The sequence below is a fragment of the Nonomuraea sp. NPDC049028 genome (assembly GCF_043197735.1).
In the GTDB taxonomy this organism is placed as follows: Bacteria; Actinomycetota; Actinomycetes; order Streptosporangiales; family Streptosporangiaceae; genus Nonomuraea.
In genome coordinates this window covers 1-53,881 of sequence record NZ_JBICTR010000005.1, presented here as the reverse complement: position 1 = coordinate 53,881, position 53,881 = coordinate 1, and the positions used below count along the sequence as shown (strand labels likewise).

Annotated in this window: 62 protein-coding genes (1 of these 62 cut by a window edge); 35 read left to right on the top strand and 27 right to left on the bottom strand. The window is 67.2% G+C overall.

The features are described 5' to 3' along the window. The 3 genes from ACGFJ2_RS19760 to pknB form a co-directional block, all read left to right on the top strand. On the top strand, positions 1-173 hold the end of the coding sequence (locus tag ACGFJ2_RS19760; RefSeq protein ID WP_357938367.1) for a penicillin-binding protein 2. It extends 1,291 nt beyond the left edge of the window; only the last 173 of its 1,464 coding nucleotides appear in the window; its start codon lies off the left edge, out of view; it ends in the stop codon at positions 171-173. A gap of 21 nt (positions 174-194) precedes the next feature. Continuing rightward, positions 195-1,664: a serine/threonine-protein kinase gene (locus tag ACGFJ2_RS19755; RefSeq protein ID WP_393470149.1), complete on the top strand. Its 1,470-nt coding sequence runs from the start codon at positions 195-197 to the stop codon at positions 1,662-1,664. 82 nt (positions 1,665-1,746) lie between these two features. After that, positions 1,747-3,606 (top strand): Stk1 family PASTA domain-containing Ser/Thr kinase, encoded by a 1,860-nt coding sequence (gene pknB, locus ACGFJ2_RS19750; RefSeq protein ID WP_357938363.1) that lies wholly within the window; start codon positions 1,747-1,749, stop codon positions 3,604-3,606. Between the two features lie 205 nt (positions 3,607-3,811). Here pknB and ACGFJ2_RS19745 read toward each other — a convergent pair whose 3' ends face one another. The 3 genes from ACGFJ2_RS19745 to ACGFJ2_RS19735 are packed head-to-tail and all read right to left on the bottom strand — an operon-like array spanning position 3,812 to position 5,164. Then, complete coding sequence (locus ACGFJ2_RS19745; RefSeq protein WP_393470146.1) at positions 3,812-4,384, bottom strand: anthranilate synthase component II; 573 nt, start codon at positions 4,382-4,384, stop codon at positions 3,812-3,814. Then, a complete protein-coding gene (locus ACGFJ2_RS19740; protein ID WP_358176611.1) occupies positions 4,381-4,539 on the bottom strand; it encodes a hypothetical protein in 159 nt (52 codons plus the stop codon). Before ACGFJ2_RS19740 ends, ACGFJ2_RS19745 begins: the two co-directional genes overlap by 4 nt. Position 4,540: 1 nt before the next feature. Continuing rightward, positions 4,541-5,164: a class E sortase gene (locus tag ACGFJ2_RS19735; protein WP_357938357.1), complete on the bottom strand. Its 624-nt coding sequence runs from the start codon at positions 5,162-5,164 to the stop codon at positions 4,541-4,543. A gap of 159 nt (positions 5,165-5,323) precedes the next feature. On the opposite strand from ACGFJ2_RS19735, the gene ACGFJ2_RS19730 reads away from it, so the two are divergent. Further along, on the top strand, positions 5,324-5,569 hold the full coding sequence (locus tag ACGFJ2_RS19730; RefSeq protein WP_357938355.1) for a cell division protein CrgA: 246 nt from the start codon (positions 5,324-5,326) through the stop codon (positions 5,567-5,569). Positions 5,570-5,602: 33 nt separating this feature from the next. Here the strand turns inward: ACGFJ2_RS19730 and ACGFJ2_RS19725 are convergent, their stop codons facing one another. Continuing rightward, positions 5,603-6,472 (bottom strand): rhomboid family intramembrane serine protease, encoded by an 870-nt coding sequence (locus ACGFJ2_RS19725; RefSeq protein ID WP_358176614.1) that lies wholly within the window; start codon positions 6,470-6,472, stop codon positions 5,603-5,605. A 148-nt stretch (positions 6,473-6,620) separates the two neighbouring features. After that, positions 6,621-7,157 (bottom strand): peptidylprolyl isomerase, encoded by a 537-nt coding sequence (locus ACGFJ2_RS19720; protein WP_358176617.1) that lies wholly within the window; start codon positions 7,155-7,157, stop codon positions 6,621-6,623. Between the two features lie 157 nt (positions 7,158-7,314). Here ACGFJ2_RS19720 and ACGFJ2_RS19715 point away from each other — a divergent pair, with 157 nt between their 5' ends. Together ACGFJ2_RS19715 and ACGFJ2_RS19710 are read left to right on the top strand one after the other, a co-directional pair. Then, the gene (locus ACGFJ2_RS19715) at positions 7,315-7,857 is read left to right on the top strand and encodes a YtxH domain-containing protein (protein ID WP_357938349.1); all 543 of its coding nucleotides are present in this window, start codon (positions 7,315-7,317) and stop codon (positions 7,855-7,857) included. Between the two features lie 104 nt (positions 7,858-7,961). Further along, positions 7,962-9,038, top strand: a complete 1,077-nt coding sequence (locus ACGFJ2_RS19710) for a hypothetical protein (protein WP_358176623.1) — start codon at positions 7,962-7,964, stop codon at positions 9,036-9,038. A gap of 84 nt (positions 9,039-9,122) precedes the next feature. Here ACGFJ2_RS19710 and ACGFJ2_RS19705 read toward each other — a convergent pair whose 3' ends face one another. Then, complete coding sequence (locus tag ACGFJ2_RS19705) at positions 9,123-9,560, bottom strand: hypothetical protein (RefSeq protein WP_393470140.1); 438 nt, start codon at positions 9,558-9,560, stop codon at positions 9,123-9,125. Positions 9,561-9,683: 123 nt separating this feature from the next. Between ACGFJ2_RS19705 and ACGFJ2_RS19700 the strand changes: the two genes are divergently transcribed. From ACGFJ2_RS19700 to ACGFJ2_RS19690, 3 genes are read left to right on the top strand one after another with little or no spacing between them, the layout of a single operon-like run. Beyond that, entirely contained in the window at positions 9,684-10,355 is a 672-nt protein-coding gene (locus ACGFJ2_RS19700; RefSeq protein WP_357938343.1) for a response regulator transcription factor, read from the top strand. Then, positions 10,352-11,896, top strand: coding sequence for an ATP-binding protein (locus ACGFJ2_RS19695; protein ID WP_393470137.1), 1,545 nt, complete (start codon positions 10,352-10,354; stop codon positions 11,894-11,896). The genes ACGFJ2_RS19700 and ACGFJ2_RS19695 overlap by 4 nt, the downstream gene beginning before the upstream one ends. Before the next feature lie 37 nt (positions 11,897-11,933). Further along, positions 11,934-12,323: a Rieske (2Fe-2S) protein gene (locus ACGFJ2_RS19690; RefSeq protein ID WP_358430650.1), complete on the top strand. Its 390-nt coding sequence runs from the start codon at positions 11,934-11,936 to the stop codon at positions 12,321-12,323. Positions 12,324-12,425: 102 nt separating this feature from the next. Here the strand turns inward: ACGFJ2_RS19690 and ACGFJ2_RS19685 are convergent, their stop codons facing one another. The 4 genes from ACGFJ2_RS19685 to ACGFJ2_RS19670 form a co-directional block, all read right to left on the bottom strand. Then, the gene (locus tag ACGFJ2_RS19685; RefSeq protein WP_393470134.1) at positions 12,426-12,818 is read right to left on the bottom strand and encodes a hypothetical protein; all 393 of its coding nucleotides are present in this window, start codon (positions 12,816-12,818) and stop codon (positions 12,426-12,428) included. Beyond that, complete coding sequence (locus ACGFJ2_RS19680) at positions 12,815-13,192, bottom strand: SgcJ/EcaC family oxidoreductase (RefSeq protein ID WP_393470131.1); 378 nt, start codon at positions 13,190-13,192, stop codon at positions 12,815-12,817. The genes ACGFJ2_RS19685 and ACGFJ2_RS19680 overlap by 4 nt, the downstream gene beginning before the upstream one ends. A gap of 111 nt (positions 13,193-13,303) precedes the next feature. After that, entirely contained in the window at positions 13,304-13,903 is a 600-nt protein-coding gene (locus ACGFJ2_RS19675; RefSeq protein ID WP_357938334.1) for a PadR family transcriptional regulator, read from the bottom strand. Positions 13,904-13,975: 72 nt separating this feature from the next. Continuing rightward, positions 13,976-14,782, bottom strand: a complete 807-nt coding sequence (locus tag ACGFJ2_RS19670; RefSeq protein ID WP_393470128.1) for an MBL fold metallo-hydrolase — start codon at positions 14,780-14,782, stop codon at positions 13,976-13,978. Between the two features lie 360 nt (positions 14,783-15,142). Between ACGFJ2_RS19670 and ACGFJ2_RS19665 the strand changes: the two genes are divergently transcribed. Further along, positions 15,143-15,988, top strand: a complete 846-nt coding sequence (locus ACGFJ2_RS19665; RefSeq protein WP_393470125.1) for a glycerophosphodiester phosphodiesterase — start codon at positions 15,143-15,145, stop codon at positions 15,986-15,988. An 80-nt stretch (positions 15,989-16,068) separates the two neighbouring features. Here ACGFJ2_RS19665 and ACGFJ2_RS19660 read toward each other — a convergent pair whose 3' ends face one another. Both ACGFJ2_RS19660 and ACGFJ2_RS19655 read right to left on the bottom strand, forming a co-directional pair. Then, on the bottom strand, positions 16,069-17,070 hold the full coding sequence (locus tag ACGFJ2_RS19660) for a lysophospholipid acyltransferase family protein (protein WP_393470122.1): 1,002 nt from the start codon (positions 17,068-17,070) through the stop codon (positions 16,069-16,071). Then, positions 17,067-17,795: a GNAT family N-acyltransferase gene (locus ACGFJ2_RS19655; protein ID WP_358176635.1), complete on the bottom strand. Its 729-nt coding sequence runs from the start codon at positions 17,793-17,795 to the stop codon at positions 17,067-17,069. The genes ACGFJ2_RS19660 and ACGFJ2_RS19655 overlap by 4 nt, the downstream gene beginning before the upstream one ends. A 272-nt stretch (positions 17,796-18,067) precedes the next feature. Here ACGFJ2_RS19655 and ACGFJ2_RS19650 point away from each other — a divergent pair, with 272 nt between their 5' ends. Further along, a complete protein-coding gene (locus ACGFJ2_RS19650) occupies positions 18,068-18,322 on the top strand; it encodes a hypothetical protein (RefSeq protein ID WP_357938325.1) in 255 nt (84 codons plus the stop codon). Positions 18,323-18,344: 22 nt separating this feature from the next. Here ACGFJ2_RS19650 and ACGFJ2_RS19645 read toward each other — a convergent pair whose 3' ends face one another. Further along, positions 18,345-19,202: a DUF72 domain-containing protein gene (locus ACGFJ2_RS19645; protein WP_393470118.1), complete on the bottom strand. Its 858-nt coding sequence runs from the start codon at positions 19,200-19,202 to the stop codon at positions 18,345-18,347. Positions 19,203-19,477: 275 nt separating this feature from the next. Here ACGFJ2_RS19645 and ACGFJ2_RS19640 point away from each other — a divergent pair, with 275 nt between their 5' ends. Then, positions 19,478-20,377, top strand: coding sequence for a M23 family metallopeptidase (locus tag ACGFJ2_RS19640; RefSeq protein ID WP_357938322.1), 900 nt, complete (start codon positions 19,478-19,480; stop codon positions 20,375-20,377). A gap of 307 nt (positions 20,378-20,684) precedes the next feature. Here the strand turns inward: ACGFJ2_RS19640 and ACGFJ2_RS19635 are convergent, their stop codons facing one another. Then, complete coding sequence (locus tag ACGFJ2_RS19635) at positions 20,685-21,428, bottom strand: dienelactone hydrolase family protein (RefSeq protein ID WP_393470115.1); 744 nt, start codon at positions 21,426-21,428, stop codon at positions 20,685-20,687. A 403-nt stretch (positions 21,429-21,831) separates the two neighbouring features. Here ACGFJ2_RS19635 and ACGFJ2_RS19630 point away from each other — a divergent pair, with 403 nt between their 5' ends. From ACGFJ2_RS19630 to ACGFJ2_RS19610, 5 genes are all read left to right on the top strand, one after another. Continuing rightward, positions 21,832-23,028 carry a lactonase family protein gene (locus tag ACGFJ2_RS19630; protein WP_393470112.1) on the top strand — a complete coding sequence of 399 codons (1,197 nt, stop codon included), beginning with the start codon at positions 21,832-21,834 and terminating at the stop codon, positions 23,026-23,028. 338 nt (positions 23,029-23,366) lie between these two features. Continuing rightward, positions 23,367-23,933 carry an RNA polymerase sigma factor gene (locus ACGFJ2_RS19625; RefSeq protein ID WP_358176643.1) on the top strand — a complete coding sequence of 189 codons (567 nt, stop codon included), beginning with the start codon at positions 23,367-23,369 and terminating at the stop codon, positions 23,931-23,933. Continuing rightward, positions 23,926-24,960, top strand: coding sequence for a CU044_5270 family protein (locus ACGFJ2_RS19620; protein WP_393470109.1), 1,035 nt, complete (start codon positions 23,926-23,928; stop codon positions 24,958-24,960). The genes ACGFJ2_RS19625 and ACGFJ2_RS19620 overlap by 8 nt, the downstream gene beginning before the upstream one ends. A gap of 74 nt (positions 24,961-25,034) precedes the next feature. Further along, the gene (locus ACGFJ2_RS19615) at positions 25,035-25,895 is read left to right on the top strand and encodes a hypothetical protein (protein ID WP_357938314.1); all 861 of its coding nucleotides are present in this window, start codon (positions 25,035-25,037) and stop codon (positions 25,893-25,895) included. Between the two features lie 176 nt (positions 25,896-26,071). After that, positions 26,072-26,902: an integrase gene (locus tag ACGFJ2_RS19610; protein WP_357938312.1), complete on the top strand. Its 831-nt coding sequence runs from the start codon at positions 26,072-26,074 to the stop codon at positions 26,900-26,902. 32 nt (positions 26,903-26,934) lie between these two features. On the opposite strand, the gene ACGFJ2_RS19605 is transcribed toward ACGFJ2_RS19610, so the two are convergent. The 7 genes from ACGFJ2_RS19605 to ACGFJ2_RS19575 all read right to left on the bottom strand — a co-directional run bounded on the left by ACGFJ2_RS19605 (position 26,935) and on the right by ACGFJ2_RS19575 (position 33,380). Beyond that, positions 26,935-27,786 (bottom strand): oxidoreductase, encoded by an 852-nt coding sequence (locus tag ACGFJ2_RS19605; protein ID WP_393471404.1) that lies wholly within the window; start codon positions 27,784-27,786, stop codon positions 26,935-26,937. Between the two features lie 35 nt (positions 27,787-27,821). After that, positions 27,822-28,301 (bottom strand): hypothetical protein, encoded by a 480-nt coding sequence (locus tag ACGFJ2_RS19600; RefSeq protein ID WP_393470106.1) that lies wholly within the window; start codon positions 28,299-28,301, stop codon positions 27,822-27,824. 67 nt (positions 28,302-28,368) lie between these two features. Beyond that, a complete protein-coding gene (locus ACGFJ2_RS19595) occupies positions 28,369-29,751 on the bottom strand; it encodes a Dyp-type peroxidase (protein ID WP_393470103.1) in 1,383 nt (460 codons plus the stop codon). A 51-nt stretch (positions 29,752-29,802) separates the two neighbouring features. After that, positions 29,803-30,891: a catalase family protein gene (locus tag ACGFJ2_RS19590; RefSeq protein WP_393470099.1), complete on the bottom strand. Its 1,089-nt coding sequence runs from the start codon at positions 30,889-30,891 to the stop codon at positions 29,803-29,805. Positions 30,892-31,423: 532 nt separating this feature from the next. Further along, positions 31,424-31,972 carry a hypothetical protein gene (locus ACGFJ2_RS19585; RefSeq protein WP_393470096.1) on the bottom strand — a complete coding sequence of 183 codons (549 nt, stop codon included), beginning with the start codon at positions 31,970-31,972 and terminating at the stop codon, positions 31,424-31,426. Between the two features lie 126 nt (positions 31,973-32,098). Then, positions 32,099-32,494, bottom strand: coding sequence for a hypothetical protein (locus ACGFJ2_RS19580; RefSeq protein ID WP_393470093.1), 396 nt, complete (start codon positions 32,492-32,494; stop codon positions 32,099-32,101). A gap of 82 nt (positions 32,495-32,576) precedes the next feature. Further along, the gene (locus tag ACGFJ2_RS19575; protein ID WP_393470090.1) at positions 32,577-33,380 is read right to left on the bottom strand and encodes an alpha/beta fold hydrolase; all 804 of its coding nucleotides are present in this window, start codon (positions 33,378-33,380) and stop codon (positions 32,577-32,579) included. A 105-nt stretch (positions 33,381-33,485) separates the two neighbouring features. On the opposite strand from ACGFJ2_RS19575, the gene ACGFJ2_RS19570 reads away from it, so the two are divergent. Further along, a complete protein-coding gene (locus ACGFJ2_RS19570; protein ID WP_357938306.1) occupies positions 33,486-34,127 on the top strand; it encodes a TetR/AcrR family transcriptional regulator in 642 nt (213 codons plus the stop codon). Positions 34,128-34,181: 54 nt separating this feature from the next. Here the strand turns inward: ACGFJ2_RS19570 and ACGFJ2_RS19565 are convergent, their stop codons facing one another. Continuing rightward, a complete protein-coding gene (locus ACGFJ2_RS19565; protein ID WP_393470086.1) occupies positions 34,182-34,997 on the bottom strand; it encodes a TetR/AcrR family transcriptional regulator in 816 nt (271 codons plus the stop codon). 50 nt (positions 34,998-35,047) lie between these two features. Here ACGFJ2_RS19565 and ACGFJ2_RS19560 point away from each other — a divergent pair, with 50 nt between their 5' ends. From ACGFJ2_RS19560 to ACGFJ2_RS19550, 3 genes are all read left to right on the top strand, one after another. Beyond that, complete coding sequence (locus ACGFJ2_RS19560; RefSeq protein WP_393470083.1) at positions 35,048-36,010, top strand: NmrA family NAD(P)-binding protein; 963 nt, start codon at positions 35,048-35,050, stop codon at positions 36,008-36,010. A gap of 205 nt (positions 36,011-36,215) precedes the next feature. Then, on the top strand, positions 36,216-36,863 hold the full coding sequence (locus tag ACGFJ2_RS19555; protein ID WP_393470081.1) for an RNA polymerase sigma factor: 648 nt from the start codon (positions 36,216-36,218) through the stop codon (positions 36,861-36,863). Positions 36,864-37,023: 160 nt separating this feature from the next. After that, positions 37,024-37,782: a class I SAM-dependent methyltransferase gene (locus tag ACGFJ2_RS19550; protein WP_393470078.1), complete on the top strand. Its 759-nt coding sequence runs from the start codon at positions 37,024-37,026 to the stop codon at positions 37,780-37,782. Between the two features lie 13 nt (positions 37,783-37,795). Here ACGFJ2_RS19550 and ACGFJ2_RS19545 read toward each other — a convergent pair whose 3' ends face one another. Next, complete coding sequence (locus ACGFJ2_RS19545) at positions 37,796-38,623, bottom strand: hypothetical protein (protein WP_393470075.1); 828 nt, start codon at positions 38,621-38,623, stop codon at positions 37,796-37,798. 519 nt (positions 38,624-39,142) lie between these two features. On the opposite strand from ACGFJ2_RS19545, the gene ACGFJ2_RS19540 reads away from it, so the two are divergent. Together ACGFJ2_RS19540 and ACGFJ2_RS19535 are read left to right on the top strand one after the other, a co-directional pair. Beyond that, complete coding sequence (locus tag ACGFJ2_RS19540) at positions 39,143-39,712, top strand: prolipoprotein diacylglyceryl transferase (RefSeq protein WP_393470072.1); 570 nt, start codon at positions 39,143-39,145, stop codon at positions 39,710-39,712. Positions 39,713-40,070: 358 nt separating this feature from the next. Further along, complete coding sequence (locus ACGFJ2_RS19535; protein WP_393470069.1) at positions 40,071-40,484, top strand: hypothetical protein; 414 nt, start codon at positions 40,071-40,073, stop codon at positions 40,482-40,484. 78 nt (positions 40,485-40,562) lie between these two features. On the opposite strand, the gene ACGFJ2_RS19530 is transcribed toward ACGFJ2_RS19535, so the two are convergent. After that, positions 40,563-41,255 (bottom strand): alpha/beta fold hydrolase, encoded by a 693-nt coding sequence (locus tag ACGFJ2_RS19530; protein ID WP_393470066.1) that lies wholly within the window; start codon positions 41,253-41,255, stop codon positions 40,563-40,565. A gap of 49 nt (positions 41,256-41,304) precedes the next feature. On the opposite strand from ACGFJ2_RS19530, the gene ACGFJ2_RS19525 reads away from it, so the two are divergent. Both ACGFJ2_RS19525 and ACGFJ2_RS19520 read left to right on the top strand, forming a co-directional pair. Next, complete coding sequence (locus ACGFJ2_RS19525; RefSeq protein WP_393470063.1) at positions 41,305-42,000, top strand: helix-turn-helix transcriptional regulator; 696 nt, start codon at positions 41,305-41,307, stop codon at positions 41,998-42,000. A gap of 183 nt (positions 42,001-42,183) precedes the next feature. Further along, entirely contained in the window at positions 42,184-42,717 is a 534-nt protein-coding gene (locus ACGFJ2_RS19520; RefSeq protein ID WP_357938287.1) for an RICIN domain-containing protein, read from the top strand. A 120-nt stretch (positions 42,718-42,837) separates the two neighbouring features. Here ACGFJ2_RS19520 and ACGFJ2_RS19515 read toward each other — a convergent pair whose 3' ends face one another. Continuing rightward, on the bottom strand, positions 42,838-43,176 hold the full coding sequence (locus tag ACGFJ2_RS19515) for a MiAMP1 family antimicrobial peptide (RefSeq protein WP_357938285.1): 339 nt from the start codon (positions 43,174-43,176) through the stop codon (positions 42,838-42,840). A 529-nt stretch (positions 43,177-43,705) separates the two neighbouring features. Between ACGFJ2_RS19515 and ACGFJ2_RS19510 the strand changes: the two genes are divergently transcribed. The 8 genes from ACGFJ2_RS19510 to ACGFJ2_RS19475 all read left to right on the top strand — a co-directional run bounded on the left by ACGFJ2_RS19510 (position 43,706) and on the right by ACGFJ2_RS19475 (position 50,978). Then, the gene (locus tag ACGFJ2_RS19510) at positions 43,706-45,553 is read left to right on the top strand and encodes an ABC-F family ATP-binding cassette domain-containing protein (protein ID WP_393470059.1); all 1,848 of its coding nucleotides are present in this window, start codon (positions 43,706-43,708) and stop codon (positions 45,551-45,553) included. A gap of 243 nt (positions 45,554-45,796) precedes the next feature. Beyond that, complete coding sequence (locus tag ACGFJ2_RS19505) at positions 45,797-46,117, top strand: type II toxin-antitoxin system Phd/YefM family antitoxin (RefSeq protein WP_393470056.1); 321 nt, start codon at positions 45,797-45,799, stop codon at positions 46,115-46,117. Beyond that, on the top strand, positions 46,114-46,536 hold the full coding sequence (locus tag ACGFJ2_RS19500; protein WP_357938279.1) for a type II toxin-antitoxin system VapC family toxin: 423 nt from the start codon (positions 46,114-46,116) through the stop codon (positions 46,534-46,536). Before ACGFJ2_RS19505 ends, ACGFJ2_RS19500 begins: the two co-directional genes overlap by 4 nt. Before the next feature lie 95 nt (positions 46,537-46,631). Next, positions 46,632-47,174 (top strand): GNAT family N-acetyltransferase, encoded by a 543-nt coding sequence (locus tag ACGFJ2_RS19495; RefSeq protein WP_393470053.1) that lies wholly within the window; start codon positions 46,632-46,634, stop codon positions 47,172-47,174. A gap of 204 nt (positions 47,175-47,378) precedes the next feature. Further along, a complete protein-coding gene (locus tag ACGFJ2_RS19490; protein ID WP_393470050.1) occupies positions 47,379-48,437 on the top strand; it encodes a VWA domain-containing protein in 1,059 nt (352 codons plus the stop codon). A gap of 271 nt (positions 48,438-48,708) precedes the next feature. Continuing rightward, the gene (locus tag ACGFJ2_RS19485) at positions 48,709-49,614 is read left to right on the top strand and encodes a S41 family peptidase (protein ID WP_393470047.1); all 906 of its coding nucleotides are present in this window, start codon (positions 48,709-48,711) and stop codon (positions 49,612-49,614) included. A gap of 514 nt (positions 49,615-50,128) precedes the next feature. Continuing rightward, positions 50,129-50,674 (top strand): replication initiator, encoded by a 546-nt coding sequence (locus ACGFJ2_RS19480; RefSeq protein ID WP_393470044.1) that lies wholly within the window; start codon positions 50,129-50,131, stop codon positions 50,672-50,674. Then, positions 50,601-50,978, top strand: a complete 378-nt coding sequence (locus tag ACGFJ2_RS19475; protein WP_357939764.1) for a hypothetical protein — start codon at positions 50,601-50,603, stop codon at positions 50,976-50,978. The genes ACGFJ2_RS19480 and ACGFJ2_RS19475 overlap by 74 nt, the downstream gene beginning before the upstream one ends. Positions 50,979-51,190: 212 nt before the next feature. On the opposite strand, the gene ACGFJ2_RS19470 is transcribed toward ACGFJ2_RS19475, so the two are convergent. Together ACGFJ2_RS19470 and ACGFJ2_RS19465 are read right to left on the bottom strand one after the other, a co-directional pair. Then, positions 51,191-51,505: a hypothetical protein gene (locus ACGFJ2_RS19470; RefSeq protein WP_357938267.1), complete on the bottom strand. Its 315-nt coding sequence runs from the start codon at positions 51,503-51,505 to the stop codon at positions 51,191-51,193. A 714-nt stretch (positions 51,506-52,219) separates the two neighbouring features. Next, the gene (locus ACGFJ2_RS19465) at positions 52,220-52,762 is read right to left on the bottom strand and encodes an Imm21 family immunity protein (RefSeq protein ID WP_393470041.1); all 543 of its coding nucleotides are present in this window, start codon (positions 52,760-52,762) and stop codon (positions 52,220-52,222) included. A gap of 138 nt (positions 52,763-52,900) precedes the next feature. Between ACGFJ2_RS19465 and ACGFJ2_RS19460 the strand changes: the two genes are divergently transcribed. Continuing rightward, entirely contained in the window at positions 52,901-53,194 is a 294-nt protein-coding gene (locus ACGFJ2_RS19460; protein ID WP_393470038.1) for a transposase, read from the top strand. Beyond that, a complete protein-coding gene (locus tag ACGFJ2_RS19455) occupies positions 53,194-53,856 on the top strand; it encodes an IS3 family transposase (protein ID WP_393471401.1) in 663 nt (220 codons plus the stop codon). The genes ACGFJ2_RS19460 and ACGFJ2_RS19455 overlap by 1 nt, the downstream gene beginning before the upstream one ends. The last annotated feature ends 25 nt before the right edge of the window (positions 53,857-53,881 follow it).

Genomic DNA, 53,881 nt, shown 5'->3' with positions numbered 1-53,881 from the left:
ACGGTCAGCCGCCGCACGCCTGGTTCATCAGCTTCGCGCCGGCCAACGACCCGAAGGTCGCGGTCGCGATCATCGTCGAGTCGGGCGCGGCCAACGTCGGCGCCGAGGCGACGGGCGGCCACACCGCCGCGCCGATCGGCAAAGCCGTGATGGAGGCGGTGCTGAACAAGTGATGACCGCTACTCTGCTGGATCATGCGGCTCGGTAACCGCTACCTCTTGCTCTCCCGCATCGCCTCGGGCGGTATGGGGGATGTCTGGCGTGCTCGTGACGAGCTGCTCGGCCGTGAGGTCGCGGTCAAGGTGCTGCGCAGCCACATCCAGGACGACCAGTCCTTCCGCGGCCGCTTCCGCAACGAGGCCAGGATCACGGCCGCCCTGGCCGACCCCGGCATCGCGCAGATCTTCGACTACGGCGAGCAGCGCGACCTCGCCTACCTGGTGATGGAGCTGGTGCACGGCGAGCCGCTGTCCGCCATCCTGACCCGCAACGGCTCGCTCATGCCCGAAGTGACGCTCGACGTCGTGCACCAGACGGCCAAGGCGCTGCACGCCGCCCACTCGGCGGGGGTCATCCACCGCGACATCAAGCCGGGCAACCTGCTCGTCACGCCCGAGGGCACCATCAAGGTGACCGACTTCGGCATCGCCCGCGCCATGGAGTCGGCTCCGGTGACGCTGACGGGCACCGTGCTCGGCACGGCCCAATATGTCAGCCCGGAGCAGGCGCAGGGTCTTCCTCTCACCCCGTCGACCGACCTCTACTCGCTGGGCGTGGTGGCCTACGAGTGCCTGTCGGGGCGCACGCCGTTCCAGGCCGAAGGGCCGGTGGCGATCGCGCTCATGCACCTCAACGACCCGCCGCCACCGCTCGGCGTCGACGTGCCCGCCGCGGTGCGCGAGCTGGTCATGGTGCTGCTGTCCAAGGATCCGCGGCAGCGGCCCGCGTCGGCCATGGAGGTCGCCGACCGCTCCCAGCGGCTGCGCCAGTCGCTGGCCGCCAACAAGTCGGGTGCCGAGCTCAGCATGCTCACCGATCCGGCGGGCTTCCGCGTACGCCAGCAGGAGGAAGGCGTCCGGGGCCGGCAGCGGCAAGAGGGCTTCCAGGAGTGGCGGCAGCACGAGGGCCTTCGGGGGCGGCCGGATGAGGGGTCTGTCACCGACGACCTCGCCACGCCGACGGCCACGACGCTGCGCTCGCCGTCCCCCGGCTCGATCACCGGGCGGCCCGGTGCGGCGCCCGCTCCACCCCGCCGCCGCAGGGGCAGGCTGACGCTGGCGCTGTTCGCCAGCGCGGGCTGCGCCGCCGCCGTCGGGCTCAGCGCCTTCACTTTCATGGACCGCGACGCGGTGTCCGGCCCGCCCAGCATCGCCGACCCGTCGGAGTCGGTGAGCGTGACCCCGGTATGGAAGCCGTCCAAGACCAAGACTCACACTCGACGACCTCCCGTCGTTACGGTGAAGTCGAAGAGGCCGGTACCCTCACGGTCGGCTACGGTAAGCGTGACGGCAATTCCAACCAGGAAGCCAACCCCCAAGTCCACCCCGACAACCCGTACCCCGACTCCCACACCGACGCCCAGGCCCACCACTACACCGACAACTCCGACACCAAGTGCTTCGCCTGACCCGGGTGTCACAAACCCGCCGAAGGAGGAGACGTGATGCGCCACGGGGTCGATGATGGACACCGGCGGCCCGCGAGCAGGCCGGTACCCAAGATGAACGGTAAGGGACAGTGCAGGAAATGACTCAGCCTCGGCGACTCGGAGGTCGTTACGAGCTCGACGGCGTCGTCGGGCGCGGCGGCATGGCCGAGGTCTATCGCGCCCGAGACATCCGGCTGGACCGCGTAGTCGCGATCAAGACCCTCCGCTCTGACTTGGCGCGCGATCACACCTTCCAGGCGCGTTTCCGCCGTGAGGCGCAGTCCGCGGCTTCGCTGAACCACCCGGCGGTCGTCGCGGTCTACGACACCGGCGAAGACGTCAGCGAGGGCGCCCCGGTGCCCTACATCGTGATGGAGTACGTCGACGGCAGGACGCTGCGCGACCTGCTGCGGGCCGACCGGCGGTTGTTGCCGGAGCGAGCGGCCGAGCTGGTCGACGGCATCCTGCGGGCGCTGGACTACAGCCACCGCGGCGGCATCGTCCACCGCGACATCAAACCGGCCAACGTCATGATCACCCGCAACGGCGACGTCAAGGTGATGGACTTCGGCATCGCCCGCGCGATGGCCGACTCGGCCGCGACGATGACGCAGACGGCGCAGGTGATAGGGACCGCCCAATACCTGTCGCCCGAGCAGGCCCGCGGTGAGCGGGTCGACGCCCGCAGCGACATCTACTCCACCGGGTGCGTGTTCTACGAGCTGCTCACCGGCCAGCCGCCGTTCACCGGCGACTCCCCGGTGGCGATCGCCTACCAGCACGTACGCGAGGAGCCCATCCCGCCGTCGCAGATCGATCCCGAGATCCCCGCGTGGTGCGACGCGATCGTGCTGAAGGCCATGGCCAAGGACCCGGCGCATCGCTACCAGAACGCGGGCGAGATGCGGGCCGACATCCAGCGGGCGATGTCCGGCATGCCGGTCGACGCCCAGACGATGGCGATGACCAGCAACTACGGCGCGGGCACCCGCATGATGACGGCGACCCAGGCCGCCACCGGCCCGGCCACTCAGGGCACCCGCGCGGTGCCCCCCTACGAGTACGACGAGGGCGGGCACGGCGGCCGGGGCGGCCGACGGCGCGCCAACAGCGGCGGCGGCAACACCGCGCTCAAGACCGCGGCCTGGATCGTCATCCCGCTCCTGATCATCGGCGCGTTCATCGGCATCGGTTACGTGGTGTTCAGCAGCGGCGGCGACAAGCCCACGGGCGAGATCAAGGTCCCCTCGCTCGCCGCGCAGCGACTGCAGGCAGCCACGACCCAGCTCGAAACTTTGGGGCTGAAGGCCGAGGTGGTGAAGGAGGCCAGCGCCGAGTACGACAAGGACACCGTGATCAGGACCGAGCCCGGCGCAGGCACCAACGTGGCGAAGGACTCCACGGTCAAGCTGGTCGTGTCCAAGGGCCCGCCGAAGGTGAAGGTCCCCGACGGGCTGATCGGCGCCACGACCGCGGAGGCCAACGACATCCTCGAGAAGGTCGGGCTGACCGGCACGGTCAAGACCAAGGTCTCCAGCAAGCCGCAGGGCAAGGTCATCGAGACCGATCCCAAGGCCGGCGAGGAGGTCGAGAAGGACGGCACCGTCACGCTTTACGTGCCCAAGGAGCAGACCGCCATCCCGAGCGTGATCGGCCTGACCCAGGCGGACGCCACCAAGACGCTCAGAGGGGCGGGCTTCAAGGTCAAGGCGGTCCCGCAGGCAAGTGACGACCAGCCTCAGGGCACGGTCATCCAGCAGAACCCCGAAGCGGGCACACCGCAGAACCCCAACACCACCGTGACGATCGTGGTCTCCACGGGTCCGGAGCAGCAGCCGACGGAGCAGCCACAGCCGACGGACCAACCGACGGACCAGCCACAGCCGACCGACTCGCCCACGGACGACACGCAGCCGACCGACGACTCACCGATCGACGACGACAGCATCCAAGGCTGACCCGCGAGGCGTTGAGCAGAGCTTGGCGACGGAGCCGCCCTCCCACACCGGGAGGGCGGCTCCGGCACGTCAGGCACGTAAAAGAGGGCCGCCTTCCCACACCGGGGGGCGGCCCTGGCACGTCGGACACGTAAAAGAGCGTCCCCGCCGCTCGGGGGCGACGGCGGGGACGCTCATCTGTCTGTCGTCCGGCGGCGGTCGAGCGTTACACGATCCCGCGCAGCCAGTTGCCGAGCAGCCGGTGCCCGTGCTCCGACAGCACGGACTCGGGATGGAACTGGATGCCCTCGATGGGCGCCGTGCGGTGCCGCAGCCCCATGATGACGCCGTCCTCGGTATGGGCGGTCACGTCGAGCTCGGCGGGCACCGTGTCGGGCCGTACGGCCAGCGAGTGGTAGCGGGTCATCCGCACCGGCGAGGGGATCCCGGCGAACACCCCGAGCCCGTCGTGCGACACCGCGCTGGTCCGCCCGTGTACGAGCTCAGGCGCCCGCGACACGGTGGCACCGTAGGCCAGGCCGATCGCCTGGTGCCCGAGGCAGACGCCGAGCAGCGGCAGGCCGCGCAGGGCCGCGTGGCGCACCAGGGGGACGCTCACGCCCGCCGCCTCCGGTGTGCCGGGCCCCGGGCTCACCAGGACGCCGTCGAAGCCGTCGGCGTCGCTCACGCGCACGTCGTCGCGCGGGCGCACCTCACACGCGGCGCCCAGCTCACGCAGATATTGGACGATGGTGTGGACGAAGCTGTCGTGGTTGTCCACGACCAGCACGCGGGTCATTTCCGTACGGTCACCTCGTCGAGCGTCACCGCGGGTTCGAGAAGCGGGAACACGGCATACCAGAGTACGACGCCCGCCACGGCGACCAGCACGGTGGCCGCCAGCAGCTTGGTGCCCGTGCCGCCGGGCAGCCTGTCCCAGAGCCATCCGTACATGTCATTCCATCCTGAGCTCGGTCTTCTTCAGCACGCCGAACACGATGAGCCGCTGGGCGGCGGAGTATTCGGGGTGGCAGGTCGACAGCGTGATGTAGGCCCTGATGGGCTTGGTGTCGGGCTTGCCGGGCACCGAGGCGATCACGTCGACCTCGTCGGGGTACACGACGTCCTGCGAGGTCACCCGGTAGGTGTAGCGGGCCTCGGGGGCGTCGACGATGATCTCGTCGCCGCGCTGGAGCTCGTCGATCCGGTTGAACGGCGCCAGGTACGTGGTCCGGTGACCCGATACGACGAAATTTCCGATCTGTCCGGGGAGGGCGGTGCCGGGGTAGTGGCCCGGGCCCTTCTTCAGGTGCTCCGCGTCCACGCCCTCGACCACAGCGTAGTGGTAGTCGCGTCCGAGCCTCGGGATGCGCAGCATGGCCACGGCCCGGCCCAGCTCGATCTTCCGGAGCTTGGCCGGCTCCGGGCGCGCGTGTTCCTCCACCAGCTCCTGCTGCAGTTGCAACTGCATGCGCTGGGTATAGACGCCCGTCCCCCACAGCAGGTAGGCGCAGAACAACAACAGGATCAGGCCCGCGGTGATGCTCGACTCCCCCGCGGCCCGCAGCACGGCCCTCACTCACTCAGCGTAAGCGCGGCCCATCCGGAGGCCGGGGATCGCCATCTCGTGCGCGTGGCGACTATCCTGGGCACGCTTCCACTACGCTCAAAGCAATTACGCTCAAAACTAATAGCCTGTGGACAACCCGGATGCCCAGGCGCCCAGCAGGAGTTTCCAGTGCCCAAGTCCAAGGCTCGCAAGAAGGCGGTCTACACGCCGCCGCAGAAGTCCCAGCAGGTCACGGTCAGCCCGCGCTGGCTGGCTCCCACGATGGTGGTGTCGTGGATCCTCGGCATCCTGTGGATCGCCGTCTACTACGTGGCGCCCAGCGCACCCTTCATCGGCGATCTCCACAACTGGAATCTGCTGATCGGGTTCGTCTTCATCATCTTCGGGGTCGTGCTCTCCACCCGCTGGCGTTAGTTTTTTCCACAGTTTTTCCACACCCTGGGGAAGTCAGCCCACGCCGCCCAGGAGGGCCGAGGATCTGACGGCCACGAGCACGACCAGGATGGCCAGCGCTCCCACGACCGTCAGCACTTGCCAGAGGGTCCTGTTGCTCTTGGGAGCGTAGGCCAGGGCCCCGGCAAGGGCCGATCCCGTGATCAGGCCGCCGATGTGGCCGGTCCAGCTGATGCCGGAGACCAGGAAGGTTATCGCCAGGTTGATCGCGATCAGCACGGCGATGCCGCGTACGTCCATGTTCAGCTTGCGCCCCACCACGAACACGGCGCCGAACAGGCCGAAGATGGCTCCAGAGGCCCCGACCGTGTACTGGCCGAGCGGGTCGAGCCAGTAGCCGAGCACCGAGCCGCCCAGCGCGCTGACCAGGTAGACGGCCAGGTAGCGGGTGTGCCCGAAGGCCCGCTCCAGGTAGGGGCCGATGACGTAGAGCGCCCAGCAGTTGAACAGGATGTGGAACGGCCCGTCGTGCACGAACGCCGACGTGAGCAGCCGATAGTACTCATGCCCGGCGACGACGTTGTACGGCCGCATGGCCAGCTGTTCGGTGACCGCGTTGCCCGTAAGATATTGGGCGCCGAAGACGAGCACGTTGAGCGCCAGGGTCACCCAGGTGACGTATGGCGTCGTGACCACGGCGCCGCCGAACGCCGACCGCGCCTGGCGTACCCCTCGATTGCCCTCGCTCACGCACTCGGGGCACTGGAAGCCCACGGCGGCGTCGCGCATGCAGTCGGGGCAGATGGGACGCTCGCAACGCTGGCAGCGGACCCAAGTCTCTTTGTTGGGGTGCCGGTAGCACGTCGGCACGGTCTCCGCAGGCTGCTCGGGCTGCGGGGGCGGGCTGGGCGGCTGGCTGGTCATGACCGCAGCCTATGGCCTGCGCGGCATCACCGCGCTGGCGTGTTCAGCCCGCCCCGTGCGCCTTGGGCGGCCTTGGACGGTTCGCCGGGGTCAGCCCAGGATGTGTGCCTAGGTCAATCCTGGGTGGTACCTGGTCAGCCCACGTAGGTCAGCCCTGGACGCGGTCGATCGTGACCGACTCCAGGACCACCGCGTCGACCGGCTTGTCGCGCTGGCCGGTCGGCGTCTTGGCGATCGCGTCGACGACGTCCTGGCCCTCGATCACCTCGCCGAAGATGGTGTGCTTGCCGTTGAGGTGCGGCGTGGGCACGACCGTGACGAAGAACTGCGAGCCGTTGGTGCCCTTGCCGAACCGGATGCCGGCGTTGGCCATGGCCAGGAGGTAAGGGCGGTTGAAGTAGAGATCCGGGTGGATCTCGTCGTCGAAGTCGTAGCCCGGGCCGCCGATGCCCTCGCCCAGCGGGTCACCGCCCTGGATCATGAAGCCGGGGATCACCCGGTGGAAGATCGTGCCGTCGTAGTAACGGCCGGTGCTCGTCTCCCCGGTGCCCGGGTGGGTCCACTCACGGCCGCCTTCGGCGAGCTCGACGAAGTTGCGGACCGTCTTGGGCGCCTTGTTGGGGAAGAGTTCTATCTTGATATTTCCGCGATTTGTCTGCAGGTTTGCGATCAGCTTCTCGGCCACGAGACAGCTGCCCCCCTCTATGCACAAGGTTGGTTTTGTGGATTTTGATGACCACGGTCGTTAGGCCGCAAAAGCCATCCTGCCACGGACGCCATGATTGAGCCGCTTCGCTACGGGAAGGTCAGGCTCGGGGCCCCATCAAGCAGGGGAGGTTGTTGTGTCCCTGACACTGAAAAATCGCCGCGTGGTCATCGTAGTCCCAACCACGTGGATGGGCCGTATGAAGGCCCGGGCCATGAGAACTGGCCGGCAAATGACGCCGATGGCGGATCAGGCCAAGGTGATGGCGGATCAAGCCAAGGTGATGGCGGATCAGGCCAAGGTGGTCGCCGCGCATCGCATCGAGGACGCCCGCTACTGGGCGGCCCCGAGGCTGGAAGAGGCCGCGCATCGGGTCGAGGATGAGCTCGCCCCCAAGGTCAGCGCCATGCTGATCAACGCCGCCGAGCGGATCGACCCGACCCCGCGCAGGTCGCGGGGGATGCCAGTGATGATCCTTCTGACCGGTATCGCTGTGGGCGCGCTCGGTTATCTGTTCTACCGGCGTAACGCCCGGCAGTGGACCGAGCACATGAAGGACTCGGCCTCGGACGCGTCGCAGTGGGCCGGCGACAAGGCGGACAAGACCGCGGACACCACCGAGAGGATGGCGTCCGAGATGTCCGACAAGGCGGATGAGGCATCGCGCAAGATGACGTGATCCGCGCGAAAGCGCGCCCCCCACTCGATCGAGCGGGGGGCGCGCTTCGCGTTTCCGCCCATAGGCGTTGACGTCTACACCAAGCGCTTGCTACAACCGGCGGCATGGCGCTGTCCCCGCTCGACGACTACCCCATCCACCAGGCGGCTCAGGTCATGCGGCACGTGGCGACCTCGGACCGCAATTTCTACGACCGCTACTACTTCAACTGCCACCCCGGCACCGACGAGCTCATGCTGATCGTCGGCGCCGGCCAGTACCCCAACCTGGGCGTCACCGACGCCTTCGCCTGCGTCCGCTACGGGAACCTGCACCGGGTCGTCCGCGCCTCACGCGAGCTCGGCACCGACCGGATGAACACCGAGATCGGCCCGTTCCAGGTGAAGGTCATCGAAGGGCTCAAACGGCTCCAGATCATCCTGGAGCCCAACGAGCATGGCCTGTCCTTCGACCTCACCTGGGAGGGCACGATCCCGGCGACGCTCGAGCCACGGCACTTCGTCCGCTGGCAGGAGCGGGTCATCTTCGACTCCGTACGGCTGGCGCAGACCGGGGTCTGGTCCGGCCACATCCGCATCGGGGACGACGAGATATCCGTCACCCCTGACCGATGGCAGGGCACCCGCGACCGGTCCTGGGGTATCAGGCCCGTCGGCGAGCCCGAGCCGCCGGGCATCCAGGCGAAGAACGCGGGGAGCTTCTACTGGCTGTACACGCCCATGCGGTTCGACGACCACGCGATCCTCTGCATCATCCAGGAGGACGAGAAGGGCCGCCGCGTCCTGGAGGAGGCCACCAGGGTCTGGTCCGACGGGCGCGAGGAGGAGTATCTGGGCCGGCCCGAGTACCACCCCGTCTACGCGCCCGGGACCCGGGACGTCGTCGAGGCCACGATCACCTTCTCACCTCCCGGCGGCAAGGCGTTCGACGTACGGTGCACCCCTGTGCTGCCGGTCCACCTCATGGTCGGCACCGGTTACGGCCTGGAGCCGGACTGGAAGCACGGGATGTACCAGGGCGCGGAGCCGGTCGTGCAAGGCGTGACGTACACGCTGCCCGACGACGCGTCCAAAATGTGGGGGATGGTCGACGCCGTGGGGCGCTTCGAGTACGACGGGCTCGTGGGTCACGGCCTGTTCGAGTACTGGGCTTTGGGGCCGCACCCGTCGCTCCCGGAGTGAGTGAACGCCCCCGTGGATGCGCACCCGTCAGGTTCGAGTGAACGCGCCCGCCGTACACCCCCGGTGCTACGGCGGGCGCGGCCCTCACTTAATCGGCTCGCACTTGACGGCGACCGTCTTGGCGATCTTGGTCGGTAGACTGCCGTCCTCCGTCGGCCGGGCGATGCCCGTCTTCCCGGCGTCGGCCGGCTCGCCGCCTTCGGCAGTGAACCCCTCAGCGGGCTTGGCCGGGAGCGCCTTCGTGACCGCCCCCTCCGGGAGCGACTCGATCTCGATCGTCTGGTCGTCCCGGAGGCGCAGGGCCACACCGCCCTCAGGCGCCTTCTCGCCCGGCTTGGCGGCGAGGTCCCCAAGGGTGCGCGCCCGCTCGGCGAACGCGATGGTCTTGCCGTCGCTCGTCGTACACGTCACCTTGACACCCGGGACGGCCGACGGAGCCTCGTCGGCCATCGCGGATCCGCCCAGGCCCGTGAGCACGAGCACGCCCACCGCGCCGAGGACCGCGAGACGTCGCTTGAACATGGAATCTCCTTGCTGGAAACGATCGGACGCCCCGAGCCTGGCCCGCCGTACCTGAAGTGATCCTGAAGGCGCCCTAAATGATCTTCAGGTTGGCTTTAGGTTGGGTGCGGGACCCTGTTCGGTGTGCGAGTGCTACTGGTGGAGGACGAGCAGCGGCTGGCCGATCTGGTCAAGGGCGGCCTGGCGGGTGAGGGGTTCGCCGTCGACGTGGCCTATGACGGGCGCGACGGGCTCTGGATGGCCTCGGAGAACACGTACGACGTGATCGTGCTCGACGTGATGCTGCCCAGGCTGAACGGCTACACCGTGTGCTCCCGGCTGCGCGAGGCCGGCAACTGGACGCCGATCATGATGCTCACCGCCAAGGACGGCATCTACGACGAGGCCGAGGCGCTCGACACGGGCGCCGACGACTATCTGGCCAAGCCGTTCTCGTACGTGGTGCTGCTGGCCAGGCTGCGCGCTCTCGTACGGAGGGGTGGGCACGAGCGGCCGGTGACGATCACGGTCGGGGACCTGGTCGTGGATCCGGCCGGGCTGCGGTGCCGCCGGGGGGAGGTGCAGATCGCGCTGACGCCGAAGGAGTTCGCGGTGCTCCACGGGCTGGCGCGGCGGGCCGGCGAGGTGGTCTCCAAGAGCGAGCTGCTGGCGCAGGCCTGGGACTTCTCCTACGACGGCGATCCGAACATCGTTGAGGTGTACATCAGCGCGCTGCGCCGCAAGATCGATCAACCGTTCGGCAGGACGACCTTGGTGACGGTGCGCGGCGCCGGGTACCGACTGGAGGCGGCATGACCTGGTGGCGCGGACACCTGACCTTGCGACACCTGACCTTGCGACACCTGACCTTGGGACGGCTGCCCGTGGGGATGGCGTCCGTACGGCTGCGCGCGACCGCGGCGGCGACACTGGTGGTGGCCGTGGCGCTGGGGCTGGCGGCGGTCGTGCTGGTGCTGGCGCTGCGGGGCAGCCTGCAGAGCAGCGCGGGCGCGGAGGCGGCCAGGAAGGCCGTGGCCGCGGCTCCGTACGCGGAGACCGTCGACCTGACCACCCTGCTCAGCCGGCCCACGACTGCCCAGACGCCCGCCTCCGGCGCGCCGGCCGCAACTGGACGGGCGCGCACCTCCAGCAGCCCGTCGGCGGGAGAGCCGCCCACAGCAGGAAAGGCGCGCCCCTCCAGTGACGCACCGACCATCAGCGGGCTGACACGTACCTCCAGTGACGCGCCCACGACGGGGCCGACCGCGGGCGCACGGGCGCGCCTCGCCGATGACCTAGTGGGCGGGTTGGTGGTTCAGCCGGCGCTCGCGCTGCGGATCGCCGATCCAGACGTCATGCTCACGACAGTGGGGGCCCCGGCGGCGACGAGCTGGGCGCAGGGCAGTGAGTTCGCGGTCGCGCGCATGCCCGTGTCGACGGCCGGCGGATCGGCGGAGATCTGGGCCAGGGCCTCGCTCGTCAGTGCCGACGAGGCGCTGGAGACGCTCAACCGCGCCCTCCTGCCGGGCGTGCCCGCGCTGCTGCTCGTGGTGGCGGGCATGACCTGGTTCTCGGTCGGCCGCACGCTCGCCCCGGTCGCGGCCATCAGGGCCAAGGTGGCCGACATCACGGCCCGCGACCTGCACCAGCGGGTGCCCGTACCCAGCTCGGGCGACGAGATCGCCGCCCTGGCGACCACCGTGAACGGCACGCTCGACCGGCTGGAGACGGCCGTCGAGACGCATAAACGGTTCGTCGCGGACGCGGCGCACGAGCTGCGCAGCCCCATCGCCACCCTGCGGGCCCGGCTGGAACTGGCCGAGCCGAGCGAGCTGACCGCCGAGGCGCTCGCCGACGTGGAGCGCCTCCAGTCGCTGGCCGCCGACCTGCTCCTGCTGGCCAAGCTTGACGCGGGTGAGCCGCTGCGTACGAGCGACCTCGACCTCGGCCAGGTGGCGGCGGAGGAGTCGCTGCGCATCAAGCGGCGGCCCGAGCTGCGGATGGAGCTGGACGTAGAGCCCGACGTCGTCTTCCAGGGCTCGCGGGCGCACCTGGCCCGCCTGGTGACCAACCTGGTCGACAACGCGGTACGGCACGCCGCGGCGGTCGTACGGGTGCGGGTACGCCAGGAGGACGGTCAGGCCGTGCTTCAGGTGCTCGACGACGGGCCGGGGATTCCGGTGGGGCAGCGTGAGGCGGTGTTCGACCGGTTCACCAGGCTGGACGAGGCGCGGGCCAGGGATGTCGGCGGGGCCGGGCTCGGGTTGCCGATCGCGCGGGACATCGCGCTGCTGCACGGCGGCACGCTGCTCGCCGAAGAAGGTGGATTTATCGCGAGATTTCCCCTGAACCACTAGCCACTTCTCATCGTGTGGTTAGTTGAAGGAGGCAATCATGCTCACACGCCGTGCACTGATCACCCGAGGTGGCGCCGCCGCAGGCGCAGCAGGAGCCGTTTTCCTGTGGGCGCGACCCGCCGAGGCCGAAGAGGAGGCCGCCGGTCCGGTCCTGGCCAGCGCCAAGAGCATCCCGGTCGGCAAAGGCAAGATCGTTAGTGGCAAGTACGTGATCACCCACCCGAAGAAGGGCGTCTTCAAGTGCTTCAGCGCCATCTGCACCCATCAGGGCTGCACGGTGGCGAGCGTAAGCGGGGGCAAGATCCACTGTCCGTGCCACGGCAGCCAGTTCAGCGCCCTGACGGGTGCGGTGGTGCAAGGTCCGGCCAAGCGTCCGCTCGCCAAGAAGAAGATCAAGCTGGTGAAGGGCAAGATCAGGCTGGCGTGATCGGCAGCGAGTACATCGTGGCGCGCTGACAGATCTCGAACCCGGCTCGGGTGTAGACGCCGACGGCTCCCGTGGGGTGGTCGGCGTCTACGCTCAGCGAGCTTAAGTGAGGTGCACGGAGCACCCCAAGTCCCCTCCTATCTGAGCAAGCCCCTCGGCAAACCCCTCGCGTGTGGCCTCGTCGAAGCCCATGAAGAACCGGTTCGCCAGCGGTACGGCCCACCGCATCCGCTCGGCGATGTTGTACACCCGATGGACGATGAGCGTGCCCTGGGGGTGCCCGGTCAGCGACCATTCGGCCCGGTACCACCAGCCGCCTTGGTAGGCGATCGAACGGTCGGTGACCTCGACGGTCATGGTGTGACCCGGGTGGTATTCGACGGTGAACCGGCCCTCGCGGTCGATCAGCGGGTCGCGGTTGACCAGTGCCTCGCGCACCTGCTCAGGTGGCGCCTCGACCACCCCGGACACCTCGACGAGCAGGGACTTCCTCATGGCGTGCGCACCCGGGTGTTCTGGAACGAGGCGAAGCGCCAGCCGCCGGGCGTGCTGACGGCGGTGAAGGTGACGATCGAGTCGCGGCTCGGGTCGGGCCGCCCGTCGACGGTAGAGCAGCCACCGGAGATCACCAGCGCCACGCCGTCGCCCAGCGGCTTGACGATGGGCTCGCCGCCGCCTCCGGTCAGCTTGATCGGGCTCTGGAAGAGCTGCCGGTGGGCGACCTCGATGGCCTCCCGGCCCTGGAGGTGCAGGCCGAAGAAGGTGATGTAGTCGGCGTCCTCGGTGAACAGCGCGGCGTAGGCCGCCGCGTCGCCGGAGTTCCAGGCCGCGGTGAGCCTGGCGAGGAGGTCTCTGATCTCAGTGGACATGGCACTGCTCCTGTTGTCGCGGCGCCTATCCTGAGACTGCGAGTCCTGGACAGGGCAGGCGCCTTGTTCGGATTTCCGGCCGCTGGGGTGTTGGCGCACCCCGGCGGCCACTCAACTTTCCAGCACTTGCACCATCAGCGACTGCTTGACCGTGCCCGACCAGTCGAGCTCGCCCTTGTCCAGCCGGTCGAGCACGCTGCGCAACCAGGCCAGCTCGGCCGTGTAGAGGGCCTGCTCGCACTCCATCTCGAGCATGAGAATCTCCGGCAGGCCGCTCTCCGCCATCGCCCGCCGGTGCGCCTCGATGCCGCTGATCGTCCCCTCAATGGAGGCCGTACGCGTGCGCAGCGCCCGCTTGGCGTCGGGCACCTGCAACGCGCCGATCAGGGAGACGGCGGCCACCAGCGTGCGCCGGTCGGCATCCGGCTGCTCCAGCATCCTGCGCAGCCTCGTCGCCAGCTCTTGGCGGCCCTCCTCGGTGATCTCGTAGACCGTCCGCTCGGGCCGGCGGCCTTCGCGGTCGGTCTTCGTCGGCACGATCAGCTCGTCCTTCGCCAGCCGTTCGACCGCGTGGTAGAGGCTGCGCGGCAGGCCGGTCACGTAGTCCTTGTGCGTGTCGACGATGAAGCGGTGCAGCTCGTAGGGGTGGCTGGCACGTACCGAGAGCATGGCGAGCACGGTCAGCCCGACCAGGTCGTGGCGTCGTGCCATGATGCCTCCTTCTATATTGCAATACGCACTATAGAAAACGACAGTACGGCTGTCCAGCCTCGTGCGCGACGGTCAGGCCAGTTGGCTGTCGAGCTGCAGGAAGGCCCGTTCGATGGCCTGCCTGGCGACGTCCTCGGGGTAGGGGAACTGGGTGATCAGGTCACGCAGGCCCTCCACGTGCGCCCGCGTGGCGAGCTCCGCCACGGCGACCAGCTCGGCCTGCTGGGCGATGGCGAAGGCGCGATCGACCACCGCGCCGTGTCCCGGCACGATCACCCGCTCGGGCAGCTCGGTCAGCATCGCGGCCACCGTGGCGGGCCAGTCGAGCGGGTAGGAGTCGCCGAAGGCCGGCGGGGCACCCTCTTCGATCAGGTCACCGGCGAACACCACCCCGGCATCGGGTACGTGCGCCACGATGTCGTTGCTGCTGTGGCCGAGGCCGAAGTGATTCAGGTGCACGAGCCGGCCGCCGATGTCGAGCGTGGCCGTCGAGGTGAACGTGTGGTCGGGCGCCACGATCTCCACCTCTTCCAGCTCCGCCCGCCGGTCTTCGGGCAGGCGCTCGATCCACTTGGCCCGCTGCTGCTCGCCGTACAGCTCGATCTCCTCGGCGCACCTGGAGTGACCCCAGATCTCGCCCGGCAGGAACAGCGCGTTGCCGAAGTAGTGGTCGAAATGGGAGTGGGTGTTGACGACCGTCCACGGGCTGGTGGTGACCCGTCTGATCGCCTCGATCAGGTCGGCGGCCTCCCGGTGGGACACGCGGGTGTCGAGCACCAGGCAGTGGCCATCACCGACGATCAGGCCGACGTTCATGTCGAAGGACTCATGGCGCCGGACATAGACCCGGTCGCCGATTTCCCGCCACTGCTCGTTCATCGCTCGATCCTGAATCTCCCGTGGGACCCTGCCAGAACTCTACTTACGATCGCAACAGGCCATATGCGTTTCAGGTCGTGATCTACACCGAAGATCCGCACTGGCCCAGGGGATAGGACGGCCGCGCGTGGCGGGCCGTCGAACGGGGAACGCTTTGTTACGACACGTGCTCGACCGATGACATAGGGCAATCAGCCGGAGCGTCAGGAACGCGTCGTGGGCGGGAGCGGCTGACCGGACAGCCGGTGTCCTCAATGCTCATCTCCCTGGCATCGGCGGGTTGCTCTCCCCTCAACTCCGCGTCACACGTGGTTGTCAAGTTCGGTTTGCCGGCTGCCTTCCCAAGCCAGAGGAGCCCCCATGTTCCCCCGACTCGGAGCCATCATCGCCACGTCCCTCGCCGCCCTCGCCACCGTAGCCCCCACAGCGACCGCCACCCCGTCATCGGCGATCTACTTCCAAGCCCCCCAGGTCGTCGCGCATCGCGGAGCCTCCGCGGACGCGCCCGAGAACACCATCACCGCGTTCCAGCTGGCCGACAAGCTGGGCGCGGACGCGTTCGAGCTCGACGTGCAGGAGACCAAGGACCACAAGCTCGTCCTGATGCACGACACGACGCTGTCCCGCACCACGGACGTCGAGAGCATCTTCCCCGGCCGGGCGCCCTGGCGGGTCGGCGACTTCACGCTCGCGGAGATCAAGCGGCTGGACGCGGGCTTGTGGTTCGCCGCCAAGTACGACGGCGAGCCCGTACCGACCCTCGGAGAGACCCTGAGCGAGATGGACGGCAGCGGCCTCAGCCTGCTCCTGGAGATCAAGGCACCGGAGCTCTACCCGGGCATCGAAAAGCGGGTCGCCGACGAGCTACGGAAGAACGCCTCATGGCTGAGCTCCGGCCGGCTGGTCGTGCAGTCGTTCAGCTGGGCCTCGATGCGTACGTTCCACCGCGCCATGCCCCAGGTGCCCATCGGCCTGCTCGGCACGCCGGCCATGGCGGACCTGCCGAAGGTGGCGGCGTACGCGACCCACATCAACCCGCCGTACGGCAACATCACCGAGCAGTACGTGCGGCGCGTCCACAGCCTGGGGATGGCGGTCTTCGCCTGGACGGTGGACGACCCCGACGTCATGCGTCGGCTGATCGGCTATGAGGTGGACGGCATCATCACCAACAAGCCGGACACCCTTGCGTCCCTGGCTCGATAGGACGCTCCGGGTTGCCCGTCGTCCTGTGACGACGGGCAACTCGGGGGTTGGTGTCCATTTCACGGCGGTATCGGGCCAGGTCATGGCGATAGTGGTGCCATCTCACGGCGCCGCCCAGGAACACGCGCGTCGGTGCGTTCCTCGTGCCGCACAACGACTTCCCCGTGCTGCTCGACGACGCCGGCGCGTACCTGGGCCTCGGCGATCCTGGCCAGCGTGGCGCGCGCCTTGTGCCGCCGCTGCCCGGTGGGCGCGAGCCGTACGGGAGCGAAGAGGGTGACCTCGGCGACCAGGTGGCGGGTCGCGGTCACCCGCAGGAGGGAGGCGAGAAGCGAGTCGTCTCCGACAAAGCAGCCGCGGGTCGACGTCGAGTCCCCCTCGCGGTAGCGCAGTGTGGCCGGGCGTACGGCGGCACCCGCGTCGATCGCCGCCTGGAACACGGCCGGCCGGAACTCCCCCATCCCACGTCCGCACCACGTCGTGCCCTCGGGGAACGCGATCACGGTGTCGCCTGCTTTGAGGGCGTTCGCGACCGTGGCGACGGCCGAGGGCAGGGCGGAGAGTCGTTCCCTGTCGATGAACAGCGCGCCCGAACCCGCGGCCAGCGTACGGATGAGCGGCCATTCACCGATCTCCCGCTTCGCCAGCGGCCGTGACGGCACCGTGGCCGCCATGACCAGCGGGTCGAGCCAGGAGACATGGTTGGCCACGAGAAGCGCGCCTCCCGCTGCCGGGACGGTAGGCGCGGTCAGCGCGCTTCGTGCGTTTGGTGCGGTCGGCGCGGGCTGTGGTTCGGTATAGAAGGCGACGCCGACCGTGGTTCTGACTCTGATGCCAAGGACGCGCAACAGCAGCCGCGCCCACGTCTTCGTGATCTCCGCCCGCCAGGCCGTACCGGCTCGGCGAGTCGCCAGGGCGATCGTGAGGCCCGCGAGCAGCACGAGAACGGCCGCGAGAAGCCGCGCCACGCGGCGGAGGGGACCGGCGAGCGCGGCCGGGGGCTCCACACAGGCGTCGGGAGTGCACGGGCCCATGCGGAGCCACGGGTTGAGCTCCACCGGGCCGGCCGCGGTGACGGTCACTGCGGTTCTCCCAGGAAGTGCCGCAAGTAGCGGGCGTTGACGTTGGCCATCGAGAGCAGGACGAAGAAGTCGGCGGTACCGAAGTCACGGTCGTGCGCGGGCGCCCCGCACACCCAGGAGCCCAGCCGCAGGTAGCCGCGGAGCAGCGCAGGCGGTACGAACCGGTCGGAACGGGCGGCGCCCTTGATCCGCCACGGGTCGCGCGGCGTTACGCGGTACTCCGCCGGGCCCAGCGGCACCCGCTCGACGACACCGGCCGCGACCGCGCCCCCGTCGTCGAGGGGTACCGAGCAGCAACCCGCCAGCCACTTGTGGCCGCCGTTCACCATGTAGCGCGCGATGCCCGCCCACATCAGGCTGACCACCGTGCCGGCGCGGTGATCGGGATGTACGCAGGTGCGGCCCGCCTCGACCAGGTCCTTCCTGAGGACGGCCAGGTTGCGGAGATCGAATTCGGCGTCGGAGTACAGCCGGTCCGTACGTCCCGGAGGGAGCAACCGGTAGGTGCCGACCACTTTGTCGTCGTAACGGACCAGGAGGTGGTCGCAGTACGCGTCGAACCTGTCCGCGTCGAGACCGGAGATCGGGCTGTCGAGCCGCGCCCCCATCTCCTCGACGAAGACCTCGTGGCGAAGCCGTTGCGCGGCCTGTACGTCGGCAGCGCTCGTGGCCATGCCGACTGTGTAGCGGCCGGTTGTGGGGCGGCCGGTGAGAGAGATCGTCATGGGCGGGCGTCCTTCCCTGAAAGCGTCTCGCGACCATGTCGACATGCCGAAATGACGGACACGTCTCCCATCGGGGGCAGCGAGGCGTCCGCGTGGTGAACCTCGTAGACGACCACGGCCGAGGGGTCAGGACTCCGGCGGTCGAGAGCGGGGAATCGGCAGGTCGGCCGCCCACTGTGCTGCCCCGTCAAAAGGCAAAGCTTACGTGCGAGCTGGGCGAATCCCCCGTGTGGACTCCGTGGGAGGCGGCGGCCGCATCCTAAGATCAATCCGTGCTAGAAACGGTGATTTCTCTCATCTTCGCCGGACTCTTTCTCAGCTTCCTCATCTATTGGGTCATGCAGCTGGTCAAGGTCATGCGGCAGCGGCGCATACACAAGTACACAGACCCGATGAGGGCCATGGACATCACTGGTCGCGTGCGCCAGCTCAAGGTGCGCGGCGACGAGGACGAAGCGGTACGTCTCGTGCAGGACGAGCTTGCGATGCCCATGGCCAAGGCTCGTTCGTGGGTGAAATCCATATAGGGCAGGGGCGCGTGGCCTTCGCTCAGAACAGGGTCAGTGGCTCGCTCGGCATGGGCTCGGGGAGCGGCTCCACCTCGGGCACCCGGGCCCGTACCTCGTCGTGAAAGCGGCGGGCGAGAGTCAGCGCGTCGGCGTTATCGGGGGTGTGGACGAACACCGTCGGCGAGCGGCCTTCCCGCAGCCATTCGGTGACCGTGGCGACCCACTCCTGCCAGCCCTCGACCGTACGTTCCGTGGCGTCCCGGCCGAGGTAACGCACGATCGGACGGTCGGTGAGAGCCGTCGACCGGCGCGGCACGCGCGGCTTCTTCGTCCACGCGTCTCGTTCGGCGTCGCTGGTCGGAGGGCTCTGGAAAAGGGTGGTGGTGTCGAACGGGACCCATTCGGCACCGGCGCGGGCGAGCACGCCTTCGAGCAGCCGTACTGACCGCGCGTCGTCGAAGAACGCCCGGTGACGCACTTCAACGGCGTATCTGTACGAGGGAGGCAGGCCACGGAGAAAACCCGCCAGGGTTCCGAGGTCGGTGGGTGCGAATGACCCCGGCAATTGGACCCAGAGGGCGTGGGCCCGCGATTCGAGCGGCTCGATCGCCGACAGAAACGCGCGCAACTCCTCGTCGGCGCCCGCACCGGTAAGACGGCGCTCGTGCGTGATCGACTTGGGCAGCTTGACCACGAAGCGGAAGTCGGGGTCGGTCTGCCGGGCCCACGACTCCACGGTGTTCCGCGCCGGTGTCGCGTAGAACGTCGTGTTGCCCTCCACCGCGTTGCACCAGGTGGCATAGGCCCGCAGGCGTTCGCCGGGAGGAAGCGGATGAGGCAGGAAGCGTCCCTGCCAGGGCACGTGCGTCCACATCGCGCATCCCACATGAAGCCGCATGGCGTTGACGCTACCGGCCGGAGATGGCGTCGTCTCCCGGGGTTCGACTCACCGCTCTCGCACGAAGGCCGCTCACAGGTCGCGTCCTGGTTGAACGCACGACCATAAGGGGAACAGCCGCAAAATTTCATGTCACAGAGATTGATGAAGAGAACTTTCAGAGTTATCTTCATGATCGACCCTCCCGACGCAGCTCTGTCACCACGAGGCTCACCGACATCAGGACCTGGGCGCCTAACCGTATCCCCCCATACGACTCGTTCAGAGAGGCAAGCATGCCCACAACTGGCAAGCCGACCTGGCCCAAGACCCTCAGAACCACGATCACCGCCCTGACGCTCACTCTCGCGACGGCGCTGATCCCCCAAGCCGCCTCAGCGCAGGACAGCAGCGTCATGGCGGTGTCCCACAAGAGCCCGTTCAACTGTGGGAAGACCTTCTACGCCAACAACTGGACCCCCAACCACAACCCATCGGGCTCCATCGACTGGCAGGACTACGGCGGCGACGACATCAACGGTGAGACCGTACGCGCCACCGCCGCGGGCACCGCGTACTTCTACGACGCGGGAAGCACGAGTTATGGCAAGTGGATAGAGATCCAGCACAGTGACGGCACCAGAACCCGGTACGCCCACCTCGCGACCATGGTGAAGGCGGCCGGCGGCTCACTGAGCGTCGGCCAGGGCACCGCGATCGGAACCGTCGGCTCGACGGGCGGCGCCAACGCTCCCCACCTGCACTACGAACAGCGAACCTCCAGCGGCGCGATGGACACCAGCCCGACCGTGGACGGCGTGACCGTGTCCTTGGGCCAGAAGAAGGCCGTCACGAGCACCAACGCCTGCGGTGGCAACCCCTACACCGCCGAGGAGGTCTGCGGCAGCGGCTATTCCGTCATCGACTCCGCCGCTCTCACTGGCGGTCGCACCTACCTGCTCTACAACTCGGGTAATGGTTACAACTGCGTCGCGACGTTGAAGACGACGAGCCTCGGCACGGCGTCGGCGGTGTCGGCCTTCCTGGAACCGGAAGGGGAAAGCCGGTCGACCGACTCGGGCAGCTACGACTATTACGCGGGACCGGTCAAGCGCAGCGCGCCCGGAAAGTGCGTCAAGTGGGGCGGCTCGGTCGGCAGCAGCTCGTACACCAGCGGCTTCGAGCACTGCGATTAGCCCTTAGAACAGTGCGATAAAGAAGCACGACATCGAAGGCCACTACCCACTCATGGGTGGTGGCCTTCAGCCTCAAATGGTGTTACTGACGGGACCGAAACAGGGGAGAAAGCCTATTTCAATTTTCTGAGATGATCGTCCCGTCGGTCGCCGAGGCGGGCGACGCGAAGAACGCGGACAGCGAGAAGAGCGTGGCAGCGGCGATCACTAACGCGACGATAGCTTTCCTCATGGTGAATTAGGCTATCAGCCGAAGTACCGCCCGTCTGTACTGAACCGGGCGCTTCTCCTCTTTAGCGATTTCGAGCTATTCGCCAGCCACGTGTTGGTCTACGTGTTGGTCGAAGAAGCCGAACGTACGCTGCCACGCGTCGTCCGCCGCTGAGCGGACAAGACCATGACGCAACGGAAACAGCGCGAGTTTCGCGATGGGATGATGGCCGTCGGTCATGAAGGAATGCCCGGCCTCCGGATAGATCTCAACGTCGTGCTCGATGCCGAGCGCCGCCATATGCTCCTGAAGCCGCCTGCCGTGCGACCGAAATCCCTGGTCGCGGCCACCATAGGACCCCACGACCGGACACACCGACCGCAGCTCCTCCTGACGCCGGGGAACCGCCCCATAATTCACCGATGCGGCCCGCACACCGGGCGGCGCGCCCGCCGCATACGCCAGGGCGAACCCGCCCCCCATGCAGAACCCGATCACACCCAGCCGAGCACCGTCGACGTCCGCACGACCGGCCAGCCACCGCCGGGTCGCGTCAATGTCGGCCGTCGGCCGACCCGGCTTACCGGTCGCGAGCTGATGCATAGCCCGCGCCAGGCACGCGATCCTGGTCCCGTGGCTGTACAGATCAGGCAGGACCGCCGCGTACCCACGCTCGGCGAACAGGTCCATCACTTCAAGCATGTCCGGTTCGACGCCGTAGATCTCGTGCACGACCACCACCCCCGGCCATCCGGCCACGGGCGCCGTCCCCTCCGGCAGTGCCACTGTCGCCGCCAGTGAATCGCCGTCGGGCAACGGAATGCGCACGTGTTGTCTCATCTGTACTCCTTGGAGAGCGCCACGATGGAGTCGCTGGTACGTACATAGAGGACTCCGTCGCCACCGGCGCGTTCGATGTGCTCGGTACGCATGTCCTACCACCGCACGTATCCCGTCATGATCCCCCTCTTCCGCCTGGCTCTGATCCATCATGTTCCCGGGCTCGGCCGTCGCCCCATGGCGGCGGTGATCGCCCTTGAGCACACCCGGATGCGGCCGGGACCTCCGTCGAACCTCACCAGCTCCGCCTACGTCCCCCGATTCCGATTGGGCATGGTGGGAACGACGGCGCCTGCATGGGAACCGGACTATGTAGAGGCGGACATGGAACCCTCAAAGACAGATGGAACGGGATGGCACGCCCATCAGGTGCAGGCCCATCTGTCGAACCATGGGGAAATCCATGAAGTACAAGAAGTCATCCCTGTCCATCTGGTCGTCCACGCGAGCGGGCGGTGCCGTCCTGGCCGCGGTCGCGCTGCTCGCCGTCTCCTCTCCCGCCCTGGCCCACGCCGCCACCGGGCCGGTCCTGCCGCCGTCGGGCGGCGTGGTCTACGTCACGAACGCCGGCTCCGGCGATGTTTCCTCCCTGGCGATCGGCCCGGGGGCGGTCCTCAAACCGCTTGGGAAGCCCGTGTCCACCCTCGGCAAGTTCCCCCGGGGCATCGCCCTCACCCCCAACGGGGCCACCGCGTACGTCGTCAACAGCGACTCCGACACGCTCTCGGTGTTCCGCGTGGGGGCGCAGGGCGCGCTCCAGCCGGATCCGCAGATCGTCCAGACCGGCGACGAGCCGTGGGGGGCGACCGTCTCCCCGAACGGGCGCACCCTGTACGTGACCAACACCGCCGACAGGACGATCTCGGCGTACCGGATCGGTCTCGACGGCAGACCCAGCAAGCTCGGCGACTTCCGCGCCACCTCCGACAACCCCAAGCAGACGGTGCTGTCCCCCGACGGGCGCTTCCTCTACCTCTCGTACGCCGATGTGGACGAGACCGCCGACAGCCCGCCACGGGTCATCACCCGATTCGCCGTCCGCTTCGACGGCACGCTCGGACCAGCGGAGGACGTGGCGAAGGTCGGGCAGGCCAACTTCGGGATCGCGATCAGCCCGGACGGCGGCCTGGTGTACGTGACCTCGCTGGTCGGGCAGAACGTGTGGGGGTTCCGGCGCGGCGCGGACGGCGCGCTGACGCCCGTGCCCGGATCGCCGTTCCCCGCGCCCACCGGCCCGGTCGGTCTTAAGGTCACGCCCGACGGTCAGCACCTGTACGTCGCCAGCAACGACCCCGACGTCGACACGGCTCGCGGCGGCCTGCTCGGCTTCACGATCCTCGCGGACGGCTCGCTCAAGCCGACCGCCGACTCCCCCGTCCACACCCCTGACCACGCCGAGGTGGCGGCGGTCGCGATCACGCCGGACGGCCGGGACGTCTTCGCCGCCATCCGGGACACGAACCAGCTGGCCGCGTTCCAGATCGGATCCGGCGGCACGCTGAAGGAGGCCACGGGATCTCCGTTCCTCACGGGTGGGGAGCGTCCGCTGAGCCAGTCCATCGCCGTACGCCCAGGCATCGCACCCACCACTCCACAGTAAGGAGCCGCCTGGACCCAGTGCCCGTCGCGGGTACGCCCGAAATTCACACAGCGCATAGCGACCTTCCGGTGACAACAGCGGCGTCAAAGGCCTGCTGCACCGGAAGGTCTCATGCTGTTATGCGCCTGGGAGAACGCCTGAGCCCCTCGTGCGCGAAGCGCGCACCGAAGGTGTGCCCAGGGAGAACAGCCCGGAGCGAAGCGGAGGCCCTTTCAACGGGAGCGGCCATCAGCGGAGAAATATCGGGCCGACGTGAACTCTTCGGCGGAGCAGCGGTAAGTACATGCGAATCTGCCCACTTGCCGCACAAGGCACCGCATGAAGGAGCTGACCAGTTCATGGCCGAACCGGCGATAGCCGAGGCCGCCGACACCGATCTGATCCGCCGATCGCTGCGGGAGCCGGAGGCGTTCGCCATGGTGTTCGACCGGCACGCGCCCGCCCTGCACCGCTTCGCGGCTCGCAGGCTCGGTCACGACTCGGCCGAGGACGTGGTGTCCGAGACGTTCCTGGCGGCGTTCGAGCATCGGGACCGCTACCAGTACGGCCAGGCCAGTGCCCGGCCCTGGTTGTACGGCATCGCCTCGAACGTGATCGGCAAACGGCGGCGGCGCGAGGTGGCCCGCTACCGGGCGTACGTGCGGGGCGGGGTGGACCCGGCGGAGATCACCGGCGGGCCGGTGGAGGACGGAGTGGGCACGCTCGCGGTCAACCGGCCGCTGATGGCGGCGCTGGCCGGGTTACGCACCGGGGACCGGAACGCGCTGCTGCTGGTGGCGTGGGCGGAGCTGACGTACGAGGAGGTGGCCGAGGCGCTGAACGTCCCGGTCGGGACTGTGCGATCCCGGCTCAACCGGGCGCGCAAGAAGGTTCGCCAGGCGCTGGAAGGAGCAGATCATGGATGAGATGGAGCAGCTCGGCCGGCTGTTGGCCGAGGTGCCCGAGGCGACCGAGCGCGAACTGGCGGGCTCGCGTGCCGCCCTGGTGTCCCGGTTCGACCGTCCGCGCCGCAGGTGGCGTACCGTGCTGCCGGTCCGGCGCGTCGCGCTGGTCGGCGCGATGGCGGTGACGCTCACCGCCGGCATCCTTGTCACCGAGGTGGGTCTGGGCGGCTCTGATCCGCGCACCCCCGGGTACCTGGTCGCGGCGCCTCCGGCCGACGCCAAAGCGCTGCTCAACCTGGCCGCGCGGGCCGCCGCCGACCAGCCTGACATGGTGCCGCCCCGCGGCCAGTACGTCCACACCAAGATGCTGGCCCAGCGCAGCCTGTACACCAAGGACCGGTCGGGGAGGACGCAGTACACCAAGGTGCTGGTCAACGAGGAGCGCTGGGAGGCGGCCGACGTGGGCAAGCCCTGGCTGAGCCGCACGCAGGCCCTGTCGGCCACGGGACCGGCGCCCCGGAAGTACTGGGACCGCGGCGTCGAGGACATCGTGTACGAGCCGGGGGCCTGTCCCGGCCAGCCGGCGTACGCGCGGCTGGGGGCCTGGCCGACGGACTCCGGCCAGGTACGCGCGAAGATCGTCGCCGATACGGGCGAGGAGCCGCTGCGCATCTGGCACTCCCTCCAGGGCCTGGTCCCCGAGTCCGTGGTACGGCCCAGCCTGGGCGCCGCGCTGTACCAGGTCGCCGCTGGGCTGGACGGCATCGTGCTCATCGGCGACACCGTGGACGCCGCCGGCCGCCCTGGCCTGGCCGTCGCCATGGACGAGGGCAACGGCACCCGGTCCGAGCTGATCTTCGACCGGGAAACCTATGGCTACCTGGGCGAACGCACGGTCAACACCAGGGACAGAAAGGTGAAGACCCCCACCGACGAGATCACCGAAAGGAAGGGCGCGAGGCAAGGCACCGCCGTGCTCGCCGTCGATCTCGTACCCGGGCTGCCCGAGGTGGCGCCGAAGGCGTCCCACATGAAGATCCCCTGCTGAGACTTTCCCCCGATCCGGCCTTTTCGGCCGGAAGTTCTGTTTCGCATGCCCTCATAGCAAAAGGAGAACGACCCATGCTCATCGCCAAGGCCATCGCGGCCACCGTGCTCGTCGGCTCGTTCGGCGCTTTCACATCACCCCCTTCGGGGGCCGATGCCGCGTACGAGACGCAGACCAAACTGGAGGCGAAGCGTGTCGCCTGCATGACGGAGAAGGGCTTCGACTACGTGGCCACGCCGATGCCCAAGCACACTTGGCAGCCCGGGGAGTGGGAGCGGCTTCAGGGTGACCTCAAGGCGCTGCGGACGTATCGGGCCAAGTACGGCTTCGGCGTCTGGGCCGAGAACGCCTTCCCGAAGGACGAGGTGGTCAACCCCACCCGCCCCGACAACCCGAACAACAAGACGATGATGTCGCTCTCGGCCGACGGGCTGAAGAAGTGGCGCGCCGCCGACGACGCCTGCTTCTCCGAGGCGGCCAAGGAGGTGCTGGGCAAGACCGTCACCTCCCAGGACGACTACTGGAATCAGCTCGAAGCCGCGCTGAAGAAGGAGCTGAGTGTCCTCGACAAGGACAAGCAGCTTGCGCAGCTGGGCAAGCAGTTCGCCAAGTGCCTGGGAGTCAGCGAGACCAAGCCGAGCGCACTGAACGGTCTGGGCCGCAGGACGTACTGGCAGCAGGTCACAGAGGTCGCCAAGAAGACCTGGAAGGACCCGCTGCCCAAGGTGCCCAAGGGCAAGACCCTCGTCCTGAAGCCGAAGCTCAAGCCGGAGGAGGCCAAGCCGTACCTGGACAAGGAGATCAAGGCGGCGCTGAAGGACCTGGAGTGCGGAAAGGAGTTCTACCCCGCCTACTCCCCCAAGGCCCAGGAGATCAACTCTCGGATCACTCTGGAGTTCGGCCGGGAGGGGACCGGCCGGGAGGGGACCGTCTGACGGGGAGCTCGTGACGGCGCTTCCGACGGGGGCTGCGCCGTCTGAAGCAGGCCATAGCCGTCTGAGCAAGCCGTAACGGAGCAGGTGCCGCTCGTGACACGCGAGCGGCACCTGCTGTCGTCGCCGTACGCTGAGTCGGCAAGTCCGCTGCACCGACACGAGGAGAGCTGACCAGCGTGAGCCTGGCCTTCGCCACTGAGGTGGGTGGTCTCAACCGGGAGAACGAAGACTTCGTCGGCGCGACCCCTGACGCGGTGGTCGTTCTCGACGGCGCCGGCTATCCCGCACGCCTGCCGACCGGATGCGTCCACACCGTGGCCTGGTACACGCGCATACTCGGCTCGTCCTTACTCTCCACGCTCGCCACGCTGACGGCCGACGACCGCTCGTTGGCCGACGTGTTGGCCGAGGGCATCGAGACCGTCTCCTCTCTGCACTCCTCGACCTGCGACCTCGCCCATCCCGGATCACCCGCGGCAACCGTGCTCCTACTCCGCCGGACAACGGAGTCCCTGGACTGGCTGGTACTGGCGGACTCCATCCTCGTCCTGGACCTGAACTCCGCCGCGGAACCCATGGTGGTCAGCGATGATCGCCTGGCTGATGTCACGGCGACCCTGCGAACGCACCTGGACACCCTGCCCACCGGCTCCAAGGAGCACGAGCGGGAACGCCTTGGATCCGTGGAAGCCCAGCTCCAGCACCGCAACCGTGACGGAGGCTACTGGGTCGCCTCCACCGACCCCCTGGCCGCCGAACACTCTCTCACCGGCAGCGTTCCCACGGACGCGGTACGGGCTGCCGCGCTGCTCAGCGATGGGGCATCGCGCCTGGTCGACTGCTTCGACCTCGCGAGCTGGCGAGGCCTCCTGAACATCCTGGAAGCCGACGGTCCCGCCGAACTCATCAGCCAGGTCCGTACGGCCGAGCACACCGACCCCCACGGCGCCCGCTGGCCGCGCGGCAAGGCACACGACGACGCCACTGCGGTCTACTGGCGACTCTGACGTTCGGAACGGGTTGTCCGGGCGGCATGCGCCTACCCCAGTTGAGCGAGGTCTTCTTCGCTCAGCTTCAGTGTGCCGGCGGCGATGTTCTCCTCCAGGTGCGCCAGTGAGCCGGTGCCGGGGATCGCCAGGATGTTAGGGGATCGGGCCAGCAACCAGGCCAGGGCCACCTGCGGCACCGTCGCACCGTGGCGGGCGGCGATGGCGTCCAGGTGCCCCGCCTTGATCGGCTGGAACCCGCCGACAGGGAAGTAGGGGACATAGGCGATGCCCGCGTCCGCGCAGGCGTCGACCAGTGGGTCGTCATCGCGCTTGGACAGGTTATAGAGATTCTGGACGCAGACGATGGGCGCGATCGCGCGGGCCTGGGCGAACTCGTCAGCGGTGACGTTCGATACGCCCAGGTGGCGGATCAAGCCCTCCTCGCGCAGCGCGAGCAGCGTTGTCAGGGGCGCGGCCAGGGACGTCTCGGAGCGGTCGTGGCCACCCATTCGCAGATTCACCACGTCCAGGCGGTCAACCCCGAGCGAGCGCAGGTTCGCCTCCACGCCGCGGCGCAGGCCGTCCGGTGTCAGGCCGGTCATCTCGGCCGCCGGCAAGGCGACATCGGAGCCCTCGACCAGCGCGCCCACCTTGGTCACGATCACCAGGTCCGCCGGGTAGGGAGACAGCGCCTCCCGGATCAGCTCATTGGCCGCCACTCCGTCACGCGCGTAGTAGTGCGAGGTGTCGATGTGATTCACGCCGAGCTCCACCGCCCGGCGCAGGATCGCCAGAGCCGTCTCCCGGCTGGGCCGATCACCCTGCGGCCAGCCGGTCAGCTTCATCGCTCCGTAGCCGATCCTCGCGACGCCCAGGTCGCCGCCCAGCGCCCATCGATTCATTGCCACGATCGACCACTTTAAGGGCTCGCGGATGATCAGCTCGCTTCGTCAAGGAGGCGCTGGAAGGCTTCCTGAACACGCATCGCCTTCTGCAGGTCTTTCACCGTCGCGTTCGGGATCGTGCGGAAGTAGGAGCATGCCGTCTCCTGGTGCGCGACGATGAGGTCCTTGATGTTGGGATCGTGGATGCCGGGATAGTCCTCGGTGTGCTGGAGGACGGCGTCGAAGACGTCCGGAATCTGGGCGGCGAAGTCGTCGATATACGCGTCCCAGTCGCCATCGAAGTTCGTGGCGAACAACAGTCGGGTGTCATTGTCGAAGAGCACCCATCGCGCGTCGTGCAGGGTACCGATGCGCGCGCTCATCTCCTTTCTTTTTTCCTCGAATCCCGGCTGCTGGAAGATGTCGCGGATCTGTTGTCCATGACCGGGCTTGACGTTGAAGAAGAGGGTGAACTCGCTGGTCCTGCCGTCCTTTATGCCTGGGCGGCTAGGCTGTTGGGTGTTCGTGGTCATGATGGTCGTCCTATTCTGGGCAGGTCAGCCGTTGCTCCGCGCTCGTGCCTGAACCATGAACGGTGGCTCATGTGTGGAGTTCGGCGAGCCAGTTCAGCGCCCGGATGCCGGGCATGAACAGGTATTCACCCCCCTTGGTTATCGCGAAGCGTGGGAGCTCCTTCAGCCGTCGGCGGATGGGCTGCTGGGGAATCGTGAAGGTCCCGGTGGCATCGTTGTCCCCCACGACGGGGTCCTTCTCGGTACCGAGACCGACGAAGTCTCCGTCATTGGCCCACTGGGTCTTGATGAACTCGAACTGCCGTACCAGGTCGGCGCCCATGAAGATGAACACGATGCCGCGATCAACCCCATCGTCTTCCAGTTGCCCTTCCGGGAGCATGGGACCGTAGGTCGTGCCTCGGCGCAGGGCTCGGTGAATCTTGATGTCGACGAACGTGTCCGAGAGGGCGTCACGCGGGTTCATGCGGCGGATGTGGGAGCCGAGTGGGCATCGCAGGCCGCGGGGATCCTCCTGCTGGTAGTTGAAGTCGTTGGCTCGGTGCGGGTCCGCCGCGAGGGCCGGGTCGTCATGTTCGGGAGTCAGTACGAGGGGTGCGCCGCTGCGCCAGCGACCGACCATCTTCGCCGCGAGAAACTCCTCCTCTTCGGGCGAGGAGGCGTTGTCCTTCAGATATCGGCGGAAGGCGGCCACTCGCATGTGCAGCTTGCGGAAGGCGACGTAGGTGCCGTTGCGCCCGAGGACGTTCGGTTGGGGCATCGGCCCGACCTGCCCGGACTCGTTGGCGTAGCCGAGAAGGAACTCGCCGGCCCTGATGGTGGGGCCGAAGCCCGGCAGGTAGCCATAGTGGTCGTCGCCCGCACGGAGGATGCTGGCCACCCCGGCGCCTTCGATGTCGGGCTCGCCGATGCCGTCCACGAATCCCAGATGCGTACGCCTGGTGGGAAGTTGGCTCGCGACCAACCGGTAGATCATCGACACCCCGGGCAAGCCGTTCAGGGTTTCGCGGGCTCCGTCCAGCACGGACTGCAGTGCCGTATCCTCCGGCGCGAACACCGACAACGCGACGTGGACGTCAGTGGTTCCCAGCGGCGGATCCCAGTGCTCGGGACTGCTCTCAGCGACATCACCGAGCCTTGCCGCGCGGGCGGCCATTCCCTGGCGGAACTCGGGAGGGAAGCTGTCCAGCGATGCCTGCGGTACGCCGAGGGCGCGCAGACCTGCGTGGCTCAGCGCGACGCTGAACCACGCGTGACTGGGAGGGTTCCACCATCGGTCGGCCGAGGCCACTTGAGGCGCCAGCTGCCGCAACATCTTCCGGCCGTCCGCCGGATCGTCGATGCGCAGCAGGAAGTAGGCACCCGTATAGGGCCACGGGCGCTGTCTCAGCACGGTGCCTTGGATGTCCGTCAACTCCAAGGTCTGGGCCTTGCCGTCGCTGTCTGTCATCGCACCACCTCGTGTATCCGTGGAGTACGTCAGGCCGTTGAGCGCTGTCTCCTACGGCAGCACCTCGTCAGCACTGCGCGGCTCTTGGCGCTCTTGTCCGTTGAGCCGGTGCCGCTGGAGGGAGGAGTGGCGGTAGACGTCCTTGCGTGCTCGCATGATCTCGCCGAGAGGCACGTGCGCGGCCGGCACCCGCCATGGAGTGAAGGACAGCGCGTCCATCTTCATGAGCGTCCCCTCATCGAAGATGTCCTGCTGCGGGAAGCGGAGCTTGGCCACCGTGACGAACGGCGACAGCTGCTCGGGCCACTCGACGGTGAGATCCTTGACCGGCATGAGCTCCAGGTCGGCGCAGAGCTGAACCTGGAGGTCGAATGCGTAAGGCCGGTCCCTCAGCTCGGCTATCAGAGCCGGCCGGAACATCTCCTCCGCCGCCGTGACATCGATGCTGCGATGGACCACCGCAGCAGCGAAGGCGGGGTCAGGAGCGAGGCGCACCTTGGCGATGTAGTCGCCGTGCCGGACCGCGCCCATTGTCCAGTACGTCGACAACAGAACGTTCACCATGGCCCGCTGCTGCACTTTGAGGAATGCCAGGAACTCCTCCCACGCCCACTCGTCCTGGGCCAGCGTCCCCTTCCCGGTCACGAACTCGCGGTAGAAGCGATGGCGACCGGGCGCGCCCTCGGCGAAGTACTTCGGCGCATCGAGGAACAACTCCTGGATGAACAAGTAGTGATCCACGGTGTTGCAGAAGAAGACCGGCGCGTTGATCAGGAGGTAGTCGAACGTGCCGGAGTCGGGTTCGTCTTCCAGCAGAGTCGGGCCATCGATGTCGAACACCTTCAGCGCCAGGCCGATCGCACGCCCCAGCCGCGCGTCGGCTCCCGTATGCGGCGAGCCGTTGGAGAAGCGCACGAGCGCGCCATGCCTTCCCGGCGTGGCGTAAATGCCCTGCGCGTACTCGGCGGGAAGCTGATCGAGAATCTCGATCTCCCCTTTGACCAGGCCATACCCCTTGGCGTGTGCGTCGCGAACGGCCAAGCCCGTGCCTTCGGCCGTGACCGATTCCGCGATGTACTGCTCGGTCTTCCCGATCACCGTCTGCAACTTCTTGTCGAAGTCGGGATCGATAGTCTCCACATCAGGCGAGTAAGGAACGAACCGTGATGACATGAGCTCGACCGTTTCTTTCTGCGGTCTGCGGGCCGTGCCTTACCACGGCATGTCCTCGAACCGGCCGCCGAGCACGCGCACACAGGATTCATGAGGTCAACAAACAGCCGGCGGCCACGCCGCTTGCTGGGCTGCTCTCTACGCCCTGGCGCTCTTGCAGTCGTCCCCGGACGGCTCCTCGAACAGGGCTAATTTTAGAGTTTAGGCCGGTCAGCAGGCACCCGGAAGCCGGCGCCCATACCCATGGCGCAGTCAGCGGCGAATCTTGAAACAGGCCCGCTGTCTGCTTCATTCGCTTGACCTTTCTACGACTGCCCACCGAGAAGACTCGGATGGTCAGGCGCGATGAACCGCACTTCGCCACCACTGTCGATGTGATTCACCCCGGGTTCGACCGCCCGGCGCAGGATCGCCAGGGCCGTCTCCCGGCTGGGCCGATCACCCTGCGGCCAGTCGGTCAGCCGGGCTGGGGTGCTTGGGCCGCTGTCTTGATCGCAGGTTAATGTCGCGGGATATTGTCTACGCGGGAATTGGTCGTCCCTCGGCGGGCCAGCAGGACGAGGCCGATCGCTTGCAGCGTCGCGCCAACGCACAAGATGAGCGCTCCGAGCGGAAGCCAGCCGGCGAACCGATGGGGGACACCAGTGGCACCGCCGTCACCGACCATGATCGACCCCCACCTGCTCAGGGTGAACAGGACGGTGAGCGGATACATCACCCACAAGATGCCCGACAGGACCAGCACCCTGAGCTTGATCCGCCCTCGTAACCGGGGCAGCAGAAGGGTGATGACGCTGAGGCAGGCTGTGACAGCACTCACCGGAAACGCCAGTCTGCGCACGGTACTTCGGATCCCGGCCAGATCCTCTGCCAGGCCCCCGGGATCCATGGTCAGGTCCGCGCCAGACCTGATGTTCATCCCCATGTTGTACTCGTTGGTCGCATCGACGGCGTAGTGAATCGCCGCATGGAGGCCGACCGCGTAAACCGCTGAAAGCACAAGCCCCGACACCATCAGAATCGGCCCACGCTGGGCAGCCGCGATCATGTGACGTCGCCGCAAGCCGTCACCACATGCCCGCGCGGCCTGAGACTCGATCGAGCAGCCAGAAACTCGCTGAACCTACCCACGGAACAGCTGCCTCCTTCAAGGGTTCGGTGATTTAGCGAGAACTCAGCCTTGGCCGAAATGAACCGGATCACGGCATCCGCAATGTGAGAGTCCCGCGCAGGCCGCTGGTGATGTCGTCATTGCGCTCCAGGACTCCGCCGAGTGCTTCCCAGCGGCCGTCCGCCCCTTGCCGCCAGCGCTAAAGAGAGCGGTGGACGCCAACTTCGCCGCGCTGAGACCGATCGCCACCGCCGCCACCGACATCCCCGCCACCGATGTACTGCGGTTGTACACCGTCGCGATCGTGGCTTGCTTCCGCACCCCAGGCCATGCCAGCGCCGCCGCGATGACCCCGAGGCCGGGCCGCACCCAGTCCTGGGTCAGCCGGAGGCCGAGGAAGATGGCGAGCAGCGCGATGAGCAGGGAGGCAGGACCGAGACGATCAGTTAATCGGGTCATGGCGAGCGAGTGTAGAGCCCTCGCCTGCCACCCCCGGTGAGCCTCGCCGGTGGACGCGGCAAGGGTCATCCGCCGGCGTTTCCTAGCGACCTTGGGCGAACTGCCGCAGCGCGGGAGCGAGCACGTCGGCTGTGGTGCCGTGGTTCTCGCCCGATACGGCGCGCAGGGTCGCGGTGGGCAGGAGATCGGCCAGCGCCTGGGCCCCGGTGATCAGCCACGGCATGGTGCCGGTGCCGTGCATGACCAGGACGGGCACGGTCACCGCGGCCCAGCGGTCGCGGGGCAGCGGAGCGCCGGACATGGTGGTGCCCATGATCCGCCCGTCGTAGGCGATGGTGTGCGCCACCTCTTCCACGGCGGGCCAGAACGGGGCCTGTCGCATACCGGCGACGGCCTCGGCGGGGACGCCGGCCGCCGCGGTCATGAACAGCTCCACCGCGTCACCCGGACGGCCGTCGGCGACGCGGGCGTCGAGCCGCTCGACGTAGTCGGCCGGCAGCGGCGGGCGGCTGTCGTCGACGACGAACGGCGGCTCGAACAGCGCCAGCCGGGTGATCGGCAGGCCCGCGGCGGCGGCGTGCAGGGCCAGCACGGCCCCTGAGGACCAGCCGAACACCATGGCCGACCCGCCGGCGTGGTCGATCAGAGCGGCAAGGTCCTCGAACTCGCGCTCCACCGCGTACGGTGCGGTGTCGGTGCTCTCGCCGCGACCACGGCGGTCGTAGGCGTAGACCCGGAACTCCTCGCGCAGCAGCTGCCCCACCTCACCATTGGTCGGGTTGACCATGCGATGGGCGGTGGCCCCGTCGATCATGATCAATGGCTGGCCGTCGCCCCAGACGTCGAAGGCGATCTCAGTGCCGTCCTTGGACTGGACAGTGCCCACCTTGGTTCCTCCAAGTCGTACCGTACGGTACTGTACCGACATAGTGAACAGTACCGTACGGTACACTTCGGAGAGTGTCAACGGCGCGAACCCTGGAGGGCCTGAATGCCGCAAGCCGCAGACACGCACGCGCAGACACGGCGCCGGATCATGGATGCGGCGCTGGAGGTGTTCCTTCGTGACGGCTACGTCGGTGCCAAGACCGACGAGATCGCCTCTGCCGCGGGCGCGTCAAAGCAGACGATCTACAAGCATTTCGGGCCGAAGGAGAGCCTGTTCGAGCAGATCGTGCTCGACCGCCTCGTCGGCATCGATCAGATCTTCCGGAACGCCATGGTCGACCTGGCGGCCACGGATGATGTCGAGACCACCCTGCGGGCGGTCGCGCGCCAGTTCGTCCACGCCCTCACGCAACCATCCCACCTGCGCGTACGCCGCCTCGTCATCGCCGAAGCCGGCCGTTTCCCGAACCTGGGCCACGCCTACTTCGAGGCGGGTCCCGAGCGCGTGCACGCCGCGCTGGCGTCCTGCTTCGAGCAGCTGACCGGCCGCGGGCTGCTGCGTATCGACGATCCCGTCCTCGCGGCCAACCACTTCACCTGGCTCGTCTCCTCGATCCCGGTCAACAAGGTCATGCTCTGCGGCGACGACATTCGCTTCGCCCCATCCGAGCTCGACCACTACGCCGATGCCGCCGTCCGGGTCTTCCTCGCCGCCTACCGCACGCCCGGAGCCGACGCCCAATGAGTGCGGTCGTGGATCACGCCGCCCCGCATCCTCGCTGCGGTGGAGCCCAGGCGGTCACCGCTGCGACGGCGCCGCCGATGACGGCAGAGGTTCCATGCCGCCGTCGGCGACGCGGCGGCGGCGGGCGCGCTGGCGGCAGGTCGGACCGCAGTAGCGGGGTGGCCGCCCGGTAGCCCGGATGCGCAGCCGAGCACCGCATTCCTCGCAGCGCCTCTCGCTGGGGGCCGCGGTTTCGTGACGCTGACGGGAGGGCGCGTCACGTAATTCGCTGGCTTTCGTGACAGTAGGGGTACGCAATCCGTCCAGCAGCAGCCGCACCAGCCGCGTACCGCGTGCCAGGTCCCGGTGTGCCGAACGCAGTGCGGCGCCGCCGACGGTCAGCGCGGCCAGATCGTCGACCCGCACGTCGGCGCGTATCGCACCAGCCTGTTTCGCGTCGTGCAGCAAGCCCGCCAGCGCCTCGTGGAACCGCTGCGCCGCGGCGGTCAGCACGGCACGCGGCCAACCCTTGTCAGCGGTGAGCGCTTCGCAGACGTGCTTGCGGTCGGCCAGCTTCTCGATCACTTCGAGCAGGAACCCGAACAGGGCGTCACCGGGCGCCGCGCGGCCGGCCCATCCACCCGCGGAGACCACGAATCCCTGGACGTGCTCGGCGAGCACCGCCTCGACCAGGATCTCCTTGCTCGGGAAGTGCCGGTAGACGGTCCCGGCGCCGACCCCGGCACGATGCGCGATTTGGCCAAGCGACACCTCCCGCCCTTCCTCGGCGAACACGCGCATCGCGGTGCGCAGCACGATCTCTCGGTTGCGGCGGGCATCGGCCCGCTCGGCACGTGCCGCATCCGGTACTGGCGCCGGTGCTGCGGTCATGTCACGTAATCCTTGTCCGTGGCGTGGAAGGGGGTGGAGCATTCCGGATCGTGTCAGTATCCACCATCTCCGAATCCGTCATCTCCGAATCCGTCGTCTCCGAAAAGGACGCCATGACCACCGTGACGCCGGCAAATCTCGGTTCCGCCATCCTCGTCACCGGCGCCACTGGCAAGCAGGGCGGCGCCACCGCCCGGCGGCTGCTTGCCGGAGGGTGGCCGGTGCGAGCCCTGGTGCGCGACCTGACCGCACCCGCCGCTACCGCACTGGCCGCCGCGGGTGCCCAGCTCGTACGCGGCGACTTCGACGATCGGGCCAGTCTGCCGCCGGCACTCGATGGCGCGGCCGCCCTGTTCGGCATACCGCCCCTATCCTTCACGACAGACCTCGAGGTGGCCCGTGGCCGGGCGCTGATCGACGCGGCGGCCGCGGCGGGAATCAAGCAGGTGGTATTCAGCACCCTCGCCTCGGCATCGACAGAAGTGCCAGGTTCAGCGGGGAAAGCGCTGATCGAACAGTACCTGCACGACCACATCGCGCTGCCTACCGTGCTGCGTCCAGTACGGTTCATGACGAACTATCTCAGCGACGGGGCGATCGGCATCGACGGCATTTCCAACGGCGTACACCGCCATCTGTTTACCCCGCACGAGCCCATGCAGATCATCGCGCTGGAGGACATCGCCGAGTTCGCCGCGCTCGCCTTCGCGGAGCCGACCCGGTTCGCCGGACGAACCCTGGAACTGGCCGGCGACGAACCGACCCCGGTCGAAGCCGCCGCCGCGATCACCGAGGCCACGGGCATTCCGGTCCGGTACGAGCAGGTCACCGATGAAGAGGCCGCCGCCATCAGCTCAGAGGTCGCCGAGATCAGGAAACACTGGCACACCGGTCACCGATGGCACGCCGACATCGAGTCGCTGCGCGTCATCCACCCCGGACTGCGTACGCTCACCGACTGGCTTACCGAATCCGGCGCCGCCGCCATCCGCGCCCACCTCACCGCTCCCTGACCCCGACGCCTGATCATGGTCGCGTCAGATTTCCAGTGCCGACCTGTCGATTTCGCGACCCGCCGTTCGTCTTACTGCGCGACCAATCTGGTAGCGACGAGGAGGAAACGATGAAGTACGTCATGCTGATCTCTCAGGGCACCGCGCTTGAGGAACAGGCCGCGTTGTCCGAGGAGGAGCAGAAGCAGGTCTACGCCGACTACCAATGATGACGGCGCTCACCCTGCGCACCCTCGGCGGGGGCCGCGACGAGCTCGCGGCGGAGGCGATCTGGTTGGGGCGCGTGCTCGCCGAACTGCTTCCGGACGGCCCCGAGGTTCACGGGCTGCTGGCGATGATGCTCTTGCACGACTCCCGTCGCGAGGCGCGGTTCCGCGACGGCGAGCTCGTACTGCTCGGCGATCAGGACCGGTCCCTGTGGAACACCGAACAGCTCGCCGCCGGACGCGCCGAGCTCGACCGGGCGCTCGCCCTGCGCGGCCGTGGGCCCTATGTCCTGCAGGCCGCCATCGCCTCGTTGCACGCCGAGACGCCGTGCGACTGGGCGCAGATCGCGGCCCTGTACGGCCGGCTCGCCCGCCTGACCGGCTCGCCCATCGTGGAGCTCAACCGCGCCATCGCCGTCGCCGAGACCGACGGCCCCGAGGCCGGTCTGCGCGTCGTCGACCAACTCGGTCTCGACGACTTCCGCTACCTGCACTCGACCAGGGCCGAACTCCTGCGACGCCTCGGGCGTACCGACGAGGCGCGTGACGCCTATCGACGTGCGAGGCAACTCACCGGCGACGGCGCCGAACGGCGCTTCCTCGAACGCCGCCTCACGGAACTGGTAGGTCGGACAGGCTCGGATTAGCCCCCGGGTCCAGATCCAGTCGGCTTCGCCGGGCGAAGCCCGCGTTCCTGACCGTCATGGCCCCACTTGTGGCATGACGCGACGCCGCATATCTTGCCGATGTATCCAGTCGATATATCGGGCCGACGGTTCGCTGTGGCCCGGCTGACCGGGAGCGGCGATGAGGCGGATCGACTACGACACGGAGCAGCACCAGGACTACGCGCGTGGCCGCGCGCTTACCGAGCGGCAGCAGCAGACATGGATCAGCGCCTTCGCAGCGGTGCTGCCCGAGGGGCGCCCGCTGGTGGGGCTGGACGTCGGCGCAGGGACCGGCCGGTTCACCCCCGCCCTGGCGCGAGCGTTCGGGCCGGTCACTGGCGTCGAGCCGTCGGTCCGCATGCGCGAGATAGCGCAGGCGCAGTCCCGGCATCCCGATGTGCGATATCTGGCGAGCTCCGCCGAGGACATGCCGGTGCCGTCCGCCAGTGCCGATTACGCTCTCATGTTCTTGTCCTGGCACCACGTCCAGGACAAACCGCTGGCGGTACGGGAGCTGGCCAGGGTGCTCAGGCCCGCCGGGCGGCTGCTACTGCGCGCGAATTTCAGCGACCACCATCCCAGGCCGTGGTGGCTGGAGCACTTCCCCCGCGGCTTCGCGGCGGACGCCGCGCTGTTCCAGCCGCTGCACGAGGTCATCGAGATGTTCACGTCGGACGGCTGGCGCGTTGCCGGCTTCGGCACGGTTACCGAGCCGTCCGTCGGCACCCGTGCTGACATGCTCCAACGGCTGCGCCTGCGCACCCTTTCGTTCTTCGCTCAGCTCAGTCCGGACGAGCTGGAGGCCGGTTTCCGCCGCCTGGAGGAGGCGGTTGCCGCGAACCCCGACGCGCCGGCGCCGGTGTTCGCTGAGCCGCTGCTCACGCTCGAACGGTGCTAGTTACGGCGCTGGTTTAGAAGGGACCGCTCTCCGGATAGCCAGCCTTTATGGCGGCCTTGCGGGTCTTCGTGTTGAGCTTCTTCTCGCTGATGACCTTACGAGCCGCCGGTGCGGCGATCTTCACCTTGGCGCCCCAGCCCGAATACTTGGTATCGGTGTGGAAGACCATCTGGTCATAGGCCGTGCTGTCGCCGTCCGGGTAGGCCGTCGTGTCGACGACCGTGCGGGTGAGAAGGTTGTGTTGATCGAAGTACAGATGGAACTCGACGTTGCCTTCACCGGCGGACTTGTCGTGCCGGAAGTCAGTGAGTTTGGCGGTCCCCTGATATTCGCCGGTCGCCACTTCTGATGCGTTTTTCACCATGAACTGCAGTTCCGCTGAAGTGACGCCCACGCTGAGGGCGGTATTTTCCTGCCCATCGGCCTTCGACTGGATCCAGGAACGACCGGAAGGCAGCACCTTGGCGATGCCGGCGTTGGTCACGTAGGCGTTTCTGCCCTCAGCGATGACCCGGTAGGGAGGGTTGGGCCCTTGCTGGCGTGAGGACATGCGGACACGGAGGTCGGCGGCCGCTACATTGCCTTTGCCGAAGGCCAGGGTGCCGGCCGTGCGGGTGTTCACCCGTACCTGCATAGCTTGGTCGTCGGTGGTGAAATCGAGGGTGATGCTGCTTGATTCGGTGATTTTCACGCCTTTTCCCGGGACCAGCTGGGACTTCAGGGCCTTCACCGGGTCCGCTGGAGCGGCCTGCACGGATGCTACGGATGCCGCCTGAGCGGGTACGGCCACCGCGGACACGGCCGCGGCCGTTGCTACGAGGCCTGCGAATAAGAGCTTCATCAGTATCCTTGCTTGGGGGATATAGCAGGGAAAAGAGTAAGAGGGTGGTGTTGGCGAGATAAGGGATTTCCCATAACGATCCTGTGTAGACCGGTGAACCCAAGCGGTGGTGATAGAGCAGTCCGACCCGAACGGCACCTGCTGGCCACGAGGCAACACCTTCGACGATGCGACGGCCCTCCACTGCCGGTTCTGAGGAGCCCTGCTCAGAACATGGAAGATACCCGGCAACGCTCTCGTCTCTGCTGATCCCCTGAAGCACGAAGCGCTCACAGCGAAAGACCTTGCGCGCCGAAGGCATGCCCAACGAAAAACAGCTCGGAGCGAAGCGGAGGCCCTTCCTAAAGGCGCTCTTCGAGGCGTTCGTGTAGCGGTGTGTAGTCATACTGCGAGAACAGCCTAGGAAAATGATGCAGCATCGCCTGCATATCATCGGCGATCCAGTAGAGGTCAGGGTCGGAGAAACTAAGATCGGTGAACAGGTACCGCCATCCGTGTGTCCCTTTAGTGAGGGCCAACGTGGGCGACACGATCGCGCCCGGCATCGCGTTCGGGCAGGCGATTGCCCGCTGGGGCAACTGGTTCAACCAGGAGCTGTACGGCAGTCCGACCACGTTGCCGTGGGGCCTGGAGATCGACCAGGCGCACGGCTGCCGGCCGGGCGTGCTCTACCACCCGACATTCCTGTACGAGTCGCTGTGGGACGTGGCCCTCGGCTTCGGGCTGATCCTGGCCGGCAGGCGGTTCACACTCCGCCATGGCCGGCTGTTCGCCCTCTATGTCGCCGGCTACACGTTGGGGCGGTTCTGGATCGAAGGGCTGCGGATCGACCCGGTTGGCGGGGTGGACCACGCGGTGACGTTCCTGGGGCTGCGGATCAACCAGTGGACGTCGATCGTGCTGTTCCTCGGCGCACTGGTCTATCTCTGGGTGACTCGTAACAAGGACGCCGAAGAGATCTTGGTGTCGGCCTCGTACAAGCAGGATGGCTCGTACGAGCAGGACGGCGGGGCGGCCGCCGAGCCGACGCCCCTGACCGACCAGGACGACGCGGCGGCGGACACTCGCCGAGCTCCAGGAAGTTCTTGACGGCGCGGAGCCTGCTTCATCGCTGCTCCTGCGGCTTGTACCGGCACCCCATCGCCACCGCAGGTGTCCGGTGAAATGAAACTTTCACCCGTCACGTCGGTATTACGGCTCCGCAGGCTGATCCCCGACCTGGTAGCACGCCTGATTCACCCTCGCGAGAGCCGCTATGGCACAAGTTAATGCCGGCCGAATCAATGGCTCTCGATCGTCTCTCTGGACACCTGGAGACCCCGAAAATAGTCTCCGTGCGCGCTCCGCCGACATCATGCGAGAGATGAGGTTGGAATTGACACGCTCCAAAGTACGTCGTGCGGCTAGCTCTGTCGCCGTCGCCATCGCAACACTCGCGGCAATCCTGGTGCCCGTCACCCCCGCGCACGCCGCCTACGGCCCTGACCAGGCCGTGTCCATCACGGTGACCTCGAACGCCGGCCCGTCGATCATGCTCGCCCAGCTGACCGGCACGCTGGCATTCGACGATGGGAACACGAAGTTCAGGTACGCGCTCCGGCTGTGCTGGGGGAGCGGGTCCTACCCAATGCCGAACTTCTACGTCTCCGCCAACGGCAGCACCATTTTCTATCCGAGCCAGACGGGCACGGCGACTGCTCCCCCCGGCTGCCAGTTGTACCTGTACCTCTACGACGGTGAATACACCCACTCCACTACCCTCACGAATGTCACCTTGTACGTGACGGGCGGCTGGTTCTATCCCGGCAACACTTACAACAGTCGCACCAAATCCGTGACCTACGACAACCCCTACAACTGAGCCGTCAGAAGCTGCTTCATTGGAGCTGAGTAGAAGGGCCACTCCCAACTATGGGGGTGGCCCTCGTGCGCCTCTCGGTCAACTGGGTCTGTCGGCGAGGAAGTTCTCGATTCGCCGGGCGAGAGCGTCGGGCGCTTCGAGCATCGGCAGGTGTCCGCTGGCGAGGGATTCGTTCCAGCTCGTGTCGAGGTTGCGCGCGAACCGCTGTTGCAGTCCGATCGGGAGCTCAGCGTCTTGGCTGGTGGAGAGGTAGCCTCGACGTTCGGGAAAACCACCGCCTTGCGGCGTGTCCCGGTAGAGACGCACAGACTCGGGGTGGAACTCCGCCACGATGCGATCGGCCGTCTTCGTGTCGACGCGGCTGGCCACGCCCCGCCGGATAGCGGCATCGGGCGGTCGGGTGCCGGCCAGCCGCATCGCCAGGCTCAGCACGAGCCGGTTCGGCAACGGCATCGACGCGACGAAGCTGCGTCCCAGCTTCGGCACGACGGCCGTGACCGCCAGGAACGCGCCCACCCGGTCAGGCGCGAGGGCCATGAGTTCCGCTGCGACAGTCCCGCCACTGGAGTGCGCGACGACCGCGAATCGCTCCCACGGTGCCGAATCCAGTGCCGCGGCGGCGTACTCCGTGAGCGAAGCGCGATCATGACGCGGTCGCTCAGCGACCACCGTCTGGTGCGACGCGGCCAGTTCTTCGCGCACCTGGTCCCAGATCCAGACGGGAAGACCGGCACCGCTCAGCAACAGGATGGGTTCTCGCGACTTCGTCATGCTCCGATTCTGGAGCTGCTGGGTGTCACCGTTATGGCACCATTTATGAATGAACCGCACCGACCGGCTCTACGCGATCCGCGAAGATCTCCGCCGTGCGGGTCCCCGAGGCCGCACCGCCCAGCAGCTCGCCACCGCATTCGAGATCAGTATCCGCACCGTCAAGCGCGACATCTCCGCTCTGCAACAGGGCGGGTTCCCAGTCTGGGCACGCACGGGCCGGCTTGGCGGATACGTCGTCGATCGTGCCGCCACCCTGCCACCGGTGAACTTCACCGCCACCGAAGCCTGCGCGCTCGCCGCGGCGATCGCGGCACACCGGGGACAACCATTCGACAGGCAGGCTCGAGCCGCCCTGGTGAAAGTACTGGCGGTGATGGACCCGCAGGCGCGACGGCACGCGGACGACTTGACCGAGCGCATCTGGATCGACCACAGCACCACCGAGGCAGCTGATCCGCGCCGACGCGACGCGATCGAACATGCCCTTGAGGAGCGCAAGGTCCTCTCGCTGCACTACCGCGATCGTCACGGTACGCCGACCACGCGCCGGGTGGACCCTCAGCTGCTCGCGTTCACGGCCGGGCACTGGTTCCTCGTGGCGCGCTGCCGGCGCCGCGAGGCCATCCGATGGTTCCGCCTCGATCGGATCGAACGCGCGAGTCTCACCACTCAGCGTGCCATCGACGTACCCGTCGAAGAACTAGGGACGCCTCCCTCGACGGCGGCCTCCGTCCGGGTGTGACGTGCCATGTGATCCAGTCTGTACGTTCTGGATCATCCTGAACCGCAAGCGCGGATGCCCGAAGCTTCGCCCCTGGCGGGCATCACATCGCGACGCACCAAGCTTTGTGCGGACGGTGATTGATCAACTACGTTCGGTTGTGTCATGGTGCTCGAGTCTTGATCAACTCTTCTGGAGGCACCCATGCTTGCTCGCCATCTGCTGGCCGCCGCCGTCATCTCCGCCACCATGGGCGCGGTCACTGCTCCGCCTGCGCTGGCCGCTGGTCAAGAGCCCGCCAACCGCACCATCCCGGTCGGGACCGCAATGTGCGTCGACGTCAGCAACTACCGCGGCAACGGCATCTTGATGTACCAGTGGCAGTGCGACCCCAACAACACCAACCAGAAGTTCGTCGTCGAGGACGGCCTCATCAAGGTGGAAGACACCATCGGCACGAGCCAGATGATGTGCCTGGACTCCTCCAACGGCCGAACCAACGGCACCCGGGTCTACCAGTGGCAGTGCCTAGGTAACGCCAACCAGCTCTGGGTCATCCAGGGCGGCCAGATCATCCTCAAGTCCACCCTCAACTCAGGCAACCGCCTATGCCTGGACGCCACCAACGGACGCGGCAACGGCATCCAGGTGTACCTGTGGCAGTGCGACCCCAACAACACCAACCAGAAGTTCGTCGTCGAGGATGGCCAGATCGCGGTCAAGGACACCTTGTCCTGATCCTGAACGTCCCGATCCTGAACGTCCTGATCTCTGGTCACACCCGGCACGTTCCGATGTACCGCAGGGCATCAACGGCACCGATCCCCGGGGCGAGGCCGCCGGGTCAAGAGGTGGGCGTCAGCACACCACGAAGATGCTCTTCCACCCGACGCCCGTCGCCTGCTTCGCGTTGCCGTTGGTGGGCAGCACGAAGTGCACCGGCCCTCTGTTGTTGATCTGGTTGTGCATTCGGCCGGACTGGCCGGAGCCGTACCACTTGTACGACCCGCGGTAGCGGAGGTTGGTCGTGCCGCACCTGTCGATGACCTGTGTCTGGCCGGTGAAGCCCGGCCCTTCGTAGGCCACGTACGTCGAGCCGGTGTCCGCGGACATCGAGGCGCTGGCGGCACCGCCCATGACTGCGACCAGGGAGGCAGAGATGGCGGAGACGAGGGCGATTCTCTTGATGCTCTTCACAGCGATCCTCCGGATGCGTCTTGACTGATTGCCAAATGTCACTTTGAGGAGAGGAGTCTCATGTCACTCACCACTCGCGCGGGCGGAGAGCCCGAACGCCGCAGCCGTAGACCGGCTCGGTAGCGGACGACGAGCTTGGACTCGCCATAGGAGCGGGGCAAGGGACCGTCCTTTTCATAGGTTTTCCTAACGAGAAGAACATATGGACCGGCTCTTGATCGTCACTTGCATCCCACCTACACCAAACGTGACAACTGGCCGTAAAGCCACGACGGTGACGAGGAGTGGACGCCTGCCGTACGAGATCCAAAGGCCACTTCCCGATCATGGGAAGTGGCCTTTGACGTGCAGTGGAGCCTAGAAGATTCGAACTCCCGACACGTCCGGAAACCTACCGCCGAGCGAGACGAGACGGTCCGTCTTGACATCGGGTCGGCACTCCCCCATACTCAGCTCAACGAGACGGATCGTATCGTCTCAAATGAGTGAGGAGGTGGCATGACGACTGCCCCAGTGTGGCCAAGCCCGCATGGAGGAGTACCGGGCCTGGGAGCGCCTCAGCCGTAAGGCGCCGGGGCTGATCACTTGTCTCAAGCTGTTCTGGTCGCCGCGGGCGTCGCGCCTGTCGTCCGCGCTGAGAAGAGAAGGAGGAGCTCTGCGTACCCCTGCCCAACTGGCACTCAACGAGATCACCAAGCGCTACGGCACCCGCGTCGTCCTGGACCGGGTGTCACTCACCGTCAAACCCGGCGAGCGGATCGGGGTGATCGGCGACAACGGGTCGGGTAAGTCCACGCTGCTCAAGCTCATGGCGGACGCCGAGCGGCCGGACAACGGCGAGCTCGTGGTCGTCGCCCCCGGCGGCGTCGGATACCTGCCGCAGTCGCTCGCGTTGCCGCCGCATGCGACGGTGGCCGACGCCGTCGATCTGGCACTGGCCGACCTGCGCGAGCTCGAAGCCAGGATGCGGGCGGCCGAACGGTCGTTCGGCGCAGCGGGCATGGAGGCGTGCGCGGGGGCGGAGGCTCGCGCGGACCTGGACGTCTACGCGGGGCTGGTTGCGCAGTTCGAGGCGCGGGGCGGCTACGAGGCCGACGCTCGTGTAGAGGTCGCGCTGCACGGGCTTGGGCTGCCCGGGCTCGAACGGAGCCGCCCGCTAGGCACGCTTTCCGGTGGCGAACGCGCCAGGCTCGCCCTGGCCGCCACGTTGGCGTCCGCGCCTGAGCTGTTGTTGCTCGACGAGCCGACGAATGACCTGGACGGCCAGGCCGTGGCCTGGCTCGAACAGCGCCTGCGCGCCCATCGGGGCACGGTCGTGGCCATCACGCACGACCGGATGTTCCTGGAGCGGGTGACCACTGCCATCCTGGAGGTCGCCGACGGGCAGGTTCGCCGCTACGGCGACGGATACACCGGATACCTCGCCGCCAAGGCCGCCGATCGCGCCGCTCAGGCGCGGGCCCACGAGGAGTGGAAGACGGAGCTGGACCGGCATGCCACGCTGGTGGCGGCCAACGCGGGCCGACTGGCCTCGATCCCTCGTAAGACGGCCAAGGCGGGTATGGGCACCGGGGCTTGGCGGGCGCGCTCGCGTACACACGGGGCCGCCGGGCGCATCCGGCAGTCTCAGCAGCGGCTACGGTGGCTCACCGACCACCCGGCGCCGCCGCCGCCCGAGCCGCTGCGCTTCACCGCCGCCTTCACCACCACGGGAGCCACCGCCGGGACCGAGGTGGCCGTGCTCGACAGCGTGGTGGTGGCGGGGCGGCTGCACCTGGAATCCCTGGCTGTCCGCGCCGGTGAGCGGCTGCTCGTCACCGGCCCGAACGGAGCGGGCAAGACCACGCTGATGCGAGTCCTCGCCGGAGAGCTGCGACCCGACGCGGGCGAGGTACGGCGGACCGGCCGAGTCGGATTCTTCCGGCAGGACGAGCTGGATTCCGGGGACGTGCTGCGGGCCGGGGTTCTTCGCCAGGATGAGCTGGGCACCGAGGGTACGCGAGTCTTTCCGCAGAACGAGCCGGCGGACCTGACCGTGCTGCGGGCCTACGCGCACGGACGTCCCGGAAGCCTGGACGAGCACGCGGACGCGTTGCTCGCCATGGGGCTGTTCCGGCCGTCAGACCTGGGGCTGCGCCTCGGGGAGCTCGCCTATGGGCAGCGGCGCCGGATCGAACTGGCGCGGCTGGTGAGCGAGCCCGTGGACCTGCTCCTGCTCGACGAGCCGACCAACCACCTGTCACCGATGCTCGTGGAGCAGCTGCAAGAGGCGCTGTCCTCTTTCCGTGGCGCGCTGGTCGTGGTGACGCACGATCGGCGCCTGAGGGCCACGTTCACCGGCTCCCACCTGGAACTGGACGCGGGCATGGCGGCGTAGCCGGTCGCGGCCGTCAGGGCCTGCCGGCCCTGACGGTCGTGCCCACGGCACCCGGCTGCCCGCCACGGATCGAAAGCGAACAAGATTCGCCGCATCACGTGGCGCAACGGGCTCCACAGGCTGAGCAGCCATACCGACCAACCTATCGTGCCGCTCCCATCAGTTACAGCTCCTGCGGGCTTGACATGCATCGTGGAGTGCTACTTTGTAGCACCGGATGGCACAACGCTGTAGGCTTCGGATGTGAGTACTCCTGAGCCGGACCACTCCCATGAGATCTCTCAACGCGACCTGCGCAATCGGTCAGCGGAGATCATGGATGGTCTGGAACGTGGGGAGCGATACGCCGTTACCCGTAATGGCCATCACATCGGTGATCTGGTCCCTCTCCGCCGCCGGCGCCGGGCCGTGTCGCGCGCCGAGTTCGCCGCTGTGTCGTGTGGCATGCCACGACTGGACGACTCCAAATATCGCGAGGACATGGACCGCCACGCCAACGACGATCTCTACGACCCTTACGATCGCGCATACGGCAGACAGGAATTCGCAGAGGACGAGGGATGACCCACGCCCTAGGACTGCTCGACACCAACATCCTCATCCTGCGCGCCGGCCTCGATCCCGACGAACTCCCCGATGAGATGATGATCAGTGCCATCACCACCGCGGAGCTCTCGGTCGGCGTCCTGGCGGCCACAGGACCGCAGGAACTCGCCCAGCGAATGAAGATCCTTCAGACCGCCGAAGCCGAATTCGACCCACTCCCCTTCGACGACACCGCGGCCCGCGAGTACGGCCAGTTGTGGACGGCGGTCATCGCCTCAGGACGCAAACCACGCCCCCGCACCGCAGACCTGATGATCGCCTGCGTGGCGATCGCGAACCGGCTTCCTCTGTACACCTGCAATCCCAGGGATTTCAAAGGACTTGATCGTCTGCTTACCGTGGTCCCGGTGACCCGTCCGCAGTGGGCCAGTGCATGAATGGAAAGCGCTCAGCCACCTACGACCTCGCCGGAGCTTAGCGACCGGAGTCCCCCTTTCTCCCTCCTGTCGGAGCCGTCTGCCAGGCTGTGGCCATGCCGCATGCGGGAGTCACAGAGTTTCTCCAGGTCACCAGCCAGGACGAGATGCCGCCCGGACTGCGGCGGGAGCTGGTCGAGTGCTGGGTCACGGTGACCAACGCCGGGGGCGCGGCCGGTTTCCCGTTTCCCTCTGTCACCTTCGATCAGGTGGCGGAAGTAGCTGATCAGCTCATCGCCGGCCTCGACTCGCACCGCAGCCGCTTCCTCTTGGCTCTCGTAGACGGGATGCTCGCTGGCTGGCTGAACGTGCGCAGAGATGCCAACCCATTGATCGCCCACTGGGGAACGGTCCATCACGTCCAAACCCACACCGACTTCCGCAGCAAGGGGATCGGAGCCGCACTGATGCACCGCGTGCGCCATCTGGCCCGCGATGAGATGGGGCTCGAACAACTCCGCCTCGCCGCCCGTGGTGGAGTTGGGCTCGAAGACTTCTATAGGCGGCAGGGCTGGAAAGAGATCGGCCGTTGGCCTGGCGCGCTGCGGCTCGCGCGCGGCGATGATCGCGACGAAATCCTGATGGTGCTTGAGCTCTGACTGTTCCGACCCGAACGGCAGGCCCTGGGCCCGACACGTCACACGAACGCGGTGCGGGCGCTGGCGATGTCCGTTCCGGACGGTCGCCCCGTCCCAGCAGAGTGCGCAGGTAGCGGGCGCCGACCCATTTGAAGGCGTGCGAAGGTGAGAAGGAGGAGAACTACACTCGGCCCTCCCCCGGCCGATGGGTTATGGGGAGGACGCATGACCTTTCTGGCCGGCGGCTGGCTGTGGTCGTTCGCGGTCCTGGCCGTCGTCGTGGCAGGCTACATCGCCGTCCAGTTCCGGCGGCCCCAGCAGATGGCGCGCTTCACCAACCCGAGGTTGCTCGATCTGGTCGCGCCCGCCCGTCCCGGCTGGCCGCGGCACATCGCGGCGGCCATGTTCGTCGTGCTGATGGCTCTGCTCATCGTGGCCGCGGCACGCCCGGCCGCCTCCGTTCAGGTTCCCCGCGAGCGGGCCACGATCATCGTGGCCATCGACGTGTCACTGTCGATGGTCGCCACCGACATTCCGCCATCCCGGTTGGCGGCCGCCAAGAGCTCGGCCAAGATGTTCATCACGAGCCTGCCCGAGCGGTTCAACGTCGCCCTGATCTCCTTCGCCCGATCCGCGGCAGTGGTGGTGGCGCCCACCCTCGACCACACGGCGGCCATCCGAGCGATCGACGCGCTGAAACCCGCTCCCGGAACCGCCATCAGCGAAGCCGTCTTCTCCGGCCTGGACGCGATCCGCTCCTTCGACCAACGCTCGGCGAGCGATCCACCACCGGCAGCCATCGTGCTGCTGTCCGACGGCGACAACACCTCCGGCCGAGTCGTACCCGATGCGACCAAGGCCGCCGCCGCAGCCAGAGTCCCGGTCTCCACCATCGCCTTCGGCACGCCCAACGGTGCCGTCGAGATCAACGGACGCCGCCTCGAGGTCCCGCCCAACGAGGAAACCTTGCGCACCCTGGCCGAAGGCACTGCCGGACGCGCCTACAACGCCCAGACGGCCGGCTCGCTGGATGAGGTGTACGAGAGCATCGGCACCTCGCTCGGCACCACGACCAAACAGCAGGAGGTGGGCTACCAGGTGCTGCGCTGGGCCCTGCTCCCCGCCTTCGCGCTGGCCGCGCTGGCACTGCTGCGTCAGCCGAGCAGCCGATGCGCCGTGGACACATCCGCGAAGGTGACCGGGACATCGCCGCTACGCGCGCTGGTCGAGCGGACGTTGATGGGCTGGCCGGTGCTCCACCCATCAGCGGCGATCAAGGCTTGATCACCAGCGAGATTTGGCCCCACCCCAGCGGCCGTCGCCTCGAAGGCCGGTGAGGTGGGGGCGGGCCTTCGGAGTGGTCGGGCTGTGCCGCTGGTGGCCCAGGGGTGAAGAGCAACCGCTGACGCAACGGGTGGGCGAGCGCCGCGAACTGCTCAGCCGCGCCGATCTCCAGAACATCCTCAGGAGGTGGCAAGTGTGAAGACTGATCACGCATACCGAAGGTTTTCAACGTCTTTGACGTTTTCGTCAGGGCAGTGATCTACTCCCTGCCATGTCGACTCTGACGAACCTTCAGCCCGCCCCTGTCATCGACGAGACAGCCCGGCTGCTGACCGAGCACTACGTTTTCCCTGAGATAGCCGAGCAGCTCGCCGACCTGCTACAACGACGCCTCGCCCAGGGCGCCTATGACGTCGGCAGTGCCGAGGAACTCGCCCGTCTGGTCACCGCGGACCTGCAGTCCGTCAACAACGACAAACACCTGAGACTGAAGCACCACGCCGACCCGGTGTCCCCCAAGCAGGGCGCGGCAACCCTGGACTCCATCCGCCGGGACTTCGACGCCTCGCTGGGCGGTGCGCCCCGGGTGGAGTTGCTCAAGGGAGGGGTCGCCGTGGTGGAGCTGGCGCCGATGCTGTTTCCGCTGGATTGGGCCGCCGAACCGCTGAGCGCCGCGCTCACCCTGGCCTCCCGCGCCCAGGCGCTGATCGTGGACCTTCGCAACAACCGGGGCGGCGACCCGGACACCGTCGCCTTCGTCTGCAGTTACCTCCTGGACGAGCGCACCCACCTCAACACCATGTACTGGCGCAGCGGCGAGCGCAGCGAGCAGTCCTGGAGCCTGCCGCACGTTCCCGGCGCGCGTTTCGGCGGCAGTAAACCGTTGTACGTGTTGTCCAGTGACAGCACCTTCTCCGCCGCTGAGGAACTGGCCTACGACCTGCAGCAGCTCGGCCGCGCCGTTGTCGTCGGCGAGCCCACCCGCGGCGGCGCACACCCGTGCGAGGGCTGGACCGTCCACCCCCACCTGGAAACCACCGTCCCCACCGGCCGCGCCATCAACCCCGTCTCCGGCACGAACTGGGAGGGCACCGGCGTGCAGCCGGACGTCCCTTGCGCTGCCGCGGAATCCCTCGACCAGGCACACGCACTGGCCCTCGCCCGACTGGCAGGCTGACGCAGTCCAGCTCATCGACAGTGGTACCAAACGTCGTTCGTGATCAAGGCGACTGGAGCTCCGGGCCTGGTACCAGACCGCGCTGAGGTTGGTACCAAAACTCATGCTTCAACCATGCCCCCGGGGTGGGGCCAGTTCTCACCGAACATGAATCCGCTTCACCCCGTGGGTCCAGCGTACTTCGCCAGGTGGAGCCAGAATTCGTTCCTCAACTCAGGGCGTCGTCTCGCAAGCCGATGAGACCGTGGGTGGGTGATCTGTACATGCTTCGTCGCCATCATCGCCGTCAATTCCCGCTACGGAGACTCTCGGTTACCCGTCGATCCAGATGATCTCCGTCCTGTGCACGAGTAACATGTCGCTCGGTCTGAGGAACTGGCTCTGACTTGGGGGGGAAGCCTCCTCGTCTGTAAGTAGTTCAGGCTGCTTTCCACCCCCACACGGAACAGCCACGTAGCAGCCCGGTGTACCGCAGGGGTATGCGCCCCCGGCTTCGGCGCGTGGGCTCGCTCCGGTGTCCGATGCCGAGAGCCGACGAAGGGGTCATCTAGCCCGAGCTGGACGAAACAACACCCCCACCTCCCGCACCGCCGTGTCATGTCCTGCACGGGACTCCCTACGCCACCACCTGGCCAAACTCGGCGGCCTAGCCCTCAAAGACCTCCGCCACCACGTCACTGCCTCCTTCGCCAAAGTCGCCGAATACCAGCGACGCGGCGCCGTCCACTTCCACGCCGTCATCCGCCTCGACGGTCCAGGCGGCCCCACCGCACCACCATCGGCCTGGGTCACCGCCGACACCCTGACCGACGCCGTCCAACACGCCGCCCACGTGGTCGGTCGAGGAAGTGCGGACCTTCCTGGAGTCGGCGCGAAGAAAGGAGGACCCGATGTACCCGACGTACGCCCTGGTGCTTGTCCTCGGGCTGCGCCTGGGCGAAACTCTCGGGCTGCGTTGAGAGGACGTCGATCTCGACCAGGCCGAGATGACGATCGGCTGGCAGCTCCAGCGCGTCGCGGGCAAGCTGCTGCACCGCCAGACCAAGACGGACGCCTCTGAGGCCACCCTGCCCTTCCCTGAGATCGTCACGACGGCCCTCCGTGCCCGTCAACGAGCGTGTGACACCGCCCGGGAAACGGCTGGAGAGGGCTGGCAGGACACAGGGTTCGTATTCACCACCGCCAGTGGCCGTCCGATCGAGCCGTCCAACTTCCGCCGCAGCTTCGCGAACGCCTGCGCCAAGGCCAGAGTGCGCAAAGTCCATGTCCACGCCACCCGCAAGACCTGCGTATCTTGCTCGTCGCCCTCGACGTCCACCCGCGGGTCGCCATGCAGATCCTCCGCCACTCCCAAATCGCGGTGATCATGAACATCTACAGCGAAGTGTCCTCGGGGGAGACACGCAAGGCACTCAAGCGCCTGGGAGATCATCTAGAACGCTAGAACAAGATTGATCGCTGAAGGCCATTCCTTCCGAGGGATGGCCTTTCTTAGTGCCGCGACCGCATGCGTTCACCGGGTTGTTCACCGCGCTACTCTTTTCACGCCTTGGTGCCGAATGTACTGGTCAGATGACTACTTCTCGCGCAGGCTCTCGATTTCGGCGGCCAATGCGGCCATGTCGCGCACATGCCCGTAGTACTTGGTCGCATACTGATCGTCGATCATCGGGAGGACCTTCTCGCACGCCGACGCCAGCCGCGTCAGGCCAGAGCGGTGTTGTGCGCTGAGCGGGCCTTTAAGGACGCCTGCGGCGAAGCCATAGATGTCCGCGTCGAGCATCACCATGTCCTGGTCCTCGACGTCGAGGCCGCGGAAGCCAGACGAGAATGGCATGGCCATGTGCTCGGCCATCATCTGCGAGAGCGCGTCGAGCTTCTCTTCCAACATGCGGAAACCCTCCCAGGGCACGCGGGCGTCCCCACGTGCGGTTAACCAGCGATTGGAACACCTCGCCCCAGCGAATCTCAACCCTTTTGTTGCCCAGCGCTCGTAAGGTCAGCAGTCATGGCGCATGTCGTGATTTGGGTGAAGCCCTACGAGCGAGAGAATCACAGCCCAGACACAGAGGGATACAAAGGCCTTTGCGGCTGGCATGGGATGACTGCGGGGCGAGGTCCGTGTCCGAACAAGCCGTACGCGAGCGTGAAGCTCCGGTATGCGGACTACCAGCCGGTGCAGTCAGCGTGCGTTGAGGCCCTCAAGGAGATCTCACAGCGCTACGGCTTCCCGATCCCTCAGGAGCAGGCTGAGCGTGTCGAGGCAAGTTGATGCTGTAGCTGTATTTTGCAGCTGTACAAGATCGAAAAGGCTACCTCCCGATCATGGGAAGTGGCCTTCTACGTGCTGTGGAGCCTAGGGGATTCGAACTCCGGACTTCCTGCTTGCAAAGACGCATACCCGGCCTGTCACCCTCAGAGGGGCACCCGGCCGCAGGCCGGGCGGCCCTCGCGCGGTGCTTTCTGGTCATGGCCCCGAGGGCGGGTCCGGGTCGAACGCGGCCCACCTGCCGGGTAGACGTGCGCTTGGCCTACGCCACCGAAGCAACTCCGGGCCAGACCACGTGATCCGCGGAAAGGCACAGGCGCAGATTACGCCCAAAGCTCAGGTTGCTGGCTGGAGTTGGACGAGGATCATCCGATAGTCCTCGTTTTCCGTATAGGTGGCTCGGACCCTGTACCGTCCAGGCTCAAGATCAATAATGAGGCGCTCGTCGGGCTCCAGCTCAGCACCGGGGATTGCAGAGTCGAAGAGCACGACAGCTTCCCGTACCTCCCAGTTCAGGTCTTCATCATCGTCCCAGGCCGGCTCCACTGCGAGGGCTCTCTTGGCCGCCTCAACCAGCTCAGTCTCGGAGTTTGCAGCGGCCCAGCGTAAGAAGAGGCGTTCGGCCGGCAGATAGGTCGTCATGGCAGGTTCGTCGCCGAGAACAAGGGCCTGCTGCGTACCAACGGTAACGAGGCCGATGTAGCCTCCAACGGCACAGGCTCGGCCGTAGTCGCCCCAGGTTTCTACGGGACCGTCGTTGTCATCCACACCCGCCCAGCTGTTCAGCTTGGATTTGGGGACGGCGATTAGTGGCCCTCCTGCGGTGCTGACCCAGGTATGCAGCACTGATGGCCTCACTTTCGCTGCGTGATTGTTCATGGGTGGAGAGAGTACGGGCAGCGGCCAAATCCCTGGAAGGGAGCACAGGCGATCCACTGCTACCTACGACTGAGCTTCCCCCTGTTCTCCGGACACTTGGCCTGAGGTCACCCTTGATCATCAGGAAGGATGTCCTCCATGCCCGCACCACATCCGCCAGAGTTCCGGCGCCGCGCGGTCGAGCTCGCCCGCCAAGGTGACAAACCGCTCCTCCAGCTCGCCAAAGACCTGGGCATCAGCCGGTCGTGCCTGCAGAACTGGCTCAACCAAGCCGACGCCGACGAAAATGCCGGCGCCGGCGACCGTCTGGCCAGTGCGGAAAAGAAGGAACTCGCCGAGCTGCGCCGCCGCAATAAGCAACTGGAGATGGAGAACGACATTCTCAAGCGGGCTGCGGCCTACTTCGCCAGAGAGAACGTCCTCCCAAAGTAATCTACTCGCTGGTCCGTGAACTCGCCGACGACGCTATCCCGGTCGCGGTGGCCTGCCGAGTCCTGAGAGTGTCAACCTCGGGATATTACGACTGGCTCGGTCGGCCCGAGCCGCCGCGGAAACTTCGCAACAGAGAACTTACGAAAATGATCCACGAGATACACGCTGACTCGCGCAGCAGTTACGGATCGCCGCGCATCCATGCAGAACTGCGGCTCGGGATGGGCGAGAAGGTCAACCGCAAGCGCGTCGAGCGGCTCATGCGCGTGGCCGGCCTGCAGGGCATCTACCGGCGCAAGGGCCGCCGCAACCTGGTCAACCAGGCGACCGAGGAGGACCTGGTGCAGCGACGCTTCGACGTCGAGGCGCCCGACCGGTTGTGGCTGACCGATATCACCGAACACCCCACGAGCGAAGGGAAGACGTACTGCGCCGCCGTGATGGACGCCTATTCGCGACGCATCATCGGCTGGTCCATCGATGCTCACCAGAACACCGATCTCGTGGTGAATGCGTTAGCGATGGCAGTAGCCCGTCGCAAGCCGGACGAGCGATCGACTATCCTGCATTCGGATCACGGCACGCAATACACTGAACCTTTTTCATCCCCAGGCGGCAGGGGTGCTGGTCACAGCATGATCGCGAGCTTGGTGTTCGCCTGACGACGTAAGAAACCCCTGGTAGACG

Coding starts and splice junctions, on each gene's coding strand:
- ACGFJ2_RS19705 (WP_393470140.1), bottom strand. CDS start 9,560: ATGTTCAAGCGACGTCTCGCGGTCCTCGGCGCGGTGGGCGTGCTCGTG.
- ACGFJ2_RS19745 (WP_393470146.1), bottom strand. CDS start 4,384: ATGACCCGCGTGCTGGTCGTGGACAACCACGACAGCTTCGTCCACACC.
- ACGFJ2_RS19460 (WP_393470038.1), top strand. CDS start 52,901: ATGCCCGCACCACATCCGCCAGAGTTCCGGCGCCGCGCGGTCGAGCTC.
- ACGFJ2_RS19690 (WP_358430650.1), top strand. CDS start 11,934: ATGCTCACACGCCGTGCACTGATCACCCGAGGTGGCGCCGCCGCAGGC.
- ACGFJ2_RS19565 (WP_393470086.1), bottom strand. CDS start 34,997: ATGACCGCAGCACCGGCGCCAGTACCGGATGCGGCACGTGCCGAGCGG.
- ACGFJ2_RS19525 (WP_393470063.1), top strand. CDS start 41,305: ATGAACCGCACCGACCGGCTCTACGCGATCCGCGAAGATCTCCGCCGT.
- ACGFJ2_RS19620 (WP_393470109.1), top strand. CDS start 23,926: ATGGATGAGATGGAGCAGCTCGGCCGGCTGTTGGCCGAGGTGCCCGAG.
- ACGFJ2_RS19680 (WP_393470131.1), bottom strand. CDS start 13,192: ATGTCCACTGAGATCAGAGACCTCCTCGCCAGGCTCACCGCGGCCTGG.
- ACGFJ2_RS19520 (WP_357938287.1), top strand. CDS start 42,184: ATGCTTGCTCGCCATCTGCTGGCCGCCGCCGTCATCTCCGCCACCATG.
- ACGFJ2_RS19585 (WP_393470096.1), bottom strand. CDS start 31,972: ATGATCGCGGCTGCCCAGCGTGGGCCGATTCTGATGGTGTCGGGGCTT.
- ACGFJ2_RS19645 (WP_393470118.1), bottom strand. CDS start 19,202: ATGCGGCTTCATGTGGGATGCGCGATGTGGACGCACGTGCCCTGGCAG.
- ACGFJ2_RS19570 (WP_357938306.1), top strand. CDS start 33,486: ATGCCGCAAGCCGCAGACACGCACGCGCAGACACGGCGCCGGATCATG.
- ACGFJ2_RS19530 (WP_393470066.1), bottom strand. CDS start 41,255: ATGACGAAGTCGCGAGAACCCATCCTGTTGCTGAGCGGTGCCGGTCTT.
- ACGFJ2_RS19665 (WP_393470125.1), top strand. CDS start 15,143: ATGTTCCCCCGACTCGGAGCCATCATCGCCACGTCCCTCGCCGCCCTC.
- pknB (WP_357938363.1), top strand. CDS start 1,747: ATGACTCAGCCTCGGCGACTCGGAGGTCGTTACGAGCTCGACGGCGTC.
- ACGFJ2_RS19580 (WP_393470093.1), bottom strand. CDS start 32,494: ATGACCCGATTAACTGATCGTCTCGGTCCTGCCTCCCTGCTCATCGCG.
- ACGFJ2_RS19740 (WP_358176611.1), bottom strand. CDS start 4,539: ATGTACGGATGGCTCTGGGACAGGCTGCCCGGCGGCACGGGCACCAAG.
- ACGFJ2_RS19595 (WP_393470103.1), bottom strand. CDS start 29,751: ATGACAGACAGCGACGGCAAGGCCCAGACCTTGGAGTTGACGGACATC.
- ACGFJ2_RS19555 (WP_393470081.1), top strand. CDS start 36,216: ATGATGACGGCGCTCACCCTGCGCACCCTCGGCGGGGGCCGCGACGAG.
- ACGFJ2_RS19635 (WP_393470115.1), bottom strand. CDS start 21,428: ATGAGACAACACGTGCGCATTCCGTTGCCCGACGGCGATTCACTGGCG.
- ACGFJ2_RS19605 (WP_393471404.1), bottom strand. CDS start 27,786: ATGAATCGATGGGCGCTGGGCGGCGACCTGGGCGTCGCGAGGATCGGC.
- ACGFJ2_RS19670 (WP_393470128.1), bottom strand. CDS start 14,782: ATGAACGAGCAGTGGCGGGAAATCGGCGACCGGGTCTATGTCCGGCGC.
- ACGFJ2_RS19510 (WP_393470059.1), top strand. CDS start 43,706: ATGGAGGAGTACCGGGCCTGGGAGCGCCTCAGCCGTAAGGCGCCGGGG.
- ACGFJ2_RS19600 (WP_393470106.1), bottom strand. CDS start 28,301: ATGACCACGAACACCCAACAGCCTAGCCGCCCAGGCATAAAGGACGGC.
- ACGFJ2_RS19710 (WP_358176623.1), top strand. CDS start 7,962: ATGGCGCTGTCCCCGCTCGACGACTACCCCATCCACCAGGCGGCTCAG.
- ACGFJ2_RS19500 (WP_357938279.1), top strand. CDS start 46,114: ATGACCCACGCCCTAGGACTGCTCGACACCAACATCCTCATCCTGCGC.
- ACGFJ2_RS19485 (WP_393470047.1), top strand. CDS start 48,709: ATGTCGACTCTGACGAACCTTCAGCCCGCCCCTGTCATCGACGAGACA.
- ACGFJ2_RS19695 (WP_393470137.1), top strand. CDS start 10,352: ATGACCTGGTGGCGCGGACACCTGACCTTGCGACACCTGACCTTGCGA.
- ACGFJ2_RS19685 (WP_393470134.1), bottom strand. CDS start 12,818: ATGAGGAAGTCCCTGCTCGTCGAGGTGTCCGGGGTGGTCGAGGCGCCA.
- ACGFJ2_RS19640 (WP_357938322.1), top strand. CDS start 19,478: ATGCCCACAACTGGCAAGCCGACCTGGCCCAAGACCCTCAGAACCACG.
- ACGFJ2_RS19630 (WP_393470112.1), top strand. CDS start 21,832: ATGAAGTACAAGAAGTCATCCCTGTCCATCTGGTCGTCCACGCGAGCG.
- ACGFJ2_RS19470 (WP_357938267.1), bottom strand. CDS start 51,505: ATGTTGGAAGAGAAGCTCGACGCGCTCTCGCAGATGATGGCCGAGCAC.
- ACGFJ2_RS19725 (WP_358176614.1), bottom strand. CDS start 6,472: ATGACCAGCCAGCCGCCCAGCCCGCCCCCGCAGCCCGAGCAGCCTGCG.
- ACGFJ2_RS19615 (WP_357938314.1), top strand. CDS start 25,035: ATGCTCATCGCCAAGGCCATCGCGGCCACCGTGCTCGTCGGCTCGTTC.
- ACGFJ2_RS19625 (WP_358176643.1), top strand. CDS start 23,367: ATGGCCGAACCGGCGATAGCCGAGGCCGCCGACACCGATCTGATCCGC.
- ACGFJ2_RS19550 (WP_393470078.1), top strand. CDS start 37,024: ATGAGGCGGATCGACTACGACACGGAGCAGCACCAGGACTACGCGCGT.
- ACGFJ2_RS19495 (WP_393470053.1), top strand. CDS start 46,632: ATGCCGCATGCGGGAGTCACAGAGTTTCTCCAGGTCACCAGCCAGGAC.
- ACGFJ2_RS19490 (WP_393470050.1), top strand. CDS start 47,379: ATGACCTTTCTGGCCGGCGGCTGGCTGTGGTCGTTCGCGGTCCTGGCC.
- ACGFJ2_RS19545 (WP_393470075.1), bottom strand. CDS start 38,623: ATGAAGCTCTTATTCGCAGGCCTCGTAGCAACGGCCGCGGCCGTGTCC.
- ACGFJ2_RS19465 (WP_393470041.1), bottom strand. CDS start 52,762: ATGAACAATCACGCAGCGAAAGTGAGGCCATCAGTGCTGCATACCTGG.
- ACGFJ2_RS19655 (WP_358176635.1), bottom strand. CDS start 17,795: ATGACGATCTCTCTCACCGGCCGCCCCACAACCGGCCGCTACACAGTC.
- ACGFJ2_RS19475 (WP_357939764.1), top strand. CDS start 50,601: ATGACGATCGGCTGGCAGCTCCAGCGCGTCGCGGGCAAGCTGCTGCAC.
- ACGFJ2_RS19755 (WP_393470149.1), top strand. CDS start 195: ATGCGGCTCGGTAACCGCTACCTCTTGCTCTCCCGCATCGCCTCGGGC.
- ACGFJ2_RS19675 (WP_357938334.1), bottom strand. CDS start 13,903: ATGGCACGACGCCACGACCTGGTCGGGCTGACCGTGCTCGCCATGCTC.